This is a genomic window from Haloglomus irregulare (genome assembly GCF_007421925.1).
GTDB lineage: Archaea > Halobacteriota > Halobacteria > Halobacteriales > Haloarculaceae > Haloglomus > Haloglomus irregulare.
In genome coordinates, this window is record NZ_QMDX01000004.1 from 168169 (window position 1) to 225839 (window position 57671).

The 57671-nt window shown below is 70.4% G+C and carries 52 protein-coding genes (1 of these 52 running past the window's edge); 32 read left to right on the forward strand and 20 right to left on the reverse strand.

Translation table 11 applies throughout. The features are described from left to right. The first annotated feature begins 199 nt into the window (after positions 1-199). On the forward strand, positions 200-526 hold the full coding sequence (locus tag DP107_RS08770) for a hypothetical protein (RefSeq protein WP_144261780.1): 327 nt from the start codon (positions 200-202) through the stop codon (positions 524-526). Positions 527-671: 145 nt separating this feature from the next. After that, entirely contained in the window at positions 672-1181 is a 510-nt protein-coding gene (locus DP107_RS08775; protein WP_185977237.1) for a potassium channel family protein, read from the forward strand. Positions 1182-1876: 695 nt separating this feature from the next. On the opposite strand, the gene DP107_RS08780 is transcribed toward DP107_RS08775, so the two are convergent. The 5 genes from DP107_RS08780 to DP107_RS21665 all read right to left on the reverse strand — a co-directional run bounded on the left by DP107_RS08780 (position 1877) and on the right by DP107_RS21665 (position 11649). Next, entirely contained in the window at positions 1877-2122 is a 246-nt protein-coding gene (locus DP107_RS08780; protein WP_144261782.1) for a hypothetical protein, read from the reverse strand. A 127-nt stretch (positions 2123-2249) separates the two neighbouring features. Then, complete coding sequence (locus DP107_RS08785; protein ID WP_144261783.1) at positions 2250-2993, reverse strand: alpha/beta hydrolase family protein; 744 nt, start codon at positions 2991-2993, stop codon at positions 2250-2252. Beyond that, positions 2990-5281: a hybrid sensor histidine kinase/response regulator gene (locus DP107_RS20490; protein WP_238330836.1), complete on the reverse strand. Its 2292-nt coding sequence runs from the start codon at positions 5279-5281 to the stop codon at positions 2990-2992. The genes DP107_RS08785 and DP107_RS20490 overlap by 4 nt, the downstream gene beginning before the upstream one ends. A 477-nt stretch (positions 5282-5758) precedes the next feature. Further along, on the reverse strand, positions 5759-6214 hold the full coding sequence (locus DP107_RS08795; protein WP_144261785.1) for a universal stress protein: 456 nt from the start codon (positions 6212-6214) through the stop codon (positions 5759-5761). A 56-nt stretch (positions 6215-6270) separates the two neighbouring features. Continuing rightward, positions 6271-11649, reverse strand: a complete 5379-nt coding sequence (locus DP107_RS21665; RefSeq protein WP_144261786.1) for an AMP-binding protein — start codon at positions 11647-11649, stop codon at positions 6271-6273. A gap of 135 nt (positions 11650-11784) precedes the next feature. On the opposite strand from DP107_RS21665, the gene DP107_RS08805 reads away from it, so the two are divergent. From DP107_RS08805 to DP107_RS08820, 4 genes are read left to right on the forward strand one after another with little or no spacing between them, the layout of a single operon-like run. After that, positions 11785-13218, forward strand: a complete 1434-nt coding sequence (locus DP107_RS08805) for an aldehyde dehydrogenase family protein (protein WP_144261787.1) — start codon at positions 11785-11787, stop codon at positions 13216-13218. 1 nt (position 13219) lies between these two features. Then, complete coding sequence (locus DP107_RS08810; protein WP_144261788.1) at positions 13220-14425, forward strand: iron-containing alcohol dehydrogenase; 1206 nt, start codon at positions 13220-13222, stop codon at positions 14423-14425. Positions 14426-14430: 5 nt separating this feature from the next. Next, positions 14431-14751 carry an acc operon protein gene (locus DP107_RS08815; protein WP_144261789.1) on the forward strand — a complete coding sequence of 107 codons (321 nt, stop codon included), beginning with the start codon at positions 14431-14433 and terminating at the stop codon, positions 14749-14751. Beyond that, positions 14748-16319: an acyl-CoA carboxylase subunit beta gene (locus DP107_RS08820; protein ID WP_144261790.1), complete on the forward strand. Its 1572-nt coding sequence runs from the start codon at positions 14748-14750 to the stop codon at positions 16317-16319. Before DP107_RS08815 ends, DP107_RS08820 begins: the two co-directional genes overlap by 4 nt. A 122-nt stretch (positions 16320-16441) precedes the next feature. On the opposite strand, the gene DP107_RS08825 is transcribed toward DP107_RS08820, so the two are convergent. Continuing rightward, a complete protein-coding gene (locus tag DP107_RS08825) occupies positions 16442-17482 on the reverse strand; it encodes a zinc-dependent alcohol dehydrogenase family protein (protein ID WP_144261791.1) in 1041 nt (346 codons plus the stop codon). A 459-nt stretch (positions 17483-17941) separates the two neighbouring features. On the opposite strand from DP107_RS08825, the gene DP107_RS08830 reads away from it, so the two are divergent. From DP107_RS08830 to DP107_RS08840, 3 genes are all read left to right on the forward strand, one after another. Then, positions 17942-18679 carry a hypothetical protein gene (locus DP107_RS08830; RefSeq protein ID WP_144261792.1) on the forward strand — a complete coding sequence of 246 codons (738 nt, stop codon included), beginning with the start codon at positions 17942-17944 and terminating at the stop codon, positions 18677-18679. Next, positions 18676-20451, forward strand: coding sequence for a GMC family oxidoreductase N-terminal domain-containing protein (locus DP107_RS08835; RefSeq protein ID WP_144261793.1), 1776 nt, complete (start codon positions 18676-18678; stop codon positions 20449-20451). Before DP107_RS08830 ends, DP107_RS08835 begins: the two co-directional genes overlap by 4 nt. Before the next feature lie 87 nt (positions 20452-20538). Beyond that, on the forward strand, positions 20539-22242 hold the full coding sequence (locus DP107_RS08840) for an AMP-binding protein (protein WP_144261794.1): 1704 nt from the start codon (positions 20539-20541) through the stop codon (positions 22240-22242). A gap of 153 nt (positions 22243-22395) precedes the next feature. Here DP107_RS08840 and DP107_RS08845 read toward each other — a convergent pair whose 3' ends face one another. Then, the gene (locus DP107_RS08845; protein WP_144261795.1) at positions 22396-23364 is read right to left on the reverse strand and encodes a quinone oxidoreductase family protein; all 969 of its coding nucleotides are present in this window, start codon (positions 23362-23364) and stop codon (positions 22396-22398) included. An 80-nt stretch (positions 23365-23444) separates the two neighbouring features. Then, positions 23445-23741 (reverse strand): hypothetical protein, encoded by a 297-nt coding sequence (locus DP107_RS08850; protein ID WP_144261796.1) that lies wholly within the window; start codon positions 23739-23741, stop codon positions 23445-23447. A gap of 164 nt (positions 23742-23905) precedes the next feature. On the opposite strand from DP107_RS08850, the gene DP107_RS08855 reads away from it, so the two are divergent. Further along, on the forward strand, positions 23906-25336 hold the full coding sequence (locus DP107_RS08855; RefSeq protein ID WP_144261797.1) for an FAD-binding oxidoreductase: 1431 nt from the start codon (positions 23906-23908) through the stop codon (positions 25334-25336). A 115-nt stretch (positions 25337-25451) separates the two neighbouring features. Here the strand turns inward: DP107_RS08855 and DP107_RS08860 are convergent, their stop codons facing one another. The 5 genes from DP107_RS08860 to DP107_RS08880 form a co-directional block, all read right to left on the reverse strand. After that, on the reverse strand, positions 25452-25649 hold the full coding sequence (locus tag DP107_RS08860) for a DUF5800 family protein (RefSeq protein WP_144261798.1): 198 nt from the start codon (positions 25647-25649) through the stop codon (positions 25452-25454). A 72-nt stretch (positions 25650-25721) separates the two neighbouring features. Then, positions 25722-27323: a class I adenylate-forming enzyme family protein gene (locus DP107_RS08865; protein WP_144261799.1), complete on the reverse strand. Its 1602-nt coding sequence runs from the start codon at positions 27321-27323 to the stop codon at positions 25722-25724. A 58-nt stretch (positions 27324-27381) separates the two neighbouring features. After that, positions 27382-28518, reverse strand: coding sequence for a mandelate racemase/muconate lactonizing enzyme family protein (locus DP107_RS08870; RefSeq protein ID WP_144261800.1), 1137 nt, complete (start codon positions 28516-28518; stop codon positions 27382-27384). After that, positions 28515-29492: a 1,4-dihydroxy-2-naphthoate polyprenyltransferase gene (locus tag DP107_RS08875; RefSeq protein WP_144261801.1), complete on the reverse strand. Its 978-nt coding sequence runs from the start codon at positions 29490-29492 to the stop codon at positions 28515-28517. Before DP107_RS08875 ends, DP107_RS08870 begins: the two co-directional genes overlap by 4 nt. Before the next feature lie 66 nt (positions 29493-29558). Next, a complete protein-coding gene (locus DP107_RS08880; RefSeq protein ID WP_144261802.1) occupies positions 29559-31415 on the reverse strand; it encodes an ATP-binding protein in 1857 nt (618 codons plus the stop codon). Between the two features lie 106 nt (positions 31416-31521). Between DP107_RS08880 and DP107_RS08885 the strand changes: the two genes are divergently transcribed. From DP107_RS08885 to DP107_RS08915, 7 genes are all read left to right on the forward strand, one after another. After that, positions 31522-32280, forward strand: a complete 759-nt coding sequence (locus DP107_RS08885) for an NRDE family protein (protein ID WP_144261803.1) — start codon at positions 31522-31524, stop codon at positions 32278-32280. A gap of 243 nt (positions 32281-32523) precedes the next feature. After that, positions 32524-34065 carry an aminodeoxychorismate synthase, component I gene (pabB, locus tag DP107_RS08890; RefSeq protein WP_144261804.1) on the forward strand — a complete coding sequence of 514 codons (1542 nt, stop codon included), beginning with the start codon at positions 32524-32526 and terminating at the stop codon, positions 34063-34065. Then, complete coding sequence (locus DP107_RS08895) at positions 34062-34733, forward strand: anthranilate synthase component II (RefSeq protein WP_144261805.1); 672 nt, start codon at positions 34062-34064, stop codon at positions 34731-34733. Before pabB ends, DP107_RS08895 begins: the two co-directional genes overlap by 4 nt. Before the next feature lie 270 nt (positions 34734-35003). Further along, a complete protein-coding gene (locus tag DP107_RS08900; RefSeq protein ID WP_144261806.1) occupies positions 35004-35516 on the forward strand; it encodes a TRAM domain-containing protein in 513 nt (170 codons plus the stop codon). Between the two features lie 2 nt (positions 35517-35518). Continuing rightward, positions 35519-35992, forward strand: a complete 474-nt coding sequence (locus DP107_RS08905; protein ID WP_202877369.1) for a Tfx family DNA-binding protein — start codon at positions 35519-35521, stop codon at positions 35990-35992. A gap of 129 nt (positions 35993-36121) precedes the next feature. Further along, complete coding sequence (locus DP107_RS08910; protein WP_144261807.1) at positions 36122-36922, forward strand: SDR family oxidoreductase; 801 nt, start codon at positions 36122-36124, stop codon at positions 36920-36922. Positions 36923-37175: 253 nt separating this feature from the next. Further along, complete coding sequence (locus tag DP107_RS08915; RefSeq protein ID WP_144261808.1) at positions 37176-38471, forward strand: tRNA (N(6)-L-threonylcarbamoyladenosine(37)-C(2))-methylthiotransferase; 1296 nt, start codon at positions 37176-37178, stop codon at positions 38469-38471. A gap of 24 nt (positions 38472-38495) precedes the next feature. Here DP107_RS08915 and DP107_RS08920 read toward each other — a convergent pair whose 3' ends face one another. The 3 genes from DP107_RS08920 to DP107_RS08930 are packed head-to-tail and all read right to left on the reverse strand — an operon-like array spanning position 38496 to position 40731. Beyond that, positions 38496-39044, reverse strand: coding sequence for a hypothetical protein (locus DP107_RS08920; protein ID WP_144261809.1), 549 nt, complete (start codon positions 39042-39044; stop codon positions 38496-38498). A gap of 39 nt (positions 39045-39083) precedes the next feature. Further along, positions 39084-40133, reverse strand: a complete 1050-nt coding sequence (locus tag DP107_RS08925) for a cation diffusion facilitator family transporter (RefSeq protein WP_144261810.1) — start codon at positions 40131-40133, stop codon at positions 39084-39086. A gap of 49 nt (positions 40134-40182) precedes the next feature. Further along, a complete protein-coding gene (locus DP107_RS08930; protein WP_144261811.1) occupies positions 40183-40731 on the reverse strand; it encodes an HIT family protein in 549 nt (182 codons plus the stop codon). A gap of 302 nt (positions 40732-41033) precedes the next feature. On the opposite strand from DP107_RS08930, the gene DP107_RS08935 reads away from it, so the two are divergent. After that, the gene (locus tag DP107_RS08935; protein ID WP_144261812.1) at positions 41034-41237 is read left to right on the forward strand and encodes a DUF7835 family putative zinc beta-ribbon protein; all 204 of its coding nucleotides are present in this window, start codon (positions 41034-41036) and stop codon (positions 41235-41237) included. A gap of 150 nt (positions 41238-41387) precedes the next feature. After that, positions 41388-42854: a DUF7289 family protein gene (locus DP107_RS08940; protein WP_144261813.1), complete on the forward strand. Its 1467-nt coding sequence runs from the start codon at positions 41388-41390 to the stop codon at positions 42852-42854. A gap of 5 nt (positions 42855-42859) precedes the next feature. On the opposite strand, the gene map is transcribed toward DP107_RS08940, so the two are convergent. Next, positions 42860-43750, reverse strand: coding sequence for a type II methionyl aminopeptidase (gene map, locus DP107_RS08945; protein WP_144261814.1), 891 nt, complete (start codon positions 43748-43750; stop codon positions 42860-42862). A 96-nt stretch (positions 43751-43846) separates the two neighbouring features. On the opposite strand from map, the gene DP107_RS08950 reads away from it, so the two are divergent. The 12 genes from DP107_RS08950 (at position 43847) to DP107_RS19975 (ending at position 54729) form a co-directional block, all read left to right on the forward strand. Further along, positions 43847-44818 (forward strand): aminopeptidase, encoded by a 972-nt coding sequence (locus DP107_RS08950; protein WP_144261815.1) that lies wholly within the window; start codon positions 43847-43849, stop codon positions 44816-44818. A 332-nt stretch (positions 44819-45150) separates the two neighbouring features. Next, positions 45151-45315, forward strand: a complete 165-nt coding sequence (locus DP107_RS19970; RefSeq protein ID WP_185977239.1) for a hypothetical protein — start codon at positions 45151-45153, stop codon at positions 45313-45315. Positions 45316-45388: 73 nt separating this feature from the next. Continuing rightward, a complete protein-coding gene (locus DP107_RS08955; protein WP_144261816.1) occupies positions 45389-46492 on the forward strand; it encodes a mannose-1-phosphate guanylyltransferase in 1104 nt (367 codons plus the stop codon). Positions 46493-46611: 119 nt separating this feature from the next. After that, entirely contained in the window at positions 46612-47406 is a 795-nt protein-coding gene (locus tag DP107_RS08960; protein ID WP_144261817.1) for an SDR family NAD(P)-dependent oxidoreductase, read from the forward strand. Between the two features lie 102 nt (positions 47407-47508). After that, positions 47509-48885 carry an ABC transporter substrate-binding protein gene (locus DP107_RS08965; protein ID WP_144261818.1) on the forward strand — a complete coding sequence of 459 codons (1377 nt, stop codon included), beginning with the start codon at positions 47509-47511 and terminating at the stop codon, positions 48883-48885. 61 nt (positions 48886-48946) lie between these two features. Next, complete coding sequence (locus tag DP107_RS08970) at positions 48947-49813, forward strand: branched-chain amino acid ABC transporter permease (protein WP_144261819.1); 867 nt, start codon at positions 48947-48949, stop codon at positions 49811-49813. Position 49814: 1 nt separating this feature from the next. After that, positions 49815-51035, forward strand: a complete 1221-nt coding sequence (locus DP107_RS08975) for a branched-chain amino acid ABC transporter permease (protein WP_144261820.1) — start codon at positions 49815-49817, stop codon at positions 51033-51035. Beyond that, positions 51032-51847, forward strand: coding sequence for an ABC transporter ATP-binding protein (locus DP107_RS08980; RefSeq protein WP_144261821.1), 816 nt, complete (start codon positions 51032-51034; stop codon positions 51845-51847). Before DP107_RS08975 ends, DP107_RS08980 begins: the two co-directional genes overlap by 4 nt. Before the next feature lie 405 nt (positions 51848-52252). Continuing rightward, the gene (locus tag DP107_RS08985) at positions 52253-52636 is read left to right on the forward strand and encodes a DUF7475 family protein (protein ID WP_144261822.1); all 384 of its coding nucleotides are present in this window, start codon (positions 52253-52255) and stop codon (positions 52634-52636) included. A 42-nt stretch (positions 52637-52678) separates the two neighbouring features. Beyond that, positions 52679-53458 carry a CDP-alcohol phosphatidyltransferase family protein gene (locus DP107_RS08990; RefSeq protein WP_144261823.1) on the forward strand — a complete coding sequence of 260 codons (780 nt, stop codon included), beginning with the start codon at positions 52679-52681 and terminating at the stop codon, positions 53456-53458. 21 nt (positions 53459-53479) lie between these two features. Further along, positions 53480-53950 (forward strand): metal-dependent hydrolase, encoded by a 471-nt coding sequence (locus tag DP107_RS08995; protein ID WP_144261824.1) that lies wholly within the window; start codon positions 53480-53482, stop codon positions 53948-53950. Positions 53951-54192: 242 nt separating this feature from the next. Continuing rightward, positions 54193-54729 carry a hypothetical protein gene (locus tag DP107_RS19975; protein ID WP_185977240.1) on the forward strand — a complete coding sequence of 179 codons (537 nt, stop codon included), beginning with the start codon at positions 54193-54195 and terminating at the stop codon, positions 54727-54729. Here the strand turns inward: DP107_RS19975 and DP107_RS09005 are convergent. The 3 genes from DP107_RS09005 to DP107_RS09010 all read right to left on the reverse strand — a co-directional run bounded on the left by DP107_RS09005 (position 54726) and on the right by DP107_RS09010 (position 56158). After that, on the reverse strand, positions 54726-54959 hold the full coding sequence (locus tag DP107_RS09005; protein ID WP_144261826.1) for a hypothetical protein: 234 nt from the start codon (positions 54957-54959) through the stop codon (positions 54726-54728). The two genes, DP107_RS19975 and DP107_RS09005, sit on opposite strands and share 4 nt — an antisense overlap. 206 nt (positions 54960-55165) lie before the next feature. Continuing rightward, positions 55166-55321, reverse strand: coding sequence for a hypothetical protein (locus tag DP107_RS19980; protein WP_185977241.1), 156 nt, complete (start codon positions 55319-55321; stop codon positions 55166-55168). Between the two features lie 150 nt (positions 55322-55471). After that, a complete protein-coding gene (locus tag DP107_RS09010; RefSeq protein ID WP_144261827.1) occupies positions 55472-56158 on the reverse strand; it encodes a hypothetical protein in 687 nt (228 codons plus the stop codon). Positions 56159-56550: 392 nt separating this feature from the next. Between DP107_RS09010 and DP107_RS09015 the strand changes: the two genes are divergently transcribed. Then, positions 56551-57671, forward strand: partial view of a DUF445 domain-containing protein gene (locus DP107_RS09015; protein WP_144261828.1) — the 5' portion only. The gene runs 163 nt beyond the window's last position; the window shows 1121 of its 1284 coding nt (coding positions 1-1121); the start codon lies at positions 56551-56553; its stop codon lies beyond the right edge, outside the window.

A 57671-nucleotide genomic window follows, 5' to 3' on the forward strand; every position in this document is an offset into this window, starting at 1 on the left:
TCAGTCCAGCGGCGACAGGTTCCTGTCGGCGTACTGAATCGGAGCGCGAGTGCTCTATCTATCGACTGTACGCGGGCCGTTCGCGACGACGGAGAGCGTGTTCGTCGGCAGTCGAGGGTAGCTGAAAGATACGGTATCTCAGAGTGAATTGTACATCTCCGTATCTGGAAGCTATACGTATCGAAAACGTAGATACGGCATGGAGACGACAGTCGCTGAACACGACGGACGCATGATCGCCCGGCTCGAGGGCAGTGATCGGGTGTTCGAAGTTGCGTTCGACCTGATAGAACCGACGGACGTGACCCTTCGGTTCATCCGTGATGAGGACCGCGTTGGGAGCATCTACAACGACGACGGGACTGACCGAACGATGGCGCGGCTAACCACCGGACGAGACGGGTCCGATTTCATCGGCGTCGAAGTGCCGACGGAGTTCGTCACTGAGCTGGTGAACGCCGCATCCGAGGCTGGCCGGATAACCGACGGGACTGCGCTCGAGGGCTACCGACTACGGGTGTTGTAGTCGTAGGTCCTGGTCAGCGGCGCTACGATCCCATCCCACGACACTGCGAGCAACGCCGATGACCGACTGGAACGCTCTCCTCCGAGTCGGGCGCACGTGTTCGCATGTGTGGGCACGACGCAGTCCGACGATCGGGGAGTGCAGTGTGCATCCGGTCGTCCTGATGCACGCTCACGACCTCGACTACTCCCTCCGCGGATTCGGCACCTGGGTGTATGGACGTTATACTGCTGCGGCGCCAGCAGGTGGTATGCACGTTATCGTCGCAGGCGGCGGCCGCGTCGGCTCACAGACTGCGACTCACCTCGTTGACCAGGGCCACAGCGTGACTGTCGTCGAAAGTCACGAGCCGACCGCAGACCGGATCCCCGAGTCCGATCGCATCGAGGTGGTCCTCGGTGACGTCATCTCCCCGGAGATACTCGAGCGGACACCGATGGAGCGAGCTGCGGTCTTTGCTGCTCTCACCGGCGACACCAACGCCAACGTCGCTGCCTGCTATATGGCCCAGACCGGTCCCGGCTCGATAAGGACGGTCATGCGGATCGGGTCGGACGACGAGCGCGAGTACGATGACCACGATGCTATCGACGCAGTCGTCTTTCCCGAGGCTGTCGGCGCGGAGAACGCCACGAATCAGATCCTCCGGTCGTAGTTCGGTCCCCGGCGAGACGCGGCGTGGGCGTGGCGAAGGGTCAGGGATATCGTCCGGGCCGAACCGGGGGCAGAGCACAGTGTGATGGGCGAATTCACCACTGGGTCCTGCTGGACGCGCCCGAAGAGGTCGACCGGTGGTTACGCTGGCCGGGTGGGATATCCGTGAGGGTCTCCCGACCTGTTCCGCTCAAGTCGGGGGTGTCCATCGAACGGATCCCTACCGCGCCACGTCCAGGGTCTGCACCCGCCAGTCGGTCGGCTGACGATTCGAGTGACCCGGCTGGCTCAGTTTCCGGACGTCAGTGACGACGGTGCCCAACCTCGCATCGGTCGCCGGACCGGCGCCGATGGTCGCCCACCGGAACCCGGGCACGCTGACGTATACGCCGCGAAACGCGGGGGACATCTGTCGCTGCCGGTTCGTCCATGCTGAGTACGGAGGACGGATGCAGCGTTCCGGGCGATCGTAGGGACTGATCCCAAGAGCCCGCTCTCAAGGACTCGGATCTGCCAGTCTGTCAGGGGACGTCCGAGGGCGTCCTGACTAATGGGCGAGCGTGGGACGGTGAGGATGGTAGTAGGACTCCGAACCCGGCGGGGTTGGCCGCTCGCTATGCCGTCATTCCCGACGCGTACCCGCGTCCGGTACGAACTCGGCGATCGACCGGTCGAGCGTGACGGCGGCCAGGGTGGTTACCCGTTCCGGACCGTCGGGTCGGTCGTCGGCCGCTCGAAGGGGCGGCTGCGGTTCGACTTACCAGCCGGTGCCAGCGTCCTGTTCGCGACGGCACTCAACGATGTCGAGGTCGCCGGGCTCGCCAACGGCCAGTTGGTCGGGGCCGGCCAGTCCTCGCTGACGGTGCGGATGGGCCCCGATTCCCGAGCCGATGCGACCGCCGTCCGGGAGCCGTCCCGGACGGCCGTCGAGTCGATACTCACGGATCAGGATCTTGCGGCCGTGGACGTCGAGGTCCGGCAAGCGAGTATCGAGCCGGGCCCACTGACCGGAAAGAGCCCGCTCGTCGTTGCCGCCGAGAAGGGGAGGGCAACGAGCGAGGACGGGCGGTCACCGTCGTGCGAGCCAGCCGAACAGCGCGTCGCGCATCCAGGCCTCGGCGTCGTTCGAGAAGCGGTGTCCCTCGTCGGCGACAGCGTGAACTGCGGTGTCGACGTCCAGTGCCCTGACCGCGTCGAGGCTGTCCGCCAGCGGGACCGAGCCGTCGTCCCGCCCGTGGAACACCGCCACGGGGAGGTCGAGTGCGTCGGCGACGTCGACGAAGTCGTAGCCGTCGAGGTCGTCGACCAGCCGCTCGTCGACCGAGTGGCCGGGGGCGTACTCCACCCCATCCCGCGCCCGGACGGTATCGGCGAGCGGGTCGAACGCCCGACCGTAGGTGACCGGTGCACGGGTCGCCACGGCCCGGACCCGCTCGTCGGGCGTCCCGTCGCCGCCGGGGCCGTCGCCCGCGGCGGCGTGGAGCGCCGTCTTCCCGCCGAAGCTGGAGCCGAAGAGGACGGCGCTCTCCGCGGCCGGGTCGAAACGGTCGAGCACGGCGCGCAGGTCGGCGATGCGCGCCGAGAGCGTCGCGGCCGGGAAACGGCCGTCGGACTCGCCGCATCCCCGGGAATCGAACCGGACCGCGTGGTACCCCTCGGCGACAGCCCGCTCGCAGCGCCCCTCGTAACTGCCGGTCCTGTCGCTGACGAACCCGTGACAGCAGACGAACCAGCGGTCGCTCCCGGATGCGGGGTGGTGGACGGCGACGACGGACTCGCCCTCGGTGACGGGGATCTCCTGGCGTTCGGTCATGCCGGGCCCGTCCCGACGCCGGTGATCTCGAACCGAGCGCCACCGTCCTCGCCATCGGTGACGAGGACATCCCAGCCGTGTGCGTCCACGATCTGCTCGACGATCCGCAGTCCGAAGCCAGTGCCGCCCTCGGTGCCGGAGTAGCCGGCCCCGAAGACATCCGCACGCTCCGGCTCCGGAATCCCGACGCCGTCGTCCTCGACGTAGAACCCATCGGGGAGGTCGCCCACCGTCACCGCCACGGCCCCGTCCCCGTGCTCGACGCTGTTCGCGAGGAGGTTCTGGAGTAGCTGCCGGAGCCGCCCCCGGTCCGCCGAGACCGTCCGACTGGTCGGCACGGTCAGCGTGGCTTCCCCTTCGGGAACCACCGCCCAGCACTCCTCTGCCAGCGCCGACAGCGATACCGACTCCAGGGTCCCGACCGTGTCACCGGCACGGGCGAGGGTCAACAGGTCCTCGACGAGCGCCTGACTCCGGTCGATGGCGTCGGCCGCGTCGGCCAGATGGGTCGTCCCGCAGTCGCACTCCTCACGAGCCAGTTCCAGCCGCCCCGACGCGGTCCGGAGCGGGTTGCGCAGGTCGTGGCTCACGACGCCCGCGAACTCCTCCAACCGCTCGTTCTGCCGTTCGAGTTCGCGGTTCCGCTCGACCGCCTGGGTGATGTTGCGCGAGACGGCCATCCCGTAGCGTATCGAGCCGGTGTCGTCCCGGATCGGTATCGTCCGGACCTCGTAGCTCTCCCCCTGGTACTGCTGTCGGAAGGTGTGGCGCTCCCCGTCGAGCGTCGCCCGGTAGTACCGAGCGGTCTCCTCGGCGATGGCCTCCGGGAACAGGTCGTGGGGCGTCCGGCCATCGAACTCGGCGCTCGAGAGGCCGACCTCGGTCAGTTCGTCGCCGCCGGCGCGGACGTATCGCAGGTCCTCGTCGAACAGGAACACCCCACCATCGGGGAAATGGTCCACCAGCGCCGCGTACTGTGAGGTGATCTCTCCCAACTCCTGCTCGCGCTGCTTCCGGCCGGTGACGTCCTCCACGACCGCGACCAGTTGCTCGACGGCACCGTCGTCGGTGATAGGCGACACGATACCCTCTCGGACGGCCCGCTCGCCGTCGACATCGAACCCGACGGTGAACGGTATCGGCTCCTCCCGCTCGATGCAGTCCCGGCACCGGTCGACCATCTCCGCGCCCAGCGCCTCTCGCAGTGTCTCGTCGCGCATCTCCCCCCGCTGGAGTCCGGTCAGCTCCGCCATCCGGCGGTTGGACCGGTGATACCGGAACTCCCCGTCAGCATGCTCCATCAGGATGAGCCCGACCGGCACGTGTCGCATGATGGAGCTCAGTTCGGCGTTCGTCCGTTCGAGCTCCATCCGGAGGGACTGACTGTGCAGGGCGTGAGCGGTGTCGTCGGCAAGCTCGGTGAGCACCTCCCGCTCGGTCCGGTCGAACGCGCCCGGGCGGGCGGCGAACGCCACCAGCAGGCCGTACGATTCCCCCTCGTATTCGATGGGAACGGCAGCAAGCGAGCGGAACCCGCGCCGGAGTGCCTGTTCTCGCCACGGCGCGTGCCCCTCGTCCTCCCGGATGTCCTGCGAGACCGCGATATCGCGGTCGTGAACGGCCCGCCCCTCCGGGGCGTGGCGGCCGGGGGAGTCCTCGTCGATGGCCATCCCGAACTCCTCGAAATAGCCTCCCGTGTCGCCCGCCCACGTCCGCGGCTTGACCGCCATCGTCTCCCGGTCGACGCCCGCGATGCAGGTGGCGACGTAGGGCTCCGCGCCACTGATGACCTCGTAGACCCGGGTCTCGATCGTCCTGGCCGAGCCGGCTCTGACGAGCGCCGAGGTCACATCAGCGCCGAGCTGCCGGGCCCGCTCGAGGGTCGCCGCACGGCGGTTGGATCGGTACTGCTCGACCGCGTTCCCGATGCGGTTGGCGAGTATCCCGTACTGGTCCGTGCCGCTCCCCTTGCGCAGGTAGTCCGTCGCTCCGGCACTGATAGCGTCGCTGGCGACCGCCTCGCCGCCTTTGCCGGTGAAGAGGATGAACGGGAGTTCGGGGTACTCCTCGCGGACCATTCGAAGGAACTCGATCCCGTCCCGCCCGGGCATGTCGTAGTCGGAGACGATGCAGTCGGGTTGGAGGTCCTCGATGCTGCCGAGCCCCTCGGCTGCACTCGTTGCCGTCCGGACCTCGAAGCGGTCGTCCTCCCGTTCCAGATAGGTCGCCGTCACGTTCCCCAACTCCGGGTCGTCATCGACGTGGAGGATGCGGATAGCCTGGGGCACGAGTCGTGGTAGTACGCGACAGGGCTTAAAAACTATTCGGTCCAGGCCGGCATCGGATGCGCCGTTATCCCCCGGTGACCGTTTCGTCCGGTCCAGCCGGTCGGCGGTTCCTCGGGCACTGGCCCGGCAGACCTGTACCGGGTATGAGATCACGCGAGTGCGACACATCGTGATACACCCGCCACTACCGCTTCGCGGCAATGCAGTGGTTCATCGGTCCATTACAGCATCCTCTTTGACACCCGGACGAGAGCCCACGCGTGGGTGGTAAGCCGGGAGAGATGTGAGGATGGATTCTCGACGCGGCGGGAGTTACGGGCACGAACACAACTACCGTGCGTGGCCGGACGGCCGTCGGTTGGGGGACGCGGACCACCACACGGCGTGTCGAGGACGGAATCGACGGGCCGGACGAGTCCGGAGTCGCGATGTCCGGGTCCGTGTCGCGTCCGACCGGATGGCCCGGACGCGGCCCTCTCAGTCCTCCTCGCTGTGTCGGACGATGAGGACGTCGTACGCGGGGTCCTCCGAGATGGGGCTGCCGACGCTGGTCACCGGCGTCGACACCCGGCCGGCGTTGTCGCTGCCGACGAATACCATGGAGACATCGAGTTCGCGGGCCACCTCGCGGATCGTCCGTGTGACGTCGTTGATCGTCGTGGCACCCCGGACCGCGCCGGGCTCCGGGCGCTCGGCTCGGAAGGTCGCGTCCGGGGCCACCTGGTTCACCTCCGCCTCGAACCGTGCCGCCACCTCGTCCGGGTCGTGCCGTTCGCCGGGGTCAATCCAGCCGCGCTCGACGGCGAACTCCTGGTTGTCGGGCACGACGGTCAACACCACGACCGGCTCCCCGCGGTAGTCAGCGAACTCCGTTGCTCGCCGGACCGCGGCCAGCGAGAGCTCCGACCCGTCGTACGGTGCCAGCAGCGTCATGCTCTCCGGCTCGTGTTCCAGCGTCTTAATAGCAATCAAAGGGGGCCGGGCGCCGGTCAGTCGCGGTCGCGGCGCCCCCAGCCTTTGTACAGCTCCTCGCGGTTCCGCAGACCCTCGGCCGGCAGCGCGTGGTCGACGACGTACGCCTCCGCCTCGTGTTCGTTATCCCACATGGCCTGGTGGGCCTCCGGCAGGTCCGTCCAGTCGACGACCCTCGGCGTGGTGACGTCGAGCGCGCCGGCGTCGATCTCCGCGTTCAGCTGCTGGACCTCGTAGGAGTTCGAGAGGTGCGTCCCGAGGACGTCGGCTGTCGGCATGTGGATGTCGCGCTGGCGCATCCACACCTGCGGCGCGTAGAAGGAGTAGCGCCGGTCGGTCATGTCCTCGCTGTAGACGACGCGGCCGGTGTGGGGTCTGACCAGCATGGTCGAGACCCCCAGCGCGTCGTGGCCGGCCCGCTCGAACACCACGTCCGGGTTGCCTCGCGGGTTCTCGGAGGTGCGCAGATGCTCGCCGACGGCCATCCCGAGCGGCTTGAACGCCGAGTCGGTGTACGCACGCACCGCCCGCTTGAACGCCTCGGGGTCCGCCTGTGGGTGTGGGAAGTCCGGCAGCGTGTCGGGCCACTCGAACTCCGCCTCGCGGCGCTCTAACGCCTCGATGGAGCGAACGCCCGCGACGGCGTCGCCGTACCCGAGCGACTCGACGAACTCCGCCTGCTCGTCGGTGTAGGCCACGACCACGACCCGGGCGTCCGCGTCGCGGCCGGCCTCGATGGCCCGGAGCCCCGTCTCGTCGAGCACCCCGTCCGGCCCGGTGTCGGTGCCGTAGTAGACGAGCAGCCCCTCGCCGGCCCGCAGGTCCACCCGGTCGAACATCGCCTCGGGGGTACTCCGCCCGGGCTTGCCGAGGAACGTCATCCGGTAGCCGGTCGAGGCGCCCCAGAACGTGAGCTGGCCCCCCTCGTCGAGCAGCTGGAACGTCCGCGGGAACGACTGCTCGCCGGCGTGGCTGGCGGCGTAGTCCGCGAGACGGCCGTGTTGGTCACGGAACTGTGCCAGCAGCGGCTCGCCCGCTGCTTTCCACTCGTCCCACGCGTCGGGGTCGGCCGGGATGGGGCCCCAGATGTCCGCGTGCTCGTCGGCGGTCCGGTCGATGGCGCCGCCGCCGGCCTCCTCGATGCGAGCCGCCCGCTCCTCGCTGGAACAGAGGCCCGTCACGTCGAGCCCGTTGCGCAGGCCAGCCCGGAGCGTCTCCCAGCCGGTCCCCGTCGCGCCCCCCTCGACGAACATCGTCCCGCCGGACTCCACGTCGAGCGTGGTGAACAGCGCGCGGTAGACGGTGCCCAGCGCCAGCACGTAGGAGCCGGCCTCCTCGATGGTGGTCTCCTCGGGGATGGGGTGGACCTGCGGCGCCTGTGCGACCATGAACTGCTGGTGGCTGCCGTCCGGTTCCTCGTACCCCTGGATGGAGAACCCGGAGTACATGGGGTCCAACCCCATCCGCGGCGAGAGCAGGTCGCTCTGGCCCGAGTACACCGTCACCAGGTCGCCGACGGCGACCCGTCCCGCCGCCTGGACGGCCTCCCCGGCGTCGACGACCAGCGCGGCGCCGCCGCTCCCGGTCACGTGCCGGTCGCGGTCGTGGTTGTCGAACTGGCTCACCGGGATACCGGTGACGGCCCAGACGTCGTTGAAGTTCACCTCGCTGGTCAGGAGGTACAGCAGGACCTCGTTGGGGTCGGGGTCCTCGACCGGGTAGAGCCCCTCGACCTCCGCGTCGACGGGGTCCCCGTGTGCGGGTTCGCCCGTCTCGGGGTCCTTCTCGACGGCGAACCCGTACTGCCAGTCCGGGACGGCGTCCACGCCGGGATAGAACGGCGCCCCGACCGGCAGGAGGTCGCCCGCCGCCTCCAGCTCGTCAGCACGCTCGATCGGCGGCGCCTCGCGGGGCCGGGTCGGTAGCGGCGGTGACCGGTCCTCGAGGAACGCCTCGATACCGTCCTTCCCACCATCCGGGTCGACCACGGCAGCCGCGAACGCATCGGCCTCCTGCTCGAACCCGGCCTCGATGCCGTCCTCGAACCCGGCCCGGACCGCCTCGACCGCCCGATTGAACGCCCGCTCACGGCCGGGGGCCGCGGTCGCGCACTGCCGCCGGTTGCGCGCCACGTCCGAGGCCTCTAGAACGGTCTCGTCGAAGGTCCCGGGCTCGCGCCAGCGGTCGCGGGCGGCCTGTCGGCGCTCGTGGGCTTCGGCCAGCGTCGTGTCCGTGCCCTGCACGTGCTCGCGGGCCAGTTCGGCCGCCCGGAGCTGCGCCGGGTCATCGCTCACCTCGTCGACGAGCCCCATCGCGGCGGCGTCGGGCGCGTCGAGGTCACGGCCGTTGGTGATGGTTATCAGGGCGTCGACCAGTCCGTCCGTGCCACGGCGGTCAGCCAGCAGCCGTGGCAGCCGCTGGGTGCCGCCGTACCCCGGGATGAGGTTCAACTGGAGTTCCGGCTGCCCGAAGCTGGCGTGGCGCTCGGCGACGGTGTAGTGGGTCGCCAACTGGAGTTCGTTGCCGCCGCCGAGGGCGGCCCCGTCGACCGCGGCGACGACCGGCACCGACAGGCTCTCGATGGTTTCGAACGCACGGTGGGCCTTCCGTGCGAGCGCGCGGGCCTCCGCGGCCTCGCTGATCTCCTCGAGGAACTGCTCGATGTCCGCGCCGGCCACGAACGGCTCCCCCTCACTGACGACGACGACCGCGCCGACGTCGTCCCGGCGGTCCAGCCGGTCGGCCACCGTGTTCAGCTCGTCGAGGGCCCGCTCGGTCAGCGCGTTCACTGGCGGGTTGTCGATGACCACCGTCGCCACCTCCGCGTCCGCGTCCCTGACGGTGTTGTACTGGACCGTGAGGAAGCGGTACTCGTCCAGCAGCTCCTGTTCGCGGGCGATGCGCTGCCGGCGCCGCCAGCGTGTCGCCTTCGGCCGGATGGCGTCGACGACCTCCGGGTTCTTCAGCGTGGTCGTGTCGCCGACGTCGTCACCGGCGAGCATCGCCGTCAGCATCCGGCGCATATATTTCCCGGAGCGGGTCTCCGGGAAGGCCTCGACCTCGATGAACGAGTCCGGGACCGCCACGGCGCCCTTCTCCTCCTTGACCAGGCCCGCGAGTCGGCGCTCGACCTCCGTGGTCAACGACTCCCCCGCGCGGGTCTGGACGAACGCCACCGGCACCAGCCCCTTCTCGTGGTGGGGTGCGCCGACGACGACGACGTTCGCCACCGGCGTCTCGGGGTTGAGTTGCTTGTCGCGGAGCATCGCCCCCTCGATCTCCTCGGTCCCCATCCGATGGCCGGAGACGTTGATGACCTCGTCCGAGCGGCCGTGGAGGCTGAACGAGCCGTCCTCGTAGCGCTTCGCCACGTCGCCCTGGCGGTAGGCGTACTCGCCGTCGCGCTCGACCCAGTAGGTGTCCTCGAACCGTTCGCGGTTCCCCTCCCAGTCGGTCGGGTTCTCCGGGTCGAACCCCTCGCCCCAGACGGTCCGCATCAGGTACGGATACGGCTCCTCGATGATTATCTCGCCCCGCTCGCCCGTGTCCGTCCGCTCCCACTGTGCGCCGTCGGTCCCGTCCTCCTCCGTCCAGACGTCGCCGAACACCCAGGGACAGGGATACGTGTGCGCGTCCGCTCGCAACTCCAGGTCACGGTTGCCGTAGAAGTGCGACCAGACGATACCCCCGTGTTCGGTCGCCCAGTAGGAGTTGATATACCAGGGGCAGACCTCCTCCATCCCGAACTCCTGAACGGCCTCGTTGACGGGTTCCGCACAGAACGTCGCCACACGGAGCGAGTCGGTCGACCACGCCCGCATGTCGGCCACGTTCTCCCGGTCTTCCATGACCGTCTTGAGGAAGGTGACGCCGGCCTTGAACACGTCCACGTCGTAGCGTTCGATCATCGAGGTGAACCGGCCGGCATCGGGGTACAGCGGCGAGCCCTCCGCGACGACGCTCGTCGTCCGGGTGGTGAGCGCGGCGCTGATGAGGTACGACTGGCCGGTGATCCAGCCGGGGTCCGCCACGGTGAGCATCGTATCCTCGCCCGGCACCACGTCGAAGGAGGTCCGCATGGTGTGGGCGATACCGGCGGTGTAGCCGCCGTGGACGTGGACGACCCCCTTCGGCTTCCCGGTCGAGCCGCTGGTGAAGATGACGAACAGCGGGTACTCGGCGTCCACCGGCTCCGGTTCGGCGGTCGCCCACAGCGCCCGGACTAGGTCGCGGTCCGGGAGGGCGAGCAGGTCGGCCTCGTCGGCCACGTCGAAGCCGGCCGCACGGGCGTTCGATAGCACCGTCTCGCGGGCGCTCGCCTCCAGGTCGGCCGCGATGTGGTCGCGCTCGCGGAGTTCCACCTCCTGGCCCGCGTGCTCGACCATGATGACGTCGTCGACGACGTGGTCGGCGTCCACGAGGGCGCGGGCGACCGTCGTCCGTATCTCCGAGGCCCGGTCCGGGTCGAGCGGGAGGTCGGTGAGCGCGTGGCCGACCCCGCGCATGGCGTCCGCGCGGTCGACGGTGATCTTCCCCTCGATGGCGGCGCTGACGGCCGCCTCGATGGCGCCGGCGTGGTCGGAGGACAGGTCCAGATCACCGAGTGCGTCGGTAACGACCGACTCGACTGTCTCGACGGGCAGGTAGTCGTCCAGCGCCGGGTCACCGTACCGCTCCTTGTAGGGGACCACCTCGGCGTTCCGGTACCCCCCGTCGGCGGTGACGAGCACCTCGGCATCGAGTTCGGCGATGCGGTCCGAGAGGGTCTTGTCGCTGAACCCGCCGAAGACCGGCGTGTAGACCGCGCCAAGCCGCTTGCAGGCCTCCATGTAGTAGATCTGGGGCAGCACGTTCGGCATGTTCATGGCGACCCGGTCGCCCTTCCCGACCCCGAGGTCCTGGAGCACCCGCGCCGCGAGAACGGTCCGGTAGAGCAGTTCCCGTCGGCTCACCGACTTCGAAACGACCGGCCCACCGCGTCCGTCGTTGGCGGACTGGTCCCAGCGGTCCCCCTCGAAGTGGAAGGCACTCTCGTCGCCGTGGCCCGCCAGGACGTGCCTGTCGACCTCGTTGAAGCACGCGTTGGTCAGCCCGCCGACGAACCAGCGGTAGAGCGGCGGGTCCGAGTCGTCGAGGGCCGTCTCCCACGGGTCGTGGTCTGCCTCACGGTCGAGTTCGACCGGTTCGCAGTCGTCGGTGAACCCCGTCCACCCGTCGTCGAGGGTCGCCCAGACGCCGTCCTCGAACCAGTGGAGCTCCCGCTTTGCGATGTCGCCGTGAAACGCGCCCGGGTCCGTCCGCGCCCGCTCGCGCATCTCCGTCCAGCCCGTTCGCGTCCGAATCGGGTTTGTCCGAACCGGTTCCGGGAGACGAACGAGGTCCTGCCCTTCCGACATGGTATGAGTTGTCGAACTCTATCGCCAAGTATAAAAACATGATTAATGAGTATAGTAATTACCGGCGGGCCCGGTCGCCACAAGTATTGACGCCCGTAACCATATTTATTAATCATGAAGATGTCAGTCGGAGATATGAGTTCGGGAACGACTCGGACGGAGTCGAGTGAGCGGGAGTCGGCGGAACTGATCGCGGACCTGGTATCCGATGCCCGGGACGCGATGGCCGAGATCGCGGACTACGACCAGCGCCAGGCCGACCGGCTCGCGCGGGCCGTCGGCTGGGCGGTGTACGAGGAGGAGCGCTGCCGTGAGCTCTCCGAACTCGCCGTCGAGACGACGGGGCTCGGCGACGTCGAGGACAAGTACCGGAAGAAGCGCCGCAAGATCCCGGGCGTCCTCGACGACCTGCTCGGCGAGCCGACGGTCGGGGTGATCGAGACGGACCCGGAGCGCAACCTGACCGAGATCGCCAAACCGGTCGGCGTCGTCGGCGCGGTCGTGCCGTCCACGAACCCCGGCGCGACACCGACCATCCTGACGATGATGGCACTGAACAGCCGTAACGCCATCATCCTCTCCCCCTCGCCGCGGGGACGGGCGGTCTGCGAGTGGGTCGTGGAGCACGTCCACGAGCAGCTCGACCGGATCGGGGCGCCGCAGGACCTGGTCCAGATGGTCACCCCGCCGGTCAGCAAGGCCAAGACGTACGAACTGATGGACCAGGTCGACCTGCTCCAGGTGACCGGGTCGAAGGACAACGTCAGGGCGGGCCAGGAGTCCGGCACCCCGAACTACTGCGTCGGCGAGGGGAACCCGGTCTCCATCGTCGACGAGACCGCCGACGTGGCGGCCGCGGCCGAGCGCATCGCCACCAGCAAGTCCTTCGACAACGGGACCAGTTGCTCCAGCGAGGGGAACGCGGTCGTCGTCGATGCGGTGTACGAGGAGACCGTCGCGGCGCTGGAGGCCGAGGGCGGATACCTGTGCGACGACACGGAGCGGTCGAAGCTCCGCGAGGCCCTGTTCCCGGACGGTCACGGCTCACTGAACGCGGACGCCCTGGCGAGCGAGCCGTCCGAGCTGGCCGCGCTGGCCGATATCGAGGCGCCGGCGGCCCGCCGGGCCGACTTCCTGATGACCGAGGGTCGCGGGACCGGACCGGAGTACCCCCTGTCGGGGGAGAAGATCACGACGGTCCTGAACGTCTTCCGCGTCCCCGACGTGGACGCGGCGTTCGAGCTGACGCGGGACGTCCTCGATTACGAGGGGGCCGGCCACTCGGCCGGGATCCACACGTCCGACCCCGAGCGGGCGACGCGGGCCGGGGAGGAGATCGACGTCGCCCGGCTGCTCGTCAACCAGACCCACTCGTTCAGCAACGGCGGCCACTACGCCAACGGGCTGGGTTCCACCCTCTCCGAGGGGGGCGGCACCTGGGGCGGCAACCAGCTGGACGAGAACGTGACCTTCGAACAGTTCTACCAGACGACCACGGTCACCCGACCGATCGAGGGCGCCACCCCCCCGGACGCGGCGGCGCTGTTCGACCCCTACCCCGACGCCTGAGATGAGCGAGCAGACAGCGCGCTTCGTCTCCCCGGAGGAGATCGTCGTCGGCGAGGACGCCGTCGAGGACGCGGGCGACCGGATGGCGGCCCGCGGGTCCCGGGCACTGGTCGTGGCGACCTCGGGGGTGTTCGGGCGATACGGCGACCGACTGCGGTCGAGTCTCGAGTCGGCGGGCATCGAGACCGCGGTGTTCGACGAGGTCCGGCCGGACCCGACGGTCGCGAACGTCCGGGCGGCCCTGGAGCGCTACCGCGACGCCGACTGCGACTGCATCGTGACACTCGGCGGCGGGTCGCCGATCGACACGGGCAAAGCGGTCGGCGTGATGGCGGCCAACGGCGGTACGATCCGCGACTACGCCGTCGACCGTGCCGGCTACGAGGGCGTCCCCGACCCGATCCCACCGCTCTGTGCCATCAACACGACGGCCGGAACCGGCAGCGAGGCGACCCGGTCGATCGTCATCACCGACGAGTCGACGGCCACGAAGTTCCTGGTGGTCTCCACGGAGGTCGTCCCGTCGGTCGCCATCGAGGACCCGACGCTGACCCGGAGTCTGCCGCCCAGCCACACCGCCTTCACGGGCATCGACGCGCTGACCCACGCCGTCGAGGCGTACGTGTCCGTGCAGGCCTGGTCGCTGCCGGACACGCTCGCCCGGTCGGCCATCGAACGGGTCGGCCGCTGGCTCCCCGTCTCCTGGGCGAACGGTGACGACCTGACGGCCCGGGAGGAGATGCTGCTCGGGCAGCTCCAGGCCGGGCAGGCGTTCACCAACTCCTCGGTGGCGCTGGTCCACGGGATGGCGCGGCCGTTCGGGGCACAGCTCCACGTGCCACACGGCCTCGCCAACGGCGTCCTCCTGCCGTACGTGATGGAGTTCTCCCGACAGGGTGCGCCGAAGCGGTACGCGGAGGTGGCGCGGCTGCTGGACGCTGCCGACGACGATACCCCCGACCGTGAGGCGGCCGCGGCGGCCGGCCCGGCGGTCCGGCAGCTCTGCGAGGACATCTCCCTCTACGGCTACCTGTCGGAGTTCGCGGAGGTCCCGTCCCGCGAGGCGTACGCGGGGCTGGTCGGTGAGATGGCCGCGGACGCCGTCGCCTCCGGCTCCCCGGACAACAACCCGCGCAAGCCGACGACGGAGGAGATCGAACAGCTGTATATGGACGTGTACGACGACGTGCTGACGGAGTTCGCCTGAGACCGATGCCGACCACACACGACACGACGCCCACACGACCGGACAGTCGAACGAGCGAGGCGGACGACCCTGCGGACGACGGCCGAACGGGACCGACGGTTCCGGACGGGGCCTCCCCGGAGGAGGCGGCGGCCATCGTCGCGGCGCTCCGCGCACACCTCGCCGCCGAGGCTGCGGCCGAGGACCAGGACGGGGGGCAAAGCGGTCGGACCGAACCGTGGGTCATGGCGAACCGCCTGCAGCGGGTCGGGATGGATGCCGACTCGCTCGTCATCGCGGGGGCGACGGACGCCTGGACGGCGAGCAGCCGGACCGCGCACAGATGACGCGGAACGACCCCAAGCCGTCCGACCGACGGTCGGAGGACGAACTGGCCCGTCGCCGCGAGGCGTCGCAACTGGGCGGTGGTCAGGACCGTATCGACGCACAGCACGAGCGGGGCAAGCTGACAGCGCGCGAGCGCATCGACCACCTGCTGGACGACGACAGCTTCCACGAACTCGACACGTTCGTCCGGCACCGGGCCACCGAGTTCGACCTCGAGGAGACCCGCCCGCCCGGCGACGCCGTGGTCACCGGCTACGGCGAGGTGAACGACCGGACCGTGTTCGTCTACGCGCTGGACTTCACCGTACTGGGTGGGTCGGTCGGCGAGGCCGTCGCCGACAAGATCTGCAAGGCGACCGAGATGGCCATCGAGAACGGGGCACCGGTCGTCGGCATCTGGGACTCCGGGGGGGCCCGCATCCAGGAGGGCGTCACCTCGCTCGCGGGCTTCGCCCGCATCTTCCAGCAGAACGTCCGGGCGTCCGGCGTCGTCCCACAGGTCTCGGTCATCACCGGTCCGTGTGCCGGGGGCGCGACCTACTCGCCGGCGCTCACCGACTTCACCTTCATGGTGCAGGGGACCTCGTACATGATGATCACCGGCCCGGACGTCATCGAGACGGTGACCGGCGAGCAGGTGACGAAGGAGGAGCTCGGCGGCGCACAGGTCCACGCGTCCCGGAGCGGCGTCGCACACGCCGCCTGCGATACGGAGAAACGAGCGCTCGACGACGTCCGCCGGCTGCTGTCGTACCTCCCCGCCAACCATCTGGGCGACCCACCACGGGTCCACACTCACGACGACCCGGACAGGTCGACGGACCGGCTCGCCGAGGTAGTGCCGAGCCAGCCCCGCAAGCCCTACGACATGGTCGAGGTAATCGAGGAGCTCCTCGACCGGGAGTCGTTCTTCGAGGTGCACGCCCAGTTCGCCCGCAACCTCGTCGTCGGGTTCGCCCGACTGGACGGCCGCCCGGTCGGCGTCGTGGCCAATCAGCCGCGGATGAACGCCGGGACGCTGGAGATCGAGGCGAGCCAGAAGGGGGCCCGCTTCGTCCGCTTCTGTGACTCGTTCAATCTCCCCGTCCTCACGCTGGTCGACGTGCCCGGCTTCATGCCCGGTACCGGCCAGGAACACAACGGCATCATCCGTCACGGGGCGAAGTTGATCTACGCGTACAGCGAGGCGACGGTGCCGCTGTTGACCGTCGTCGTCCGCAAGGCATACGGCGGGAGCTACATCGTGATGGGTTCGAAGTACCTGGGTGCCGACGTCAACTACGCCTGGCCGGACGCCGAGATGGCCGTGATGGGGCCCCAGGGCGCGGTGAACGTCCTCTACAGCGACGAGTTGGCCGCGGCCGACGACCCCGAGGCACTCCGCGAGGAACTGGTCGCCGAGTACCGCGAGCAGTTCGCCAACCCGTACCGACCGGCCGAGCGCGGCTTCATCGACGACGTCATCCGTCCGGCCGAGACCCGCAGCCGGCTAGTCGGCGATCTCGAGATGCTGGAACGCAAGAACGAACAGACCCTCCGCAAGGACCACGGGAACGCCCCCCTCTGAGCCGCCGGGCCCGGGCTAGTGGGAACCGCCGTGTGGACCGCGGCGACGAGCCGGGCCCCGGGGTGCCTGCCGGGGGGACTCCCCCCGCCCCGGCTACCCGGTTGGCTCGCACCTAGGGCCCGTCAGGCGTCGACCTCCACGAGCACCTTCACCGCCTCGCGCTGGTCCATCAGCCGGTAGCCCTCGGGGACGTCGCCCAGCGAGACGGTCTCCGTGAACACCGGCGCGGGGTCGAGGGTCCCCTGCAGCACGTCGGCGAGCAGATCGTCGGCGTACGCCCGGACGGGGGCGACGCCGCCCCGAAGCGTGATGTTGTCGCCGAACAGCGGGTAGAGATCCAGACCGTCCATCCCGTGCGGGACCCCGACGTAGCCGACGGTCCCGCCGGGGCGACAGACCTCGACGGCCGTCTCCATCGCGCTGGCGGCGCCGACCGCCTCGACCACGTGTGCCGCGCCTCCGTGTGTGAGGTCGTGAGCGCGCTCGACGGCCGCCTCCCCGCGGGCGGCGACGGTGTCGGTCGCGCCGAACGCCCGTGCAAGGTCGAGTCGATCCTCGTGGTGTCCCATGGCGACGATGCGCTCGGCGCCGAGCCGGCGGGCCGCGGCGACCGCACACAGCCCCACGGCACCGTCGCCGACGACGACGCAGCTGTCGCCCGCCTCGACGCCGGCGCTGCGGACCGCGTGGTGGCCCGTCCCCATCACGTCCGTCAGCGGGAGTATCGAGCGGAGGACCCCTTCGTCGTCGGCGTACCGGTCCGGGACACGGACGAGCGTGCCGTCCGCGTGTGTCGCCCGGACGTACTCCCCCTGGGCGCCGCCGTCGTCGCCGTTCCACGACCCGACGTCGACACAGGAGGTGTGGAGTCCCCTCCGGCAGAACTCACACCGCCCGCAGGACTGGAGGAAGGGCGCGAACACGCGATCCCCGGGCTCGACCGACACCACGTCCTCGCCGACGGCCTCGACAACCCCCATCGGCTCGTGGCCGACCCGGCTCCCCGCCTCGCGGTCGCTCTCACCGCGGTAGAACCAGAGGTCCGAGCCACAGACGGCGGTGTGGGTCACCCGGACGATGGCGTGGTCCGGCCCCTCGATCTCCGGTTTGGGGCGCTCCTCGATGTCGATCTCGCCGGGCCCGTTGAAGACGGCTGCGCGCATACCGGGAACCGGAGCGGCGGCGACAAGAAGGCTCGTATCCGGCGGCGGGGCCAGCCCGAGGACGACCCCGACTGCGCCGATATTCCCCGTCTGACCCGTTTTGCCCGATTGTCCGGCGCATAACGGGCAAAAGACGATGATAGTCACGGAACCGACGGGCACTCCCGCCGGCGAACCGGACGGTCGACCCCGACACCTCGACGGGGACCCGAACGGTCCGGTCGCGGGTCCCGCCGGCGGGTCGTCTCGGCAACGGGCGGTGGTCCGGACCGCCGGTGTCAGCGGCCGGCGTCCGGACCGGTGCCGGGTCGGCTCACCGACCGGGACCCGACGTTCCGGCGGCAGCGCGACGCCCTGGCGATAATAAGTCGCCGCCCATACGCGCGGAAGGTTTTATCGCCGGACCGCCGCAGTAGGTGATATGGGACGGCGACGCACACGTCGCGGGAGGGCGTCGGGATGAGCTACGCGCGTGGCACCATCGCGGCACTGGTCGACGCGGTGGTCCCGGGGACGCCGGGGGCCGAGGGGGTGCAGGCCGACGGCGCCCTCGATATCGACCTCGACGAGACCGTCGAGACCGCGTTCAACGAACTGCAGGAGGCGCCGGAGGGGCCGGTCCGGTCGCTGGGGTACGAGACGATGCCGTTCGCGCCGGTGCTGGCGCTGCTGCTTGATATCGGGGCGCTGGAGCTCGTCCTCCGCCGCGAGCGCGAGGAGTCGCTCCGGTCGCCGAAGGACGCGTACGCGGGCGGGCCGTTCTCGCGGCTCGGCCCGGAGGACCGGATGCGGGCGGTCCGGCTGCTGGAGGCCGACGGCCTGTTCCCCGCGCTCGACGAGCGGTACCCCGACGTTCCGTTCGGCATCGTCGCCTACCTCATGCAGGGGGCGATGTTCATCACGGCGATGGCCGCCTACAGCGACTGGGGCGACGACACCGAACGCCCGCAGGGCTGGCGGCAGGCCGACTACCCCGGCCCCGCGGAGGGGTACGCGGTCCACATGGGCTACGAGGTCGAGGAGTTCGTGGAGAACGACTACGGCGGCGGTGACGGGGCCGAGGAGGACGACACCGACGACGGTGCCACCGCGATGGCCGCCGACGGCGGCGACGACTCGGACCCCGAGGCGTGGTTCGACGACCGGTCCCGCTCGGCCGACGAGGCGGGCGACGCCGAAGGGGGTGCGGACCGATGAGCGGGCCCGACGCGGACACCCGCGAGCCGGACGTGGTCGTCGTCGGCGCGGGTGGCGACGCGCCGGCACTGGCCTGGCGGCTCGGCCAGCAGGGCATCGACGTGCTCATGCTCGAAGCCGGCCCGTTCCACGGGAACGAGCGGTTCCCGAACCCGCACGCGGAGCGGGGCGAGGGGGCCTCGCGCTCGCCGGCGGACCTCTCCGGCGACCTGCTCGACGAGCAGTTCACCGCCCGCGAGGGCGACATGGGGAGTCCCGTCGACGGCAAACTGCGGTGGGGTCCCGCGGACGCCGACCGGGCCCCGTGGGCCCGCACGGTCCCCCAGACGGGCGTCATCTCGCAGGTCGCCGGCGTCGGCGGTACGACACTGCACTACTACGGCAACCACCCGCGGGCGTTCGTCCCGGCCATCAACGACCAGCCCCACTGGCCGCTTGACTACGGCGACCTCGTGCCGTACTACCAGTACCTCGAGGACGTCCACCCGGTGAAGCCGGCCCCGACCACGCCGAAGGCGGAGCTGTTCTACGAGGGCGCCCGCCGTGCCGGCTACGACCTCACGACGGGGCTGAACGTGGAGGAGGAGGGCTACCGGCCGTTCCCGAACGCCATCCTCCAGCCGGACGAGGCGCTGCAGGGGGAGTACGACGGCGACTTCCGCGACCTGTCGGGTGATACGCTCGCGGCCCACGAGCACCAGGGCGGACCCCATCCGCGCGGGGCCGACTTCGAGCGCCGGGCCAAGCGCGGCTCGCTCGTCTCGCTGGTCCCGAAGGCACTGGACACCGGCCACGTCGAGATCCGGCCCAACGCCTTCGCGACGCAGGTGCTCACCCGGGCCGGCCCGGGGCCGCTGGAGGCCTGCGGCGTCGAGTACCGCGACACCTGGACCGGGCGAGCCCGGCGCGTCTTCGCGGACGTGGTGGTCCTGTCGGCGGGCTGCATCGAGACGCCGCGGCTCTGGCTCAACTCCGGGCTCCCGGACGACGGCTGGGTCGGGCGCGGCCTCACCACCCACCACTTCGACTTCGTCTCCGGCCGGTTCGACGCGGACACGCTGGAGGAGATCATCGGGCAGCGCGCCGTGGAACCCCACCAGGGCCAGGCCGCGGGTTCACGGCTCGACGTGCCCGGGGCCGGTGGCATCGCCGTCAACACCTTCGCCCCCGGTATCACCGCCGCGTCGATGTACTCCGAGTCGGTCAACGGGTTCGCCTTCGAGAACGACACGAGCGGCGAGCCCTGGGATACGGAGGGTCGGGTCGTGGGCCAGCAGCTGAAGGACGAGATGAGCGACTACCGCCGGACGCTGACCCTCATCTGCCACACGGACGACCGGCCGCGCCAGGACAACGGCGTCTCGCTCGATCCGAGCACCGAGGACGAGCACGGTCCCATCGCGCGGCTGGACTGGTCGCCCCATCCCGAGGACGACGAACGCCGACTGGACCTGGCGCGTCGCTCCGCGCGGCTGCTGGAGGAGGCCGGTGCCGAACACATCCACCGGTCGGCGGCCGCGCCGATCTTCCTCCACATGCAGTCCTCGATGGCCATCGGGAAGGTGCTCGACACGGGCGGCGAGGCGCTATCGGCCGACCGGCTGTTCGTGGCCGACCACTCCGCGCTCGCCAACGGCGTCGGGGGCGCCAACCCCACCCACACCGGGCAGGCGCTCGCGCTGCGGACGGCCGAGCACCTCGCCGACCGCTACTTCGACGGCGTTGCGGACCCCATCCCCGCGGACCCGACGCCCGCCTCGGCCGATGACTGACGCCGTCTCGGCGCCGGTCCGCGGTCCGGTCCGACCGGAACGAAGCGTCCGCAAGCGGCAAGACGTCTCCCGTCGATAGCCAGCCCCATGTGGCAGGTCGCGCCGACCTACGACGACTACGAGCGGGCCCGCGAGTCGTTCACCTGGGACCTCCCCGCGGCGTTCAACCCGGGCGTGGACATGGTCCGGAAACACGACCCCGACGCGACGGGGCTGGTCGTCGCCCCCGAGGACGCGGCGGGCGACGGCCCGGTCGAGAGCTACTCGTTCGGCGGCCTCGATACGCGGTCGGACGCGCTGGCCGCCGGCCTCCGCGCCCGAGGGGTGGAGCGGGGGGACCGCGTCGGCGTCTGTCTCCCGCAGGTCGCGGCGACGCCGCTCTCGCATCTCGCCTGCTGGAAGGCGGGCGCCGTCTCCGTCCCGCTGACGACGCTGTTCGGCCGTGACGCGCTGGAACACCGTCTCGGGGACGCGGACGCGGTCGCGCTGGTCGCCGCCGGGGACGTGCTCGATGACCTCCGAAGCGCGACGCTCCCGGCGCTGGAGTCGCTGTTCACCGTCGACGCGGCCCCCGGGACGGCGGCCGGGGTGGCGACGGCCCTCGACGCGCGGCACGAACCGCTCGACGACGTGGCGGCCGCGGGCGACGCCGCGGCGTTCACCGCCCACGACGCGACGCCGGCCACCCGGACGGCGATCATGTACACCAGCGGGTCGACCGGACCGCCGAAGGGGGTGCTCCACTCGCATGCGCTCTGGCTCGGCCGCGCGGCCGCGGCACAGCAGTTCTTCGAGGGGTACCGGGTCCGGCCGGACGCGCCGGCCGACGACGTGACCGTCTGGACGCCGGCGGACTGGGCCTGGGGCGCCGCGCTGGGCGGCACGCTGCTGGGCGCGTGGCACCACGGCCATCGGGTCGTCGGCGCGCCCCGGGAGTCGTTCGACCCGGAGTGGGCGTTCGGGCTCATGGAGCGGTTCGACGTGACCCATGCCTTCCTCCCGCCGACCGCCATCCGGATGCTGATGACGGTCGACCGACCGGCCGAACGGTGGGACCTGTCGCTGTCGGCTATCGGGTCCGCGGGCGAGCCGCTGACCCCGGAGATACTCGACTGGGCCGACGACGCCCTGCCGCACGTGTCGGTCAACGAGTTCTACGGCCAGACGGAGCTGAACCTCGTCGTCGGCAACAACCGGCGCTGGTTCGACGCCGAGCCCGGGAGCATGGGCAAGCCGTTCCCCGGCTACGAGCTGGCGCTGCTGGACCCGGAGACCCGCGAGCCCGTCGACCGCGGGGAGGTCGGGGAGATCGCGCTCCGGCCGGGGGACCGCCGGGTCTTCTTCGACGAGTACTGGAACCGACCCGAGGCGACGGCGGCGAAGACGGTGGAACTCGACGGGAGGACCTGGTTCCTCACCGACGACCTCGCCACGCGGGGCGAGGACGGCTACGTCCGGTTCCGGTCCCGCACCGACGACGTCATCCTGGCGTCGGGCTACCGGGTCGGGCCGCTGGAGGTCGAGCGTGTGTTGCTCGACCACCCCGACGTCGAACAGGCGGGCGTGGTCGGCGCCCCGGACGAGACGCGAGGGGAGGTCATACAGGCACACGTCCAACCGGTCGCGGAGCTCGACCCGGCCGACCACGACCGCGTCCGCGCGGAGCTGCGGACCGCCTGTCGCGACCGGCTCGCGGAGTACGAGTACCCGCGGGAGATACGGTTCGTCGACGAGCTGCCGACCACCTCGACGGGGAAGATCCGCCGGGCGGACCTGCGCGACGGCTCCTGAGGCCGCATCCGCGGACTCGAGTCCGCGCCCTAATTGAGATGTCACGCCCAGTATAGTTCTCCTGGACAGGTTCGGAACGGAAACGGAACGTAGCCGATGAACGACGAGTACATGTTCCGAGGACCCGTCCCCGGTGGGAACGCGATGCCGGGCCTACGGCACGAGCACGACCTTGCCCGAGGACTTCCGGTCCTCGATGTACCGATGGGCCTCGGCGGCGTCCGCGAGGTCGAAGCTGGTGCCGACCTGGACCTCCAGGGTGCCGTCGCCGAGCTGCTGGGTCAGCTCCGGGACCGCGCCCATGACCTTCATGGGCTTCAGCTCGATGCCGCGGCCGAGGTGGTAGCCCTCGACGGTGACGTTGCCGAAGAGGAGCTTGTCGGTCGGCGGCTGGCCGGGGCGGCCGGAGGCGGCGCCGTAGACGACGAGCGTGCCGAACTCCTTCAGCGCGTCCAGCGACTGCTCGGTGGTGTCGCCGCCGATGCCGTCGAGCACCATGTCGACGCCGTAGTCTGTCTCGGCCTTGCAGACCTCGGCGAAGTCCTCCTCGGTGTAGTTGATGGGGTGTTCGCAGCCGAGTTCGGCTGCCTTGTCCAGCTTCTCCCGCGTGGAGGCGGTGCCGAACACCTCGGCGCCGGCCTCGCTGGCCAGCTGGACCGCCGCCGTGCCGACGCCGCCGGCGGCGGCGTGGATGAGCACGGAGTCGCCCTCCTCCAGCCCGCCCCACTCGAACAGGCAGTTGTGGGCCGTGAGGTACTGGACCGGAAAGCCGGCGGCCTCCTTGAAGCTCACGGCCTCGGGGACGTCAATCAGACCCATGGCGTCCGCGACGGCGTACTCCGCGTACCCCCCCATGTTGACCATCGAGACGACCTCCTCACCCGCCTCCCGGCCGACACCCTCGCCGACGGCGTCGATGACGCCGGCGACCTCCATCCCGGGGCTGTACGGGGGTGTGGGACCGCCGTGGTAGTGGCCGCGGCGCTGCATGATGTCCGCGAAGTTAATGCCGGCGGCCTCTACTTCGATCCGGACCTGCCCGTCATCGGGCTCCGGCATGTCCCGCTCGACCTGCTCGATAACGCTGCTATCGCCGAACTCCGAGACCTGGATCGCTCGCATACCTGCGTCGTCTCCCGCACCCGTTATAAACGCAACTGTTAGCTCATACCGGGCGAGATTTTATCACTGTTAATTCCGTACTACTGGGCGGAGTATCCGCCTTCCGTTCCGGATGCTCCGTTCTCGCGCCGGCGTGGCGCCCACCACCGCGCCGGCCGCCCCCCTCTATCGGCGCGCTCCTCCAGCGGCGGCTCGAAGGGGATGACACCGGCGTGCTCGTTCGCGTCCAGCGGCTCCGCCGAGCGGACGGCGTCAGCCGCCCGCATCGCGTCGACCCCGGCGGCGAACAGCGTGGCGGACCCGACGCCCTCGCCCGTCGGCATCGCCGCCAGGAGCCGGAACTCACCGTCCGGGACCCCCGACGACAGGTCGTACATCCACGGGTCCTCGGACACGGTGATGGCCAGACGAGCGCGCGATACCCCCGTCCGTACGGGCAGGACCGTCTTCAGGGTGGGGCCGACACGCTTCACCCGGGGTCTGAACCGCCCCCGTCGTCGCGCGGATAGGTTTATACGCCAGTGACCGCGGTGTTTCACGTATGTCGTACGACTGCGCGTTCCTCACGGACCTGCTGCCCGAGGATCAGGTCTCCTTCGGCAAGTCGGACCGGGGCAACCACGCCGCCGACTGGGGTGCCGAGGAGGCCGACCGCGGCGTCACGCCCGACGCCGTCGTCTGGCCGGAGTCGACCGACGACGTCAGCACCGTCCTCGCGGCCGCGAACGAGCGCGGCGTCCCCGTCACCCCGTACGCGGCGGGCACCTCGCTGGAGGGGAACGCCGTCCCCCAGTTCAGGGGTATCTCGCTGGACGTGACCCGGATGGACGACGTGCTCGAGGTCCGCCCGGACGACTTCCAGCTGGACGTCCAGCCCGGCGTCATGGGCTCGATGGTGAACGAGACCGTCGCGAACGAGGGGATGTTCTTCCCCCCGATGCCGTCCTCGGCGAACATCTCGACCGTCGGCGGGATGATCGTCAACGACGCCTCCGGCCAGAAGACGGTCAAGTACGGTGAGGTCGGGGACTGGGTGCTCGAACTCGAGGCCGTCCTCGCGGACGGGACCGTCATCGAGACGGGGTCGAAGGCGGTGAAGACCAGCGCCGGCTACAACCTGAAGGACCTGCTCGTCGGCAGCGAGGGGACCCTCGGTGTCGTGACCCGCGCGACGCTGGAGCTCGAGGGGCGCCCGGAGCAGATCCGCGGCGGCCGCGCCGTCTTCGACGACCTCGACGACGCGTCCAACGCCATCTTCGACGCCGTCCGCTCCGGCGTCGACGTGGCGAAGATCGAACTCATCGACTCGCTCGCCGCCGAGATGGCGAACGACTACCTCGACACCGGCCTCCCGGACAGGCCCATGGTGTTCCTGGAGTTCCACGCCAACCACGGCGTCCGGGAGGAGATCGACTTCTGTGAGGCCATCTTCCGGAGCCACGACGTGGAGCTGTTCGAGATGAGCGAGGACGACGAGCGGATGGCCGAGCTCTGGAAGGCCCGTTCGGAGCTCGCGTTCGCCGTCCAGAGCTACGACCCGGATCTCCGGCCGGTCCACCCCGGCGACGTGACCGTGCCCATCTCGAGATACCCCGAGATAATCCGGTACGCCAAGTCGCTCGGCGAGGAGCACGACATCCTCGTCCCCGTCTTCGGCCACGCCGGCGACGGCAACGTCCACTACTCCGTGATGGTCGACCCGGAGGACCCCGAGATGCTGGAGACCGGCGAGGAGATCTACGCCTCCATCGTGAAGCGGGCTATTCGGATGGGTGGCACCTGCACCGGCGAACACGGCATCGGCTTCGGCAAGCGCGAGTACCTGGAACTGGAACACGGCGAGGATGCGGTCGAGGCGATGCGCCGCGTGAAGGCCGGCTTCGACCCGAACGACATCCTCAATCCCGGCAAGATGTTCCCGGAGACCATCGAGGAGGACGGCCGCGTGGAACTGCCCGCGAGCGACGACTGAGGCCGGGGCCACGGTGCTCGCTGTCGGGTTCGCGTCGAAACGGTCGGATACGCCGGGTATACGCGGAACTCTCGCATGACACCCGCGTTACCTGTACGCTCCCACGGATCCCCGGCTACCCGAGGATGTCCTTCACGCGCCGTGGCTCGCCGGATAGCGCGGGGTCCTCCTCGATGATCTGCAGCACCTCGTGGTCGGTCACGTCGGGGTAGTCCTTCTGGATGGCCTCCTCGATGAGGGTCGCCTCCAGCCGGAACTCCGTCCCCTCGTACACCACGTCGGCCCCCTGCTCGTCGAACGACAGAACGGTCATACCGACCGGTAGCCAGTGCGGGTACAAAAGGAACGTGCCCGAGGGCGCGACCGGAACACCCCGGCCCCCCGCTCAATCGGTCGACGCGTCGCTCTCGGCGGACTCCTCGCGCTCCCCGAACGACACGACCCGGTCCGCGCCCGGACCCCGTAGCCGCTCACGGACGGCCTCGCGGTCGACCGTCCCCGACCCCGTGCGCGGGAGTTCGTCGGCGAGGCCGACGGAGCGGGGGAGTTTGAACCCGGCCAGTCGTTCCCGACAGTGCCGTTCCAATGCGCTCGGGTCGAGCGTGCCGTCCGGGACGACCAGCGCGGCGACCCGCTCGCCCAGCGACTCGTCGGGAAGACCGACGACGGCGGCGTCGGCGACACCGGGGAACGCCCGGAGCGCGTCGACCACCTCGCTCGGGTCGACGGTCTCGCCGCCCGGGTTGAGCCGGTCGTCCAGCCGGTCGAGCACCCACACGCGGCCGGCCTCGTCACGATATCCGAGGTCACCGGTGTGGAAGCCGTGGGGGCCGAACGCGCGCTCGGTGGCGTCCTCATCCCGGTAGTAGCCCGGCGTCACGACGGGGCCGCTGACGACGAGTTCACCGCGCTCGCCCGGGTCGACGGTGCGGCCCTCGCTCACCACGGTCACCGTGGTCGTGAACAGCGGGTTCCCGACGGTCCCGACGTGGTCGCGGGCCTCCGCGGGTCGTGCCGTGGCGATCTGCGAGGCCGTCTCCGTCATCCCGTAGGTCGGTGCGACCGGCACGTCCCGCTCGAAACACCGCTCCAGCAGGTCGTCCGTGGCGGGCGCGCCGCCGAGCAGCACGAACCGGAGCGAGTCCGGCAGGGCGCCGGCGTCGAGGAGCCCCGACAGCATGGCCGGTACCAGGGAGACGCAGGTGGCCCCGGTGGCCTGCATCGCCGCCAGCGTCGCCCCGGGGTCGAATCCGCCGACCGCATAGCCCGCTCCCTCGTCGGCCTCACCGCCGGCGTCGGGGCCGGGGAGCGCCACGGCCGTCCCGTAGCAGACCGACCGATAGACCGGCGCCAGGCCGCCCATATGGGCCATCGACAGCGGGTCGAACCAGCGGTCCTCCGGGAGGAGCCCCAGGCGGAACGCCGACCCGGCCGCGCTGGTCAGGACGTTCCCCATCCGGAGGTCGACTGCCTTCGGCTCGCCCGTCGTCCCCGAGGTGAAGAGGAGACAGAGCCGCCGGGTGGGAGCCCATTCCGGCACGTCGAACGTATCGGGGGCCGTCTCCCGGACCGGCCTGGCGCCCTCGCGGGGCTCGTCCACGGTCGCCACGGGCAGGTCGTTCCCCTCGGCCTCGGCCAGTCGCGCCGCCGTCAGCGCCGTGTCCTCGGTCGCGGACCCACAGCAGAGCAGCGCACAGTCCGCGGCTGCGGCCCGGTCGACCAGTTCCCGCGCCGTGGACCGGGCGTTGAGCGGCACCAGGACCGCCCCCAGTCGCATCGCCGCGTGGACCAGTTCGACGAACGTCGGCCGCGTCGGCAGGCAGACGCCGAGGTGGGTGCCGACGCCGACGCCGAATGCCGAGAGCCGGCCCGCGAGCTCCTCGACCCGCTCGTCCAGTGCCCGGTAGCTCCGGGCCGGCTCGCCGGCGACACGGACCGCTGTCGCCTCCGGTGTCGCCGACGCCCGGTGTGCCAGCCAGTCCCGCACGAGGAGGCTCTTGCGCCGAGGGGGTATTGCCGTTTTCGCTCCCGCGCTGCCCGGGGGTTCAGCTCGTGGGGTCGTGCCACCGGGTTCCCCCGGCGATGCCCGGGCCGTCCGGGACCCGGACTGCACCGGAGGCGACCGGCGCCGGGTCCGTAGGCAGCAGGTCCTCCGCCATTCGGCCGCCAGTGGCCAGCCCGCAGGCCGGAACGTCCGGTATCGCGGCGGCGACGTGGACCGCCGTCGCGCGCGCCAGCGCCCCGTCGATGGTGGTGGTGACCACCGGCGTCACGCCCGCCTGCCGGGCCGCGGTCGCAGCCGCCACCGCGCGGTCGGGCCCTCCGAGCGCCATCGGCTTGAGGACGACCGCGTCGGCCGCACCGGCGTCCAGCGCGGCGTGCACCGGTGCCAGTCCCTCGCCCCCGGCAGCCAGCGACTCGTCCGGCGCGATGCCGACCGCCCCGCCCCGAAGCGAGGCGTGTGCGGTCAGGTCGTGCCGCTGTCCCTCGCCGTCCGTCGTCGTGTCGACGGGCAACGGCTGCTCGACGTACGCGACGCGGTCGTCCGCGAACGCGGCGAGCGCCCGCCGGGCGGTGTCCCCGTCCCACGCGCCGTTGGCGTCCGCTCGGAGGTCGGCGGACGGACAGCGGTCCCGGACGGCGGCCACCCGCTCGCTGTCGGACTCGGCGTCGCGGGCACCGATCTTCAGCTTCACCGTTCCGAAGCCGGTTTCGACGGCTTCGGCGGCTGCTTCGGCCGTCTCGGCGGGCACCCCGTCGCCCACGGTCGCGTTGACCGGCACCGTCTCGACGGCGGCGGCCGAACGGGTCCCGTACTCACGGGTCAGGCGTTCGTGGAGTGGCTCCCCGGCACGCCTCGCTCCGGCGTCGAGCACGGCCGTCGCGACCGCATGCCGGGCCGCGGGCGCGCCATGGAGCGCGTCCCCGTCGGACTCGTCGCCGTCCTCCCGGGAGAGGTACGTCCCGGGTTCGCGCCCCTCGTCGATGCCGGCCGCGACCGCAGTGAGGGCGGCCTCGCAGGCGTTCAGCGACTCCGTCCAGTCCGGTAGCGGCGCGGCCTCGCCGACCCCGACCACGCCGTCGAGGTCGAGCGCGACGACGAACCCCGCTCGTTCGGTCATCCGGCCGCGTGCGGTCCCCAGCGGCTCGGCCAGCGACAGTGCGAACGGCTCGACCCTCATAGGACCCGCGGCAGCACCAGTCCGACGGCGAACAGGACGGAGTGGGCCGCCAGCAGCTTCCCCGTCAGCTCCAGCGCCGGATTGAGCGCGGCCCCATCGGTCCGCGTGAGCACCGTCCGGACGAGTCCGGCGGCGACGGGGAGCGTCGCCAGCGGGAGCAGGGCCCACGGCCCCCAGCCGGTCGCGGCGAACACCACCGGAACGACGTACGCCATGCCGACGAGCGCGAGGAACTCGACCCGCGAGAACCGGTAGCCCAGCATGACCGCGAGGGTCCGCTTGCCCGCCGCGGCGTCCGTCTCGCGGTCGCGGATGTTGTTGACCACGAGGATGGCCGAGGAGAGCCCCGCGGCGGGGAGGGCCGCGACGAGTGCGGCGGTCGGGACCACCATCAGCGGCGCGTCGAACGGCGGGACCCCGCGGACGCTCGCAACGGCCTGGACGTAGTACGTGCCCGCCACGGCGACGAGGCCGAAGTAGCAGAACACGAACAGCTCACCGAGCCCACGGTAGCCGTACGGGTACGGCCCGCCGGTGTAGAGGACCCCCGCGGCGACCGAGGAGAGCCCGACCAGGACGATGACCGGCCCGCCGACGGAGACGAGGTACGTGCCCGAGAGGACCGCCAGCCCGAACGTGGCGTACATCGCGCGCCTGACCTGGGCGGCGGGGATGAGCCCGCCGGCCGTGACGCGGGTGAAGCCCTGGCGCGCCTCGGTGTCGGCCCCCTTCACGGCGTCGTAGTAGTCGTTCGCGAAGTTGGTCCCCACCTGCAGTAGGAGTGCCCCGACCAGTGCCCCCAGCGCTGGGAGCGCCGCGAACTCGCCCAGTCGGAGCGCGAGCCCCGTCCCGACGATGACGGGCGCGGCGCCCGCCGGGAGCGTCTGCGGGCGGGCGGCCATCACCCACGCTCGCCGCTTCGAGACCTCCGCAGGGTCGGGGTCGCCGCCCTCCGACTCGACCTCCGTACTCATTACCGTCAGTTGGGGTCGACGGGTTGAAGGATGTACCGGGGTCGCGCCGTCGACGCCGCGCGCCGCTCAGTCCCGGCCGTGCTTCGTGAGGCAGTTCGAGAGCCCGATGAGCTCGACCGGTTCGGAGTTGTCGGGCGAGTAGACCGCCATCTGCCCCTTCTCGAAGTAGGGGACCTTCCCCTCCAGCGCGGCCGGGAGGTTCACCGCGGAGACGGCGTCCTCGTCGCCGAGGTTGAGGACGAGCCGGGTGTTCACCTGCTTGAAGATGGGGTCCGCGATGTCCTGCGGGTCCTGGGTGATGAGGAAGAGGCCGAGCCGCTCCTTGCGGCCCTGCTTTGCGGCCTCGGAGAACTTCGAGACCACCTTCCGGGCCTGGACGCTGTCGGCGTCGGCGAGGAAGTTGTGCGCCTCGTCCATCCCGACGACGAGGGGTGTCTCCTTGATGCGGTCGTAGGTCGGGTCGTTCGACAGCTTCTGGTCGACCAGTAGTGACGCCACCGCGAGGACGACGGTCGTCGCCTCCCGCGAGGAGTTGATATGGTAGGTAGGAACCGTCGACAGCCCGCCGGGGCGGACGAAGTCGGAGACCAGCCCCGTGATGGGCTGGGCGTCCCCGTCGAACACGCTCCCGAAGCCGTACGCTCGGCGCCGGACGGCGTCGAAGGTTGCCTCGTGGACCTGCCCGGACTCGTGGAGCTCCTCGCGCAGCGCCGGGTCGTCGAGGAAGGTCATGAACCCCTCGTAGGTTCCGTCGTCGCCGTGCTGCCGGAAGAACCGCTCCAAGAGCCGCTGGAGCGCGGGGTACTGGTTGTCGTTGAGACCGGCCGAGGCGACGAGCCACGGGCGGTCCCGCACCATGGAGAAGGGCACAGTGAACGGGACCTGCTCGGCGCGGTGGTGGCCGCCGGAGTAGCCGGCCGACCCGACCTGTGGGACGAACGCCTTCGTGTCGTCATAACCGCCGTGTTCGAGCCCCTCGCGGTCGTAGCGGCGGGCATCCTCGTCCGTGATGGCGGGGTTGTCGTCGTGCATCTGTGCGTACTCGTCCTGCGGGTCGAACTGGACGACCGCCACGCCGGGGGTGCGGCCGTCGTCCATCTCGTACGTCCGCCCGAGATACTGCCGGAGCACGTTCTTGGTGGCGTGGGTCTTCCCGGAGCCGGTCCCCCCGGCGACCAGGGCGTGCCGGAAGACGAGCGGGTCGCCCGAGTCGTAGGAGTCCGACAGCCGGTAGTCCACCGTAGGCGGGGTCGCGCCCGTCCGGACCGTCTCCCCCCCGACGGCGAGGTGGCCGAGGAAGACGCCGTCCTCGGGGATCTTCAGACCGGTCTTGATCTCCGTCTCGTCGGTCGCCTCGCGGACCACGCTCTCCGGGCGCGGGACGCGGTCGGCCATCCGCCGCCGGAGGTCACCGCCCTCCCGATACAGCACCGAGAGCGGCTCCAGCGTGGCCATGAACTTGTAGTCGCGCTCGTCGGCCGCGTCACCCCGCATCGCGCGGCGGGCGTGAATCTCCGTCGCGTCGTCCGAGCGGAACTCCTGTGCGTACTCCAGCGCGGTGATGCGGGCGAACAGTCGCTCCCCGTCGGGGTACGGCGCGACGAGGTACTTGCCGATGCGCACCCGCGAGCGGTTGTCGACCGTGACGTAGGCCTTCACCCGGGTGTCGCGCTCGTCCTCGCTGACGACGAGCCCCTCCGACGCCGACAGCGTCCCCAGACCCGTGTCGGACCCGGCGGCGGTCGCCTCGAGATCGTCGAACCGGTCCGCCTTCCCGTCCGTGGTCCCGACACCGCCGCCGTCGCCCGCGGTCGTGTCGCTCCCGGTCCTGGCGCCGTCATCGACCCCGGCGTCGTCCGCCCCCGTCTCTCCGTCGGGCGTGAAATCCGCGAAGTCGCCGAGGTCCGAGTCCGAATCGGTCATGCGGGCATCGTCCACGACGCCCGCGTAAGTCGCTTCGCCGCACGGTGGAAGTGGTCCGGCGCCGTCGTCACACGGGTTTATACACGGTCATGCCGTACCCGTGGGCGTGTGCACCCTCATCCTCGCCTGGCAGGTCTTCGAGGACGCGCCGGTCGCGGTCGCTGCCAACCGTGACGAGGCCGACGAGCGGCCGACGAGCGGGCCGGCGGTCCGCGACGGGTCCCCCCGGTACGTGGCGCCGCGCGACGAGCGCGCCGGCGGCACCTGGATGGGATACAACGAGGCCGGCCTCTTCGTCGGCATCACCAACCGCTGGACCGAGGGCGACCCGGGCGAGCGCTCCCGGGGGCGCCTCGTCCAGGACGCGCTGGGCCACGAGCGCGCCGAGGCCGCCGCCCGGTTCGTCGAGCGCGAGGTCGAGCGGACCGCGTACGAGCCGTTCCATCTCGTCCTCGCCGACGACGCCGCGGCGCTGCTGCTGGCCTGGGACGGCCGGATGCAGGTCCGGACGTTCCGCCCGGGCATCCACGCCGTCGTCAACGTCGGCTGGGACGGGAACTACTTCGTCCCCGAGCGGCGGCGCGACGTGGCCGCCGAGCAGGCCGAGAACACGGGCCGGGTCCGGACGGCGCTGCGCCCGGAACCCGGCGAGACCGCCGTGGAGTGGAGCGAGCGGGCGGGCGACCTGCTCGGCGACCACGAGTACGGCCGCTGCATCCACGGCGACGGCTTCGGGACCCAGTCGGCCTCGCTCCTCCGTATCGGTCCCGAGGGCGCGGTCATGGAGTACGCGGACGGCAAGCCCTGCGAGACGGCGTTCGAACCCGTGGCGGGCTTCGATGGTCCGCTGACGGACGCCGACTGAGCCGGTAACGACGCCACCGGCCGATCGAACCCCGCTCACCCTGCTCAGCTGTCCTTGAGGGGTTCCACCGTTCTCCGGTCGGGGTCGCCGTCGAGGTCCCACTCCGGCACACGCTCGACCGGTCCCGTGTCCCGTTGCTCGCTGCCGACTCCCCGCGCCCGGCAGCGCCGGCGAGTGGCCGAACGCCCAGGTTCCCCGCAGCGACCGCAAGACCGTTAGCCGCCGACCGCCCATACTCTCCTGATGACGACCGTGGTGACGGGCCGGGCGGCGTTCGAGCGGGTCGCCAGCGATGCGCCCGCGACGGCCAGGGTGCCGGTCGAGGTCCGCGTCGAGGTGGCGGACCCGTTCGAGGCGTACCGGCGCGCTCGCGACGGCCCGGGCGGAGTCTTCCTGGAGACGACCGGCGGGCAGGACGGCTGGGGATACTTCGCCGTCGACCCGGTGCTGCGCGTGCAGGTCGGCCCGGAGGCCGTCTCGCGCACGGACACGGGTGACGGCGACCTGTCGGGGCCGTTCGACCCGCCGAAGTCGCCGAGCCTCGACGCCCTCCGGACGGCGCTCGACGGGGAGACGCTCGTCCGCGGCGACTGCGACGTGCCGTACCCCTGCGGGGCCGTCGGCTGGCTCTCGTACGACGTGGCACGGGAACTGGAGGACCTGCCGGACACGACGACGGACGACCGCGACCTCCCGCGGCTCCAGCTGGGCGTCTTCGACCGCGTGGTCGCCTGGGAGGAGCCCCGCGACGACCGGACAACCCTCCGCGTGACCGCCTGCCCGCGGCTGGACGAGCACGCCGACGCGGCAGCGGCGTACGAACACGGCCGGGAGCGGGCGCTTGCCCTCGCCGAGCGCGCGACGGGCGGCGACCCGGCTGTCGGGGCACCGCCCGCACGGGCGACCCGCGCCACGTTCGAGAGCGACTGCGGCCGCGCGGCGTTCCGCGAGCGGGTCCGCCGCATCAAGCGCCACGTCCGGGACGGCGACACCTTCCAGGCGAACGTCTCCCAGCGGCTCGTCGCGCCCGCGGCCGTCCACCCTGTCGGGGCGTACGAGGCGCTCCGCCGGGTGAACCCGGCGCCGTACTCCGCGCTGCTGGAGTACCCCGGCGTCGACCTCGTGAGCGCGTCGCCCGAACTGCTGCTCGATGTCGACCCCCGCGACGGGGGTGACCGCCTGCTCACCGAACCCATCGCCGGCACGCGACCGCGGGGGGCGACGGCCGCCGAGGACGAATCGCTGGAGCGGGCCCTCACGAGCGACGAGAAGGAGCGTGCCGAACACGCCATGCTCGTCGACCTCGAACGGAACGACCTGGGGAAGGTGAGCGAGTACGGGAGTGTCGACGTCCGCGAATACCGCCGCGTGGACCGCTACGCGGAGGTGATGCATCTCGTCTCGCTCGTCGAGGGGCGGCTCCGCGAGGGGTACGATGTCGCCGACGCGCTGGCCGCGACGTTCCCGGGAGGGACCATCACTGGCGCGCCCAAACCGCGGACGATGGAACTCATCGACGAGGTCGAGCGGACCCGCCGCGGTCCCTACACGGGGAGCATCGGCGTCTTCGGCTTCGACGGGCGGGCGACGTGCAACATCGTCATCCGGACGCTGGTCCGCACGGGCGAGCGGTACGCGCTCCGGGTCGGGGCCGGCATCGTCCACGACTCGGACCCGGACGCCGAGTACGACGAGACGCTCGCCAAGGCGCGGGCGCTGGTGACCGCGGTCGACGAGGCGCTGGCCGGCGCCGACCTGGCCGTCGAGGAGGTGTCGGCGGATTGAGCGCCGCCGACGGCCCCGAGGACGCGGCGTCCGGGCCGGACGCGGACCGGCCGACCGTCCTCGTCGTGGACAACTACGACTCCTTCGCCTACAACCTCGTCCAGTACGTCGGCACGCACGCGGCGGTGGTCGTCCGCCGGAACGACGCCATCGACGTCGTCGACATCGAGTCCCTGGACCCGGACGGCATCGTCGTCTCGCCCGGGCCCGGGACCCCGGCCGAGGCCGGCGTCTCGATTCCGGTGTTCCGCGACCTCCGCTACCCGACGCTCGGGGTCTGCCTCGGCCATCAGGCGCTCTGTGCCGCTCACGGCGCGGCCGTCGGCCACGCCCCCGAGGTGGTCCACGGCAAACCATCGACCGTGCGCCACGACGGCGACGGCGTGTTCGGGGGGCTACCGGACCGGTTCGACGTCGGCCGCTACCACTCGCTGGCGGTCGAACGGGGGGACCTGCCCGAGTCGCTGGTGGTGACTGCGTGGACGGACGACGTCCCCGCGAGCGACGCGAGCGGGGGTTCGCCGGGCGCTCCGTCCGGCGGTGAGCGCCGGGTCGTGATGGGCGTCCGCCACCGGGACCGCCCACACGAGGGGGTCCAGTTCCATCCCGAGTCCATCCTGACCGGGGCCGGCGAGGCGATGGTGGCGTCGTTCTGTGCGTCGCTGTAGGTCGGGCGTCGGCGGGGACACCACGCCACTGCCGGATCGTCCGGATAGCGCCGGTCCGAGCGATATATGATGGTGTAGCCCGGATACGCAGGCCGTTCGTCGCGAACCCGGCCAGGAACTCGGCTCGAGTGGAGCGACCCGTTCGCGCCACCCACACCCCCGGGGCCACTCCGGGGGCGAACCGGGCCGCGCGACGCCGTGGCGTGGCTCACCGACCCACTCGTCGGCCCACCCGGGAGCGTTTTAACCCGTCGCTGCAAAGCCGTCCCCATGCCGGACTGCCCACTCGCGGACGACTGCCCCAGCTTCTCCGAGCGCATCGAGGGGATGGGCTGTCAGCACTACGGCGACCGGGGCGGCGCCGAGTGGTGCCAGCACTACAACAAGCCGATCCGCGACCTGAAGTCCCAGCCCGTCAAGCCCGGCGAGGAGATCGTCGTGACCATCGAGGACATCCACGAGAGCGGGGCCGGGGTCGGCCGTACCGAGGACGGCTTCATCGTCATGGTCGACGGCGTGCTCCCGGAGGCCCGCGCCAGGGTCCGTATCGATACCGTCCGGTCCAGCCTCGCGTGGGCCGAGGAGGTCGAACGCCTGCCGATGGAGGACGAGGAGGGCGACGATGCCGACGCGGAGGGCGACGATGCCGACGGGACCGGGCCCGACCCCGAGGAGGAGGAGCCCGAGGAGGTCGAAGCGGGGGCCGACGAGGGGTCGAGCGGCCGTCGGGCCGAGCGCGAGCGGCTCGGCAGCCGGGACAACTTCTGGGGCAAGGACGACTGACGGTGCCCGACGACGACAGCGCCCTCCCCGACGTCGACGCCCTTCTGGACGAGGTCGGCTTCGACGCCGGCTCCAGCGTGTTGACACGCCGACAGGCGGAGGTACTCGTCTACCGGGAACGCGGCGCTGCACAGACCGACATCGCCGACGAACTGGGCACTTCGCGGGCGAACGTCTCATCCATCGAGGCCAGCGCCCGCGAGAACGTCGCCAAGGCCCGCGAGACGGTCGCGTTCGCCGACGCGCTCGACGCACCGGTCCGCGTCCCCATCGAGGCCGGAACGGACCTCTACGACGTCCCCAACCGGGTCTACTCCGCGTGCGACGACGCCAACGTGAAGGTGACCCGGACCGCGCCGGAGCTGATGCGACTGGTCGGCGAGGCCGCGGGCGACGCGGTCCAGGGCCGGCAGGTACGGGTCGACATCACGGTCGCCGTCACCGGCGAGGGTGAGGTCACCGTTCGCCGGTCCTGACGAGCGGGGCCGGCTCTCGGCGGGGGTCGCCAACGGGCGGCCTCGGGGCGCGTGACCGAGCCGTGTCGTCGTGCCTCCGTCCACCGCGGCCGTCGGAAGGGTTACCGGCCCCCCGGTCGACCCGCCGCCATGGACTCGACCCTGGACGGACGTGCAGCACTGGTGACGGCCGGCAGCGCGGGGCTCGGCCGGGCGAGCGCGCTCGAACTGGCGGCGGCGGGTGCCGACGTGGCCGTCTGCGGCCGGACGGCCGCACATCTCGACGACACCCGCGAAGCGCTCCGCGCGACCGGGAACGGCGACGTGCTCGCCGTCGAGGCCGACATCACTGATAAGGGCGCCGTCGAGGGGTTCGTCGACCGCACCGTCGACGAGTTCGACCGCCTCGATCACGTCGTCACCTCCGCCGGCGGCCCGCCCTCGGGCCCGTTCCTCGACACCGACGACGGCGACTGGTACCGCGCCTACGACCTGCTCGTGATGTCGGCGGTCCGGACCACGCGGGCGGCCTACCCGCATCTGGCCGAGGCCGCCGATGACGGGTCGGCCAGCACGGTCGTCAACATCACCTCGCGGTCGGTACAGGAGGTCATCGACGGGCTCGTCCTCTCGAACAGCGTCCGGCGGGCGGTCATCGGCCTGATGAAGACCCAGGCCCGCGAGTTCGCTCCCGAGATTCGGGTGAACGCCGTCCTGCCGGGCGCCCACGAGACCGACCGCATCGGCGACCTCATCGAGCAGTCCGTCGAGCGCGGCGCGTTCGCGGACTACGACGAGGGTCGCGCCGAGTGGAGCGAGGGGATCCCGCTGGAGCGGATGGGCCGACCCGAGGAGCTGGGGGAGGCGGTGGCCTGGCTGTCGAGCCCGGCGTCCTCGTACGTGACCGGGACCGCGCTGGCCGTGGACGGCGGGAGTACCCGCAGTGTGTGATTACCCGTCTGCGGTGAACGTAACGAGTATATACGCGGTATTACGACCGAAGTGCCCGTATTATCGGGATGGGCGGCGAATCTAATCGTATCCATCCCGGGGAGCCCCGGGCGTGAGCGAGAGACTGCGTCCAGGGCCCCCGCACCCGGCGAGCCGCGGGGACCCGAGCGCGCGGCCCCCGAGGACGGGGAGATGCCGAGCCCGAACCCGTGGCCCTTTTGCTGACAGACACCCAACGGTAGCTACCCGCAGCATGGCCCGCTACCACATCGAGACGTACGGCTGCACCTCCAATAGGGGCGAGAGCCGCGAGATCGAGCGGCGGCTCCGTGACGCGGGCCACCACCGCACCGAACTGGACGAGGCCGACGTGGCCATCCTGAACACCTGCACGGTCGTCGAGAAGACCGAGCGCAACATGCTCCGGCGGGCCGAGGAGCTCGAAGGGGCGGTCGCGGACCTCATCATCACGGGCTGCATGGCGCTGGCCCAGGGCGAGGAGTTCCGCGAGGCCGGCGTGGACGCGCAGGTGCTCCACTGGGAGGAGGTCCCCACCGCCGTGACGAACGGGGAGTGTCCGACGACGACGCCCGACGCCGAGCCGATACTGGACGGCGTCGTCGGCATCCTCCCCATCGCCCGGGGCTGCATGAGCAACTGCTCGTACTGCATCACGAAGTTCGCGACCGGGCGCATCGACAGTCCGCCGGTCGAGGCGAACGTCGAGAAGGCGCGTGCACTGGTCCACGCCGGGGCGAAGGAGCTCCGCGTGACGGGCCAGGACACGGGGGTCTACGGCTGGGACGAGGGCGAGCGCAAGCTCCCCGAACTCCTCGACCGGATCTGCGATATCGAGGGCGAGTTCCGGGTGCGGGTCGGGATGGCGAACCCGGGGGGCATCCACGGCATCCGCGAGGAGCTGGCCGACGTCTTCGCCCGCAACGAGGAGCTGTACGACTTCATCCACCTCCCCGTCCAGTCAGGCAGCGACACGGTCTTAGAGGAGATGCGCCGGCAGCACCGCGTCGAGAAGTTCCGTGACATCGTCGGGACGTTCGACGAACGGCTGGACCACTGGACGCTGTCGACGGACTTCATCGTCGGCTTCCCGACGGAGACCGAGGCCGACCACGAGGCCTCCATGGAACTGCTCCGCGAGGTCCGCCCGGAGAAGGTCAACGTCACGCGGTTCTCGAAGCGGCCCGGGACGGACGCGGCCGACCTGAAGGGGCTGGGCGGCACGCTGAAGAAGGAGCGCTCGAAGGCGATGAGTGAACTGAAGCGCGAGGTCGTCCGCGAGGCCCACGCGGCGATGGTCGGGGACCGCCGTCGGGTGCTCTGTGTCGAGCAGGGCACCGGCGACTCCGTGAAATGCCGGGACTCGGCCTACCGGCAGGTCATCGTCCGGGACGCGACCGAGCACGGCGTCGAACCCGGCGACTTCCTCGATGTCGAGGTCACGAGCGCCGAGACGGTCTACTGCTTCGCCGAGCCCGTGCGCTCGGCGGCCGAGCGCGCGGACGGCGCGCCGACACCCGCGGACGACTGATCCCGGAGGCGTGGTCGGTGCCGCTCAGGACGGACGGCTGGCGTCCTCGAGCCCCTCGAGTCCCTCCAGTGACGCCGCGCCGTCCGGCGTGTGGGTCGCGCGGCTCCGGTCGCCGCAGGCCTCGCAGCGGTAGTCGACCCAGCGGCCGTCGGCGCGTCCCGGCTCCTCGATGTCCGAGGCCGTGACCGGCGTCACGTCGCCGCCACAGACGCAGCGGACCGGGCCGACGGCCGCCGCGGTCGCGCGAACGGCCACGGCCGCGTGGACCAGCCACTCCCAGGACCAGAACCGCGTGTTCCCGAGGACGTGCCAGTCGAGCACCCAGTCCAGCCAGCCCTCGAGGGCCCAGTACCCCTCGGCCCCCGCCACCTCCAGGAAGGTCTGCATATCGGGGAAGTCGGTGTTCTCGTCGATGAACGCCGGGGTGAACACGGCCGTCACGACCGCGTCGGGGTCGACGCCGAGATCGGCCAGCGCCTCGCGGTCGAAGCCGACCAGCGCCGTCTCCACGGCTTCCCGGCTCCCGCCCACCACTCCGTCGACGCTCCCGGTGGCATCCGAACTCGTCGCCATCACCACCACGTAGGGTCTCCGTCGGGTTGTGTCTTGGTATCAGCGAGCCCCGCCGTCCCCGGCCTCGCCCGGGGACTCGTCGCCGTCCGACACGGCCTCGGGGTCCGCGTCCCCGGGCCGTCCGTCGTCCGCCAACCGGTCGACGTCGGGGTCGTCCTTCCACTCGCCCAGCTCCCGCGGGTCGACGTGGACGAACACGTCGTCGACCTCCGGCAGGTCGCTGATGGCGTCGACCACGTTCGTCTCGATGTCGTGGGTCTCCCGGAGGGTGCGTTCGCCGGCCACCTCGATGTGGAGCGAGACGTCCACCTCCGGGCCGACGTAGTGGGCGATGACGTCGTGGGCGCCCTCGACCTCGGGATGGTCCAGCGCCCGGCGGACGATCTCCACACGGAGGTCCTCCGGTGGTGCTCGCCCGACGAGGTAGGTGACGTTGTCCCGGACGATCTCGACGCCGGTGTAGGCGATGGCGACGGCGACCGCCAGCGCGGCCGCGGGGTCGAGCCACGGGTAGCCGAGGGTCGCGCCGACGACGCCCGCCAGCGCGGCGACCGCGGCGAGGACGTCGTTCCGGTTGTCGAGCGCGGTCGCGCGAAGCGCCGGCGAGTGACGGCGGTCGGCGACCCCGAGGACGTAGCGGTAGAGGCCGAACTTGGCGACCGCCGACAGCGCCAGTACGGCGACCGCCGGGGCGCCGCCGCCGACCGGGACCGAGCCCGAGAGCAGTACGAGGGCGGCGTTGCGCGCGACCAGCCCCGCGGCGAGGAAGACACCGAGCGCGACGACCAGCGAGACGAACGGCTCGATGCGCTCGTGGCCGTGCGGATGCTCGAAATCCGGCGGTCGGGTGGTGAGGTATAGCCCGCCCAGGACGACCACGGAGTAGCCGGCGTCGGCGAGGCTGTTGACGGCCTCACTGCCGACGGCGAGGCTCCCCGTCGCGAACCAGACGCCACCCTTCGCGAGCGCGAGGCAGAGGTTGACGCCGAGCACCAGCAGCCCGACCCGGCGGAGCACCCGCCCGCGGTGGGCACGCTCCGCGGCCTCGCCGTCGAGGGCCCGCTCCACCGACGTGCCGGCGTCTGCCATCGGTCGATAGTGGACGCTCCGGGCACTAACGACTGTCGGGGCGACCCGGTTACGGACGGAGCCGGACCGCCGAGCGCGGGCCGGTCTCCTCGGCATCGGGCTGGTCGGCGAACGCCTCGTGGAGCCGGTCGTAGGTCTCCTCCAGCGCCTCGACGATGACCTTCGTGTCTGAGATGACGGGCATGAACCCGGTGTCGCCGTCCCAGCGCGGGACGACGTGCGTGTGGAGGTGGTCGTCCACGGAGCCACCGGCGACGCTCCCGCCGAGGTTCTCCCCGGTGTTCGCGCCGTCCGGATGGAGGGCGGCATCGACTGCGTCCAGCGTCCGGATCTTCAGCCGCGCGTGGTCGAGCAGCGCGTCGTCGGAGAGGTCGCCGAACTCGCCGCCGTGCTGGAAGGGGATGACCATCGCGTGCCCGGGGTTGTACGGGTAGTTGTTCAGCAGGACGAACGCGTGCTCCGAGCGGGCGACCACCCGTGCCTCGCGGGCGTCCTCCCGCTCGGGGAGGTCACAGAACGGACAGTCCATTCCGGGGTTCTGGGCCTCGGGGTCGCGCTCGACCCACTCGATCCGCCATGGGGCGAACATCTGGTCCATACGACGGCAAGGTCACCGCGGGTCTTAGTCCCCGTGAACGGGGGCCGCCATCGCCGTGGCCCCGGGTCCGTGCGGGACGTCGCCGGCCCTGAGTCTGAATGTTCAGTATAGCTATATCAGATGAAGCTTGCGGCCGTTGAACGGTTTGAACGGTCGGAACACGACGCTGTCGACGGGCAGCGCGGCGCCAGCGGCTGCTCGGGCGGTATCCGCGCCTCAAGGGTCGGAGGAGCTGCTGAACGGTCAGAACGGAGTCGAACCTTCGGGGGTTCTTAGGAGGTCTCCGGTCGTCGGATCCGGTGATGCCAGTGAACGCCGACACGGACGAGGCGGAGATGGAGGAACCGTGCGCGGACTGTGGTCGCGAGACGGCCCACCGGGTCTCGGTCGAGATCCGGACGGAGAGCCAGAAGCGCGAGAACGCCGAGTTCTCGCGCGAGCCATACCGTGTCGCGACCTGCCTGCTCTGTGGCACCGAGGAGACGACCCGGATGAACAACGCGTAGATGCCGTATCGAGCGCCCCCCCGACCGCCGCGGCGACTCGGGCGCGACGGTCGTCCCGCTCACCGGCCGGCGGGGCCCGTAGGCGACCGGTGTTTTCACGCGGTGAAGCCGGTGGACACCGGTTTACTCCCACCCCACCTGATTGCGGTCGTGCAGACGCGGAATCGAGGCGTCGGTTCGGTCGTGGGCTACGCTCTTCTGCTCGTCATCGTCGCCTTTGGGACCGTGTCCGTGGTCGCGCTCGGCGGGGCGGCTCTCACCGACCTCCAGGCGTCCGCCCAGGCCGACCAGGCTGCCGTCGCGATGTCCGAGTTCGATTCGAAGGTGTCGCAGGTCGCGCTCGGTGACGCCGGCGCCCAGACGGTCGAACTCGGCGGGGACGGCGGCACCGTGTCGGTCGAGGAGGACGCCGGTAACGTGCGGATCACCCGGACCAACGCCAGCGGGGAGACGGTGATCGCCGACCGGACGCTCGGCGCGGTGGTCTACGACCTCGGCGAGACCAGGGTCGCCTACCAGGGCGGCGGCGTCTGGCGGACCGGCTCCAGCGGCACTCGTATGATCTCGTCACCGGAGTATCACTACCGCGGGGAGACGCTGACCTTTCCGATCGTCCGAGTGACCGGTGACTGGTCGGGGTCACCGTCGTCGGCCCTCGATATCCGGTCGGGGAGCCGGACCGCGTTCTACCCCACGAACACCAGGGAGAACCCGCTGGAGGACGGCTACATCGAGGTCGAACTGACGAGCGAGTACCACGCCGCCTGGGCGGCCTACTTCCGGAGCCGGACAGACGGGTCGGTGACGCACACGCCGGCCACGAACACGGTCACGGCCAACCTCACGGTCCCGTTCGAGGTCGACTTCGACTACGGCGTTTCGGCGACCGAATCCGGTAGTAACGCCATCCAGAGCACCGGCAATGCGGAGTACAACGGGCCAACGGCGACGGGCACGGACCACCCGACCGCCGACAACCGCATCGACGACCGGATCGCGGACTGCGAGAGCGGCGGGTGTGACGACCTCTCCGCCGCACTCGCGAGCGGACCGCTCACGAACGGGACCTACTACGCCGACGAGGACACGACCATCACGAGCAGCAGTTATGACACCAGCGACGGTCCGGTCCACGTCGTCGTCGATGGTGACCTCTCCTTCGACGGGACCGGTGGCCCCGGCAACCCGGACCACGTCGTCAGCGGCGGGGACCAGGTCCGGTTCTACGTGAAGGGGGATCTCGAGATCACCGGCAACGGTGCGGTGAATACCGGCGACGACCCGGACAACGTCCTCGCACTGGTCCACTCGGACGCCGGGTCGGTGACGGCCGCCAGCGGCACGCCACAGTTCACGGGCTACATCTACGCGCCGGGGACGGACTTCGAAATCAACGGTGGCGGGGCGTGTGGAACGGACAATGGTAACGGTAACAGCGGGGGTAACGGCTGCGACGGCAACGTCGTCGGTGGCGTCGTAGTGGACACCGCCGAAGCCGTCGGGTCGGGGAAACTACAGTACGAGCCGCCCGGTTTCAGCTTCGAACTCGACTCCGGTACGGCCATCACCTATCTGCACGTCACCGAACGGCGCGTTGCGGTCGATGGGGGGAGCTGAGGGGCCTACCGCGAGCGCGTCGTCACCTCACAGCCGCCCTCGGTGACGATGACGGTGTGCTCCTTCTGACTGACGAGGTAGCCGTCCTGCTCCTTCAGGACGGGGTAGCCGTGGACGACGCCCTGCTGCTCGAGGCGTCGGAGCGCCATCTCGGCCCGCGAGGTGCCGAGCCAGCGGGTGGCGAAGGGGAGGGTCTTGAACTCGTCCACGACCTGTTCGAGCGCCTGTCGGGCCTGCCGGTTGCGGACGGAGGCCTCGCGTTCGAGCGCGAAGATCTCCTCGTCGCTACCCTCCTTGACCTTGCCGCTCCCGTCAGTGGCGAACGGCTCGATGGCGACGACGTCACCCGCCTCCAGCGTCGCGCCCTGTGATACCGCGCGGTTGGGGATGTTGGGGCTGGTGTGTTGCTCCCAGTGGCCCAGGCCGTGCCCGGTGAGGTTGACGACCGGGTTGAACCCGTACCCCTCGATGACGTCCTCGACGGCGGCGCCGACCTCACCGGTCGAGACGCCCGCCTCGACGACGTCGAGCGCGGCGGCCAGCGCCTCCTCGGAGGCCTCGGCCAGTTCGGCGTTGCCCGAGAGGTCGACCGTGACGGCGGTGTCGGCCAGCCAGCCGTCGATGTGGACCCCCAGGTCGAGGTTGACCATCTCCTCGCCGACGGTTGCGTCGTCGTCCGGGGACGGTGTCGCGTGGGCGGCCTCCTCGTCGATGCTGATGTTGACGGGGAAGGCGGGGTCGCCGCCGAGCTCGCGGATGCGGTCCTCCGCCCACTCGGCGAGTTCGAGGTGGCTGGCACCCACCTCGACCCGTTCGGCTGCTTCGTCGCGTACCTGTGCGAGGATGCGCCCGGCCTCCCGGTGCTTCTCGTACTGCTCGTCCTCCAGCGTGCTCATGGTCGCGATTCGCCGGAACGGCCCAAAGGGATTGCGCTCGGGGCGACCGGCGCCCGGAGGGCAGACACTATGGACCTCGCCGCCCCGAACACGGGTATGAGCGAGTCCGCTCCGGAGCAGGGTCCGATGGCGGCGGCCGCGGAGACGGCCGTCCGGCAGTGCCTGGCCCTCGGCGAGGACGAATCGGTTGTCGTCGTGACCGACACGAAGCGCGAGGTCATCGGCGAGGAACTCTACCTCGCGGCCTCGGAGGTGACCGACGACGTGTCGCTGGTGCGGTATCCGGTCGGGGCGCAGCACGGTGAGGAGCCCGCGACCGCCGTCGCCGCGGCGATGGCGGGTGCCGACGCCTTCCTCGCGCCGACGAGCAAGAGCATCAGCCACACGAACGCCCGGTCGGCGGCCTGCGAGGCCGGTGCGCGGGGGGCGACGCTCCCCGGTATCACGCGCGAGGTGTTCGAGACCGGGCTGAACGCCGACTACGAGGCCATCGCAGAGGAGTGCGACCGGATGCTCGCGAAGGTGGCCGACGCCGACGAGATCCGGGTCACCAGCGACCGGGGGACGGACATCACGTTCCGCCCGGGCGCCCGCGACTGGCTGGCCGACACCGGCGACATCGCCGAGCCGGGGTCGTTCTCCAACCTCCCCGCGGGCGAGGTGTTCGTCGCGCCCGAGACCGCCACCGGCCGGTTCGTCGTCGACGGGACGATGCACCCGCACGGGCTGCTCGGGGCGGACGAGGCCCTCGAGTTCGAGGTCGAGGACGGGCGGGTGACCCACGTCGGCGACGACGCCATCCGCGCGGAGATCGAGCGCGCCGCGGAGGAGGCCGGCGAGGCCGCCTACAACCTCGCGGAACTCGGTATCGGGACGAACACCGGCGTCACGGAGCTCGTCGGGAGCGTCCTTCTCGACGAGAAGGCCGCCGGGACCGTCCACATCGCCATCGGTGACGACTCGGGCATCGGCGGGGAGACGGAGGCACCCATCCACTCCGACGGTATCATCCGGGACCCGACGGTGCGGGCCGACGGCGAACTCGTCGAGCTCCCGGACGGCGTCTGAGCGGCGGTCTCGGTCCGTCCCCGGGAGGTGGCAGGGAGCGTCCGACCGCCGGACATGGTCGTGATGGTCGCGTTCCACAGGCCGGACCTGTCGGTCGCCGCACTCGAGCGGGGCGCGGGGCTCGGGGCTCGGGAGCCCCTCGGCGCGGAGGTCGGTGCGACCAGCGTGGTCCCGACCGACCCGCTGTACGCCGGGGAGCAGGGCTGGGTCGAGATAGAGGCCCACTCCGACCCGGAGTTCCGCGCCGAATACCTCGCTCGGAGGGTTGACGAAATCGCCCTGGGCACCGTGTTCGGCCTGGAGACGCCGGACCACGGCGCCATGCCCGGAACGTGGCCAGCCAGCCACGGTCCAGCGCCCGCGACATCGATGCGGAGGTCGGGCGCCCGGGAGCAAGGGACGCCAGTCGCGTCGTCGCGGCGGTCAGCGGCGTTGGCAGCACCGTCGTCTCCAGCCGGCGCTACGACGCCCACGTCGTCCGGGACGCGTCGACCTGAGCCACCGACGGCGACGGTCCTTCTGCCGGCCGCTCGCCGAACGTTCTTGCCCGCCGCCGTCGAGGACCGCGATATGAGTGACAACTCCGCCGGGACGAGTGACAGCGAGGGCCCGGACGACCCCGAGCGGCCGCTCGTGGCGGTCGTCATGGCGGGCGGCACGGGAACGCGGCTCTACCCCGCGAGTCGACCGGGTCGCGAGAAGCAGTTCCTCGACTTCGGCACGGGCCGGTCGCTGTTGGCGCGGACCCTCGACCGGACCGGCTTCGCCGACCGGACGTTCGTGCTTGCCTCGCCCGCCACGGCCGAGCGCGCACGCGGGACGGTCCGGGAGTCCGGCCACGAGGCGACCGTCCTCGTCGAACCCGCGGCGCGGGACACCGGGCCGGCGCTGGTCTATGCGGCCCACCGGGTCCGCGAGGCCGTCGGCGACTGCGTCTGCTGTTGTCTCCCGAGCGACCACCGTGTTGGCGACGGGTTCGCGTCGACGATGACGCGGGCGGCCGCCGTCGCGGAGACGACGGAGGGCCTCGTGCTGCTGGGTATCGAACCGGACGCCGCCGCGATCGGCTACGGCTACCTGAAGCCCGGCGAGGACCGCGGTGGCTACCACCCGGTCGGGAGGTTCTACGAGAAACCCGACCCCGGCGCGGCCGCACGATACCGGCAGTCGGGCTACCTCTGGAACGCCGGCACGTTCGCATGGACGCCGGCGGCGCTGCTGCGGGCAGCTCGGGACTCCCCGCTCGAACCGCTGGCCGACGCCTGCGAGCGCGGCGTCCCCGAGGCCGGCTACGACGCGGTCGAGGCCGTGAGCATCGACTACGCCGTGTTGGAGCCCCACGCCGGCGCGGACGGGGACCCCGGCGTGTTCGTCGTCCCGGCGACCTTCGACTGGGACGACCTCGGCACCTGGGACGCGCTGGACTCGTTGCTGGGCCGGGACGCCGACGACAACGTCGTCGCCGACGAGGGCGGGTCGCTGGTGATCGACAGCGAGGGGTGCACCGTCGCGGCCGGGCCGGACGCCCACGTGACGCTGATCGACTGCGAGGGGCTCGTCGTGGCGACCGACGACGACCGGACGCTCGTCGTCCCCGAGCGCCGCGCCGACCGGGTCGGCGAGGTCGTGGCCGCGCTGCGGGAGCGTGGGACGTACCCGGAGAGGGCCGAATAGGACCGGGGGGACGGTCCGGCGGCCCTCCGGCGGGGCCGGGAGCCATCCAGGGGCCGATATCATGACCGATCCCGGACCACGACGGGACGCTTATGTGGGTCCGTTCACACCGGAGAGGCATGACCGAAGACGACGCCCCGCGGTTCGACTTCCCGGGGGCGTTCGACCTGTCGGGCGAGGTAGCCGTCGTCACCGGTGGCTCCAGAGGTATCGGGCGGGCCATCGCTCACGGACTCGCGGCGGCGGGCGCGGCCGTAGCCCCGGTCTCCCGGACGGCCGCGGACGTGGAGCGAGTAGCCAGCGAACTATCGGAGTACGATGTCGGCACCTGCGTCGCCACCGCGGACGTCGCCGACGAGGCGGACGTGGTCGACTGCCTCGACACCGTCGCCGACGAACTCGGACGCCCGTCGGTCGTCGTCAACAACGCCGGCATCAATCCCGAAGTCGCGCTGGGGACACCCGACCGCGTGTCCGCCGATGACTTCGACACCGTTAACGATGTAAACCTCCGTGGGGCGTACGCGTGTGCCCACGCGGCCGCCGACCACCTCGAAGCGACAGAGGGGTCGCTGGTGAACGTCGCGAGCGTCGGTGGTGTCGTCGGCCTCCCGCGCCAGCATCCGTACGTCGCGTCGAAACACGGTCTCGTCGGGCTGACCAAGAGTCTAGCCCTCGACTGGGCGCCGTCGGTCCGGGCGAACTGCCTCGCGCCGGGCTACGTCGCGACGGATCTGACCGAGGACCTCACCGGAAACGAGGAGCTGGCGGCGTCGATCCGGGAACGGACGCCGCTGGACCGGTTCGCCGACCCCGAGGAGGTCGCCGCCCCGACGGTGTTCCTGGCCTCGGACGCGGCCAGCTACCTGACGGGTGCGACCCTGGCCGTCGACGGCGGCTGGACCGCCCGATAACGACTGAGTCGGTCGGTTTCGCGATACCGAGGCCGTGTTATGATAACCGGTCTGTGACGGCCCCCTACATTTATATATGCGGTGGGAGAACGTGCCGCTGGCATGGCTAACGATGGAAACCGTGGCAGGCAGGACGGCACATCACGTAATGCGAGTTCGAACCGACGACGCTTCCTGAAGGCGACCGGCCTCGGGGCGACCGGCCTGACGGCCGGGCTGGCAGGCTGTACGAGCCCGTCCGATGGCGACGGTGGCGACGGTGGCGATGGTGGCGGCGGTGACGGTGGCGATGGTGGCAGTGGTGGCGGCATTCCTGACGTCATCCGTGTGGGCGCGCTCGGCCCGGCCGAGGCCCCGTTCGGCGCCTCCATCCTCAACAGCGCGGAGCTGGCGGCCGAGGAGATGAACGCGAACGATGGTATCGGCGGTGCGGATGTCGAAATCGTCACGGGCGACACGAAGGACGACCCCGGGACGGCCCGGCAGCGCTACAGCGAGATGACGTCCGGCGGCGAGGCCGTCGACGCAACCCTCGGTATCTTCGGTTCCGAACAGCTGCTCGCGCTCCTGGGGAACATCGCCGACAAGGAGACGGTCCACCTGACCGCCGGTGCGGCGACCCCCGAGGCGCCCCAGCAGCTGAAGGAGGACTTCGAGCGGTTCAAATACTGGTTCCGGGTCGGGCCGATCAACGCCACGTTCCTCGGCGACAGCCTGATCCAGTACGCGAAGAACAGGTTCGAAGACATGGGCTGGGAGCGCGTCGCCTTCCTCGCCGAGGACTACAAGTGGACCGAACCGGTCACGGCGACCATCAACAACCGACTGGAGGACGAGGCGGGCGTGACGCTCACCTCCGTCCGCCGGATCGCGGAGGGGACCGAGGACTTCAGCCCCATCTACGACCAACTGGAGAGCGAGAACGTCGACGGCGCCTTCACCAGCCTGGCGCACATCGGCAGCACGTCGCTGGTCCAGTGGGCAAAGCAGCAGCGCCCGTTCGGCTACGGCGGCATCCACGTCCCGACGCAGCTCCCCTCGTACTACGCGGCGACGGAGGGGGCCGCCATCTCGACGTTCAGTCAGACGACCGCCACGCCCACCTCCGAGGTCACCGGCCAGACGATACCCTACGCCGAGGCCTACAACGAGGCCTACGACGGGTTCCCCGTCTACAGTGGGTACAGCGCCTACGACGCGATGTACATGCTGAAGGAGGCCGTCGAGAGCGCCGGGACGGTGAACAGCGACGACATCGTCGCCGAGCTCGAGGGGCTCTCCTACACCGGGACGTCCGGGCAGCTGGAGTTCTACGGCCAGGGTGAGGAGTTCCCGCACGACGTGAAGTACGGCCCCGAGTTCGCGGAGGGCGTCTACTTCCAGTGGCAGGCCGATTCGGAGGGGAACGGCTCGCAGCAGGTCATCTTCCCCGACTCGCTCGCCACCTCGGAGTACCAGTCGCCGCCCTGGGTGCAGTAACGCTTCACTCCCTCGTATCGCCCGCGCACAAGAACGAAACAATCCACAATCGTCAGTACACATGGCAGTTAGTCCAGTTACGGTCGGGGTGAACGTGCTCCTCCTCGGGGCGCTGTACGCCGTCGTAGCGATCGGATTCACCCTCATCTTCGGCGTCGGTGGAATCCTGAACCTCGCGCACGGCGCCCTCCTCACCGTGGGGGCGTACACCGCGTACTACCTCGTCAACGCCGGCATTCCGGTGTGGGTGACGGTCCCCATCGCGGGTATCGTGGCCGCGACCACGGGAGTCGTCTTGTACAAGGGGATGTTGAAGAAGGTCGCGGACAACCCCGTCTCGGTGCTCATCCTCTCGCTGGTGGCGGGGCTCATCGTCGAGCAGGTGTTTCTCGTGCTCGAAGGGGCCCAGCCGCTCGTCGTTCCCGGCATCGTGGACGGCGGCGTCGCCGTCCTGGGCACCGACATCGAGCTCAACCGGCTGATCGTCTTCGCCATCAGCTGGCTCGTCATCGGCGCCCTGTTCCTCTTCGTCAACGAGACGAAGACCGGACAGGCCATCCTGGCCACCTCGATGTCGCGCAAGGGCGCGGCGCTGGTCGGCATCGACGCCGACCGCGTGTTCACCCTGACCTGGGTCGTGGCCGCCGGGCTCGCCGGCATCGCCGGCGTCTTCCTGGCCACCTTCCAGACGGTCACGCCCCTGATGGGCCGGACGCCGCTGTTGCTCTCCTTCTCCATCGTCGTGCTCGGCGGGTTGGGGTCGATACGGGGGAGCGTCATCGGCGCCTATCTCATCAGCTTCCTCGACCAGATCACGGTCCAGTACGTCAGCACCCGGCTGGCCGGTGTCTCCGGCCTCGTCGTGCTGGTGATAGTGCTCCTCGTCCGCCCGGAGGGACTGTTCGGGCGGGAACTCACGGAGGGGTAGTATGGGGGGAGAGACATCCGAGGCCCCCACGGCCGACGAGGAGTTCGAGGAGCGGACGCTGACGGACATCCTGGACCCCCGCGGGTTCGGCTGGCTCACACGGCTCGGGCTGTTCGGCCTGCTCCTGCTGGCGGTCCTGCCCGCGCTGCAGGGCTACGGGTTCCTGGGTATCGTGGTCAACTCCACGCTGCTCGCGAACATCACCGGCGCGATGTTCTTCGCCGTCTTCGCCATGTCCTGGGACATGCAGTCCGGCTACACCGGCGAGATCTCCTTCGGTCACGGGCTGTTCTTCGGTGTCGGCGGCTACGCCAGCGCCATCCTGCAGGCCCAGATGGGGCTCGACCTGCTGGTGACCATCCCGCTCGGGATGTTCGCCGCCGGCATCGCGGGGCTACTCATCGGGTTCCCGTCGCTGCGACTGCAGGGCCCGTACTTCTCGCTCATCACGCTGGTGACGCCGATCATCATCATCGGGCTGTTCCGGTTCGCACCCGACGTCACGGGCGGCGCGACCGGGCTGTTCACCGAGACCCTCACCACCGGTGCCGTGGAGGGGTACGTCGTCGCGCTGGCGCTGTTCCTGGGCGCGCTGGTCCTGTTCCTGGCCATCACGCGGTCGGACGCGGGCATCGTGCTCACGGCCATCCGCGAGGACGAACTCGCCGTCGAGGCCGCGGGGCTGAACCCGGCGAAGTTCAAGCTGTTCTCCTTCGTGCTGTCCGGCCTGGTCGGCGGGCTGGCGGGCGCACTGTTCGTCCACACGTACGCGGGCGGTTTCGTCGCGCCGAGCGACCTGCTCGCGCTGGTCGTCAGCATCGAGGTCATCATCGCCTCCATCATCGGCGGCATCGGGACCATCACCGGCGCGGCCATCGGCGGCCTCTTCCTGTTCCTCTTCCGGGTCTACATCGCGCAGGTCGACCTGACCGTTCCGGTGATCGGCGTGCCGATCGGCGAGATCTACTTCCTGCTGTTCACGGTCGTGACGCTGGTCGTCCTCTTCTTCATTCCCGAGGGCGTCATCACCCGAATCCTCGTCCGGACCCGACAGCGCGCCGCGGCCAGAGAGGAGGAGGACGGTGGCGGGGGGGGCGGCGGCCCTGACCTCGCGACCGACGGCGGCTGGACCGAGGGCGAACCGTCGAACTTAGAGCGTATCGTCGCGACGTTCACGGAGCAACTACGGGCCGTACTGCCCGGATTCGGTGATGACCCATGAGCACTGACACACCCACGAGCACCGAGACGCCCGCCGACCTCGACGAGACCGACGCCGGGACCGAGTCGTACGGCCCGGACGACGGGGTGCTCGTCGCCGACGGGATCACCAAGCGGTTCGGTGGGCTCGTCGCCGTCGACGACCTCTCGTTCGCCGTCGAGAAGCAGGAGATCCTCGGCTTCATCGGCCCGAACGGGGCTGGGAAGTCGACCACGTTCAACTGCATCACCGGCGTCTATCCGCCGAGCGAGGGGACCGTCTACTACAACGGCCGGGACGTGACCGGGTCGGAGTTCTACGAGATGGTCCAGAACGGGATGGCCCGGACGTTCCAGGAGTTCCGCCCCCTCGAGGACCGCTCGGTCGTCGACAACGTCCAGATATCGCTCGTCCCGGACAGGCTGTTCTCCACGTCGGGCCTCCGCGGCCAGACACGGGCCCGGGCGGTGGAGATCTGCGAGCGGGTCGGCCTCGGCGAGCGACTCCGGCAGCTTCCCGACGAGCTCCCGCACGCGGACATGATCCGCCTCGAACTGGCCCGGGCCATGGCGACGGACCCCGACCTGCTGCTGGTTGACGAGCCGTTCGCCGGCCTCGCCGACGAGGACATCACGGAGCTGTCCGACCTGCTCCGGACGCTCCGCGACCAGGGGACGACGTTCATCGTCGTCGATCACAACATGCGCGGCCTGCTACAGCTCATCGACCGCGCCATCGTCATCAACTTCGGCGAGAAGATCGCCGACGGGACCCCGGAGGAGATCACCGACGACCCGGCGGTCCGGAAGGCGTACCTCGGCTCCGAGGACTGAGGCGACCACCCCTGTTTCCCCGTTCTCACGCGGTGTTGTGAGTGATGATGGCGACTGTCGACCGAGACGACAGGCATCGCGGATGTTCGGCCCCGACGCCGGGATAGCAGCGCGAGCGTCGCCGGGGGCGCGGTGACCGCACTCGCCGCGCCGAGGCCCGGTCCGTCGGCGAGGCGTACGAGCTCTCGCCAGCAGGTGCCGTCCTCGCCTGGGATCACCCACGGAACCGTTCAGATTCCGCCGAGTACGACCCCCGAACAGGCCGTGGTAACCGCTGGCGCGGTTGGCAGGCGGCTGACCGACAGGACCGTCCCCCGGACCGACGCTCCCGGGGCCTCGACCGTCCGGCTGGTGGGATGACTGAACGGACAGTACATGTAAATCCCTGTGGCCGAATACTACAATATGAGTGCGACGGCGAACCGGCAGTTCGCAATACGCACCGGCTCGCTGACTGGCCTGCACTGGGTCGGGATCATCGCGGCGCTGGTCTCCGGTATCGTACACATACGCCTCGGCCTCGGGTTCGCACCCTCGCCGCTGGGTATCAGTTTCCTCATCGCCGGTGTCGGGTTTCTCGCTGCGGTCGCGCTGGTGTTACTCGATCTCCGACGGCGGACGGTCTACGGGCTTGGAATCCCCTTCACGCTCGGACAGGTCGTCCTGTGGTACTACCTCAACTTCGTTGCCGGTCCGAAGGCCTTCCCCGCCGACGTTGGGTCCCTCGGTGTAGTCGACAAGGTGGCACAGGTGGTCCTGCTGGTGGTCCTCCTCGCACTGCTCCGGTGACGATGGCACCGAGCCTCAGTCACGGTCAGGAGGAGGGCAACAGTGGCCCATAGGTGGCAGTCGAAGTGGTCCACCCCACTCGTCCAGAGCGGACTGGCAGTCATCGCCGCTGCCGCCTTTGCCGTAGTCATCTGGCCGCTGTTCCCGGAGCGCGATGTCACGGCGGCCTCGCTCCATCCGGCACTGATCGCCGGCGGGTGCTGGGCAAGCCAGCTCTGGTACGCGACACGGGTGTCGGCTGCGCGGGCCCCCCGTGCGACGGCGGCGGACCTCACCGGTCTCGCGAACGTGGTGACACTCGTTCGCGGGGGGCTGTTCGCCGTAGTCGCCGGTTTCGCAGTCGTCCCTCGCAGCACTACGTTGGTCTGGGTACCCGCGCTCTGTTACGGGACTGGGGCGTTGCTCGACCGGTTCGACGGTGTCCTCGCCCGAACTGTCGGCTCGGAGACGCGCGTCGGTACTCGGCTCGACATGGCCTTCGACACCTTCGGCTTCGTCGCCGCACCGTTGGTCGCGGTCCTGTGGGGCCGGCTTCCGGTATGGTATCTCTCACTATCGGCACTCCCGTACCTATACCGGGGCGCACTGTCCTACCGTCGCCTACGCGGCCGCACGGTCTACGACCGGCCCGATAACGACCTCGGCAAATACCTTGCCGGCCTACAGATGGGTTTCCTCACGGTTGCACTCGCGCCCGCCGCCCCGATATCGCTGGTCCATGCCGCCGCACCGATCATGCTCGCCCCGTCCGTCGCGGTGTTCGCTCGAGACTTCCTTGTCGCCAGCGGCCGCCTGCGATGGGGGACCGACAGGGGGAACTAAGCTGCTCCACCAACGCCAGTCGTGCTCTTCCTGACCCACCTCGCCGCGGCCGCGCTGCTGGCCCGCCCTGCCCGGCTCTCACCGGTGGGGCTCGTGGCAGGTGCGGCACTCCCGGATCTCGTCGACAAACCCCTCGGGGCGGTCGGGGTCTTCGACATCTACCACACCGTCGGGCACTCGCTGCTCCTTCTCGCGATCGTCGGCCCGCTGGCCCTGTTCGGCCGGCAGGGTGTCGCGATACTCGTCGGATGGCTCTCACACCTCCTGCTGGACGCGATCCATGTCGTCCTCAACGGCCGGCCGGAACACCTGACCTTTCTGGGGTGGCCGCTCCTCCAGCCGAACCCGCTCGACGTACCACCGGGGGAGTTCATTTTCTACTATCTCTGGTCGCCCTCCTTCTTTCTGGAACTCGGAATCTGGTGCGTCATCGGCTATCTGCTGGTAGCGAACCGGCACACAGTTCGGCGAATCCTCCACGAACGGACCTGAGCGGACGGCTTCCGACTCCATAGCACCCCCGTCACGCTGTGGACCGACGGGAGTTCGACGTGTGTCACCGGCATCAGCTTCGGCGAGGAGATCGCGGACGGGACCCCGGAGGAGACCACCAACGACCCGGGGTCCGGAAAGCGCCCATAGGCTCCGGGGACCGGGACGACCACCCCTGTTTCCCCGTTCTCGCGGAGATCTGCGAGTAATCGGAGCGACTGTCGACCGCGTCGCCGGATATCGTGGATATTCAGCCCCGACGCCGGGACAGTGGTGCGAGCGTCACCAGGAGCGCGGCGACCGCACTCGCCGCGCCGAAGCCGGGGCCGTCGGCGACCGTTGGCGTCCTGACGCCCGCCCGCGCGACGGGACCTGACTCGGTCGGACCTGACTCGGTCGGACCTGACTCGGTCGAACTCGACCCGGTCGAACGGGTCACCGCGGTGTCGGTCGTGGTCGGCGTGTCCACGCTCGTCCGTTCACTCCCTGCGGTCCGGGTCGCAGTGCTCCGGTCGGTGGTGGGGGTGTCGGCCGCCGTAGCGGAGGCCGTCGGCGTCGCAGCGGTCGTCGCCGCTGTGGAGGCGGTCGTCTCGGTCGGGGTTGCGGTCGCCGTCCCCGTCGGCGTCGCCGTCGAATCGCTTCCGGCCGAGCCACCACTACCACCGCCCGTGTCGCCGTCCGACACCCCGCCCGGCGGCGGGTCGAGCGTCTCCTCGGCCCCGGCGCGGGAGTCGCAGTCGCGGATGTGGACGTCGTTCGAGCGGTCCCGGATGACCTAGCCCGTCCCCGTTCCACCCGCCACGTCCCCGGTGATGGTGCCGTTGATGCGGTACCAGCCCGGTTCGGACGGGCTGTCGTAGCAGTCCCGCTGGCTCGCGACGACTTGGCCGTAGACGGTGCCGTTCACCGGCTCGCCGGCCAGCGTCTCCTCCCTGTAGAACGTGATGTCGATGTAGTCCGCCCCGGACTCGTAGCTCTCGAACGCGGAGAGCAGCGAGACCTGTGTCATCGTCCCCGGGTCGTCGTTGCCGCGGTCGATGCCGAACGCGCCGGTGTTGCCCGGTTCGCAGTCCGCGAAGCCGACCCCCTCCGAAATGAGGCGGATGCGGCGGAGGGTGCCGTTCTCGGTCAGCCCTACCGCGCAGTGCTCCGCGTAGCCGTCCTCGTGCCGGGCTGGTGGGTCCGGAGCCGGAACGTGTAGTTGATGCGGAACATCTAGTCGTCCGCTGCCGACCGGACCTCCTCGCCGTTGGCGGGGTCCCCGTCGGTCGCGCTGGGGAGGTCCTCGGCGGTGGCCACGCCGACGCCCGCGACGGCTCCCGGGGTGAGCATCGCCACCGTCAGCAGCACGGGCCCGTTCCCTGCGTCCATCGTTCGGACGGGTGACTGACCGTCGTGAAAGGGTTGCCGTTGTCATCTGCGGCCGTTTTCTCGATCGCGACTCCTCGCGGTGTCGGTCGGGAGCGCCGCTGGTTGGTGGACGCGGTTGCCGACCACCGCTACCGATGGGTGGGCGCTGTGCTACTCCCCGTCGTCGATCTCGACGTCGTCGAGGGAGTCGCTGACCGCCTCCAAGTCGTCCTCGACCTCCGCCTGTAGCTCCTCGAAGCGGTCCTGGACCTCCTGGAGCCGGTCGAGGCGCTGTTCGAACTGGTCCTGGAGCCGGTCGAGCTGGTCCTCGAACCGGGCCCGGAGCTCCTCGCCCTGATCCTCGTACTCCGTCTCCAACTGCTCCAGACGGTCGACGACGTCCTCGAAGGTCTCGACGGTGGCCGCCTCGAGTTCCTCGTTGGCGTCGATGAGGAAGTCCAGCTGTTCGTCGAGCGCCTCGAGGAACTCCTCGCTCAGCGGGCGGATCTCGGAGGCGTCGGGGTCGTAGCGCTCGGACAGCGACTCGAACAGCTCGCCCTGCTGGTCGACGATGTCGTCGAACCCGCCGTCGACGGCATCGCGGACGTCCTGGACGGCGTCCCCGGAGCCGTCGACGTTCTCCTCGACGGCGTCGAGCAGGCTGTCGATGGACTCACGGCTGAACTCCAGGGTCTGCTTCTGGGCCTCCTCCTGGGTCTCCAGCCCACCCAGCACGAGGTCGTTGAAGTTCTGCCGCGTCTCCGCGGTCTGCTCGATGGCCCGCTGGCCGAGCTTCAGCGTGTTGCGCTGTAGTTCGAAGGCTGTACCGACGGCCGTGCTCTCGTCTTCGTCGCTCATGATGATGGGCTCCGTCGCGACGGCAGGCCGTGGGTCGGCCGTCGCGGCGTATACCCCTGGATGCGACGGGTGGGGAGTTAACCTTTGCGAAGAATACCATCCAGTACCACAGGATGTCACCGAGAACCCTGAAAAGGTGACGGGCCGTCCGCCCGCCGCCGGGTGGCCCGGTCGCGCCGTCGACGATTCGAGCCGGGAAGCCGGGGCAGGCGCCGTGAACGGCCACTCCCATCGCTGGGTCCCCTGAATACGCGGTAACCATGGTATTAAGTTAGTCCAGTGGGAACCCGGCGCCAACCCGGTGGGGGATTCGATCCCCGAGCCCGGCGACCGCCGGGCGGCTCCGGCGCGCCGGCCGTCGGGCTGCCCGACCACGGTACTGACCGAGAGATATGCTCCCACAACCTCCTTTCGACCCGAGTCTCCTGCTCATCCCACTCATCTCCGGGGCCATCGGCTACGTCACCAACTGGTTCGGCATCAAGATGCTGTTCTACCCCATCGACCACCTCGGCTTCCGGGTCCCCGGCCTGAAGGAACTCGTCGTGAAGCTCCCGAACCGTATCCAGCAGATCCCCGGCCTCCTCCGCGGTCGGGTCGGCTGGCAGGGTATCATCCCAGCCCGCGCGGACAAGATGGCGAGCATCTCCGTCGACACGGGCATCTCGAAGCTCGCCAGCCAGCGCGAGTTCTACGAGACGTTCGACCCGGACCGCATCGCCCAGCATGTCCTCGCGAGCGCGGGCGACGAGGTCCACGAACTCGTCGACGAGGTCATCCGCGAGGAGCACCCGGACCTGTGGGTGAACATGCCGCGGCCGGTGTACGACCTCGTCCACCGGCGGGTCGACGCGCGGCTCCCGGACATCATCGACACGGTCACCGACGAGATCGGCGAGAACATCGACGAGCTACTCGACGTGAAGACGATGGTCATCCGGAACATGAGGGAGAACCCGGAGCTCATCAACCGGCTGTTCTTCGAGGCCGGCGACAAGGAGCTGCGGTTCGTCATCAACTCCGGCTTCCTCATCGGCGGGTTCCTCGGCTTCTTCACCATCCCGCTCTACCTCGCCATCGACGCCTGGTGGGTGCTGCCGGTGGTCGGTGCGACGGTCGGCTACGTCACCAACTGGATCGCGCTGAAGGCCATCTTCAACCCCATCGAGAAGCGGACGCTCGGCCCGCTCGAACTACAGGGGCTGTTCATCCAGCGACAGCCGGAGGTCGCCCGGGCCTACGGGCGCGAGGTGGCACAGAATACCATCACGCTGGAGAACGTGGCGGAGGACATGCTCCACGGCCGCAAGTCCGACCGGACACGGCGGATGCTCCGCGACGTGCTCAGCCCGGAGGTGGACCGGGCGATGGGGGTCGTGGGACCGGCCGTCCGCGTCGCGACCGGGACCGACGAGTACGACTCGATGCGCGCCCGGATGGCGGCGGAGGCCGCCGAGCTCTCCATCGAACCGATGCAGGACCCCGAGTTCAACAGGGCCCGCTCGGAGGCTAT

Excerpts from the sequence above, each read along its gene's own strand:
- DP107_RS08770 (WP_144261780.1), top strand. The coding sequence starts at position 200 with ATGGAGACGACAGTCGCTGAACACGACGGACGCATGATCGCCCGGCTC.
- DP107_RS08785 (WP_144261783.1), bottom strand. The coding sequence starts at position 2,993 with ATGACCGAACGCCAGGAGATCCCCGTCACCGAGGGCGAGTCCGTCGTC.
- DP107_RS08795 (WP_144261785.1), bottom strand. The coding sequence starts at position 6,214 with ATGACGCTGCTGGCACCGTACGACGGGTCGGAGCTCTCGCTGGCCGCG.
- DP107_RS21665 (WP_144261786.1), bottom strand. The coding sequence starts at position 11,649 with ATGTCGGAAGGGCAGGACCTCGTTCGTCTCCCGGAACCGGTTCGGACA.
- DP107_RS08805 (WP_144261787.1), top strand. The coding sequence starts at position 11,785 with ATGAGTTCGGGAACGACTCGGACGGAGTCGAGTGAGCGGGAGTCGGCG.
- DP107_RS08810 (WP_144261788.1), top strand. The coding sequence starts at position 13,220 with ATGAGCGAGCAGACAGCGCGCTTCGTCTCCCCGGAGGAGATCGTCGTC.
- DP107_RS08815 (WP_144261789.1), top strand. The coding sequence starts at position 14,431 with ATGCCGACCACACACGACACGACGCCCACACGACCGGACAGTCGAACG.
- DP107_RS08820 (WP_144261790.1), top strand. The coding sequence starts at position 14,748 with ATGACGCGGAACGACCCCAAGCCGTCCGACCGACGGTCGGAGGACGAA.
- DP107_RS08825 (WP_144261791.1), bottom strand. The coding sequence starts at position 17,482 with ATGCGCGCAGCCGTCTTCAACGGGCCCGGCGAGATCGACATCGAGGAG.
- DP107_RS08830 (WP_144261792.1), top strand. The coding sequence starts at position 17,942 with ATGAGCTACGCGCGTGGCACCATCGCGGCACTGGTCGACGCGGTGGTC.
- DP107_RS08835 (WP_144261793.1), top strand. The coding sequence starts at position 18,676 with ATGAGCGGGCCCGACGCGGACACCCGCGAGCCGGACGTGGTCGTCGTC.
- DP107_RS08840 (WP_144261794.1), top strand. The coding sequence starts at position 20,539 with ATGTGGCAGGTCGCGCCGACCTACGACGACTACGAGCGGGCCCGCGAG.
- DP107_RS08845 (WP_144261795.1), bottom strand. The coding sequence starts at position 23,364 with ATGCGAGCGATCCAGGTCTCGGAGTTCGGCGATAGCAGCGTTATCGAG.
- DP107_RS08850 (WP_144261796.1), bottom strand. The coding sequence starts at position 23,741 with ATGTACGACCTGTCGTCGGGGGTCCCGGACGGTGAGTTCCGGCTCCTG.
- DP107_RS08855 (WP_144261797.1), top strand. The coding sequence starts at position 23,906 with ATGTCGTACGACTGCGCGTTCCTCACGGACCTGCTGCCCGAGGATCAG.
- DP107_RS08860 (WP_144261798.1), bottom strand. The coding sequence starts at position 25,649 with ATGACCGTTCTGTCGTTCGACGAGCAGGGGGCCGACGTGGTGTACGAG.
- DP107_RS08870 (WP_144261800.1), bottom strand. The coding sequence starts at position 28,518 with ATGAGGGTCGAGCCGTTCGCACTGTCGCTGGCCGAGCCGCTGGGGACC.
- DP107_RS08875 (WP_144261801.1), bottom strand. The coding sequence starts at position 29,492 with ATGAGTACGGAGGTCGAGTCGGAGGGCGGCGACCCCGACCCTGCGGAG.
- DP107_RS08880 (WP_144261802.1), bottom strand. The coding sequence starts at position 31,415 with ATGACCGATTCGGACTCGGACCTCGGCGACTTCGCGGATTTCACGCCC.
- pabB (WP_144261804.1), top strand. The coding sequence starts at position 32,524 with ATGACGACCGTGGTGACGGGCCGGGCGGCGTTCGAGCGGGTCGCCAGC.
- DP107_RS08900 (WP_144261806.1), top strand. The coding sequence starts at position 35,004 with ATGCCGGACTGCCCACTCGCGGACGACTGCCCCAGCTTCTCCGAGCGC.
- DP107_RS08910 (WP_144261807.1), top strand. The coding sequence starts at position 36,122 with ATGGACTCGACCCTGGACGGACGTGCAGCACTGGTGACGGCCGGCAGC.
- DP107_RS08915 (WP_144261808.1), top strand. The coding sequence starts at position 37,176 with ATGGCCCGCTACCACATCGAGACGTACGGCTGCACCTCCAATAGGGGC.
- DP107_RS08920 (WP_144261809.1), bottom strand. The coding sequence starts at position 39,044 with ATGGCGACGAGTTCGGATGCCACCGGGAGCGTCGACGGAGTGGTGGGC.
- DP107_RS08925 (WP_144261810.1), bottom strand. The coding sequence starts at position 40,133 with ATGGCAGACGCCGGCACGTCGGTGGAGCGGGCCCTCGACGGCGAGGCC.
- DP107_RS08930 (WP_144261811.1), bottom strand. The coding sequence starts at position 40,731 with ATGGACCAGATGTTCGCCCCATGGCGGATCGAGTGGGTCGAGCGCGAC.
- DP107_RS08935 (WP_144261812.1), top strand. The coding sequence starts at position 41,034 with ATGCCAGTGAACGCCGACACGGACGAGGCGGAGATGGAGGAACCGTGC.
- map (WP_144261814.1), bottom strand. The coding sequence starts at position 43,750 with ATGAGCACGCTGGAGGACGAGCAGTACGAGAAGCACCGGGAGGCCGGG.
- DP107_RS08950 (WP_144261815.1), top strand. The coding sequence starts at position 43,847 with ATGAGCGAGTCCGCTCCGGAGCAGGGTCCGATGGCGGCGGCCGCGGAG.
- DP107_RS08955 (WP_144261816.1), top strand. The coding sequence starts at position 45,389 with ATGAGTGACAACTCCGCCGGGACGAGTGACAGCGAGGGCCCGGACGAC.
- DP107_RS08960 (WP_144261817.1), top strand. The coding sequence starts at position 46,612 with ATGACCGAAGACGACGCCCCGCGGTTCGACTTCCCGGGGGCGTTCGAC.
- DP107_RS08965 (WP_144261818.1), top strand. The coding sequence starts at position 47,509 with ATGGCTAACGATGGAAACCGTGGCAGGCAGGACGGCACATCACGTAAT.
- DP107_RS08970 (WP_144261819.1), top strand. The coding sequence starts at position 48,947 with ATGGCAGTTAGTCCAGTTACGGTCGGGGTGAACGTGCTCCTCCTCGGG.
- DP107_RS08975 (WP_144261820.1), top strand. The coding sequence starts at position 49,815 with ATGGGGGGAGAGACATCCGAGGCCCCCACGGCCGACGAGGAGTTCGAG.
- DP107_RS08980 (WP_144261821.1), top strand. The coding sequence starts at position 51,032 with ATGAGCACTGACACACCCACGAGCACCGAGACGCCCGCCGACCTCGAC.
- DP107_RS08985 (WP_144261822.1), top strand. The coding sequence starts at position 52,253 with ATGAGTGCGACGGCGAACCGGCAGTTCGCAATACGCACCGGCTCGCTG.
- DP107_RS09005 (WP_144261826.1), bottom strand. The coding sequence starts at position 54,959 with ATGACACAGGTCTCGCTGCTCTCCGCGTTCGAGAGCTACGAGTCCGGG.
- DP107_RS19980 (WP_185977241.1), bottom strand. The coding sequence starts at position 55,321 with ATGGACGCAGGGAACGGGCCCGTGCTGCTGACGGTGGCGATGCTCACC.
- DP107_RS09010 (WP_144261827.1), bottom strand. The coding sequence starts at position 56,158 with ATGAGCGACGAAGACGAGAGCACGGCCGTCGGTACAGCCTTCGAACTA.